Genomic DNA, 56,057 nt, shown 5'->3' with positions numbered 1-56,057 from the left:
GGCGGCAAGAGCAAGGCCCGCAAGTCGAAGCGCACGAAGCGTCAGGAATTCGAGATGCGGGAGGCCCCGTCGCTCGGCGGCGTGAGCGTTCCCCGCGGCGACGGCAACACCGTCATCCGACTGCGCCGCGGCGCATCGATCTCGGACTTCGCCGACAAGATCGATGCGAACCCCGGTTCGCTCGTCACCGTGCTCTTCCACCTCGGCGAGATGGCCACTGCGACCGAGTCGCTCGACGAGGCCACCTTCGAGGTGCTCGGCGCCGAACTCGGCTACAAGATCCAGGTCGTGTCGCCCGAAGACGAAGACAAGGAGCTCCTCGAGGGCTTCGACATCGACCTCGAGCAGGAGCTCGAGGACGAGACCGATGAAGACCTCATGCCGCGTCCGCCGGTCGTCACCGTCATGGGTCACGTCGACCACGGTAAGACGCGCCTGCTCGACGCCATCCGCAACGCGAACGTCGTCGCGGGCGAGGCCGGCGGCATCACGCAGCACATCGGTGCCTACCAGGTGCACACCGAGCACGAGGGCGTCGACCGCGCGATCACCTTCATCGACACCCCCGGTCACGAGGCGTTCACCGCCATGCGTGCCCGTGGCGCCCAGGTGACCGACATCGCGATCCTCGTGGTCGCGGCCGACGACGGCATCATGCCGCAGACGATCGAGGCGCTGAACCACGCGCAGTCGGCCAACGTGCCGATCGTGGTGGCGGTGAACAAGATCGACAAGCCCGACGCGAACCCTGCCAAGGTGCGCCAGCAGCTCACCGAATTCGGCCTCGTGGCCGAGGAGTACGGCGGCGACGTGCTGTTCGTCGATGTCTCGGCTCGCGAGGGCATCGGCATCCAGGAACTCCTCGACGCGGTGCTCCTCACCGCCGACGCGGGGCTCGACCTGCGCGCGAACCCCGACAAGGACGCGCGTGGCGTCGCCATCGAGGCGAAGCTCGACAAGGGCCGTGGCGCCGTGGCGACCGTGCTCATCCAGTCGGGCACGCTCCGGGTCGGCGACGCGATCGTCGCCGGCACCGCCTATGGGCGCGTCCGTGCGATGGCCGACGAGAACGGTGACGCGGTCGCCGAGGCGACGCCGTCGCGTCCCGTGCAGGTGCAGGGCCTCTCAAGCGTTCCGCGAGCGGGTGACACCTTCCTCGTCACCGAGGAGGACCGCACCGCGCGGCAGATCGCCGAGAAGCGCGAGGCCGTCGAGCGCAACGCCCAGCTCGCCAAGGCCCGCAAGCGCATCTCGCTCGAGGACTTCACGCGCGCACTCGAAGAGGGCAAGGTCGAGGCGCTCAACCTCATCATCAAGGGTGACGTTTCGGGTGCCGTCGAGGCGCTCGAGGAGTCGCTCATGAAGATCGAGGTCGACGAGTCGGTGCAGCTGCGCATCCTCCACCGCGGTGTGGGTGCCATCACCGAGAGCGACATCGACCTCGCGACGATCGACAACGCGATCGTCATCGGGTTCAACGTGCGCCCCGACGTCAAGGCGCGTGAGCGCGCCGCCCGCGAGGGTGTCGACGTGCGCTTCTACTCGGTCATCTACAACGCGATCGACGACATCGAGAGCTCGCTCAAGGGCATGCTCAAGCCCGAGTACGAAGAGGTCCAGTCGGGTGTCGCCGAGATCCGCGAGGTGTTCCGCTCCTCGAAGTTCGGCAACATCGCCGGTGTCATCGTGCGGTCGGGAACGATCACGCGAAACGCCAAGGCTCGCGTCATCCGCGATGGCGTCGTCGTCGGCGACAACCTCGCCATCGAGTCGCTGCGCCGGTTCAAGGACGACGTCACCGAGGTCCGCACGGACTTCGAGGCGGGCATCGGCCTCGGCAAGTTCAACGACATCCAGGTCGGCGACGAGATCGAGACGATCGAGATGCGCGAGAAGCCTCGCGCCTAATCGAACGGCCGGGGCGGCTCGCCGCCCCGGCTTCGCTCGGAAGGAAACACTGCACCATGGCTGATCCCGCACGGGCCAGGAAGATGGCCGACCGCATCAAAGAGATCGTCGCCAAGCGGCTCGACAAGGGCCTGCGCGACCCGCGGCTCGGGTTCGTGACCATCACCGACGTGCGCGTCACGGGCGACCTGCAGCACGCGAGCATCTTCTACACGGTCTACGGCACCGATGAGGAACGTCGCGATTCCGCACTGGCTCTCAGGGCGGCGACCGGGATGCTCCGCTCAGAGGTGGGCCGCAACATCACGGCGCGGCTCACGCCGTCGCTCGAGTTCATCGCCGACGCGATCCCCGAGAACGCCGAGCACATCGAGGAGCTGCTCCGTGAGGCGCGCGAGCGCGACGTCGAGACGAGCGTGCTCGCCTCGACGGCCGAGTACGCCGGCGAGGCCGACCCGTACGTGAAGCCGCGCGAACTCGACGGCGACGACGACCACGACGACGAGCTCGACGGTGACGCCGTCGACGTCGCCGACGAGGGGCGGGCGCGCTAGGGTCAGACCGCCTCAGCGCTGTCCGCCGTTACCGCGGAGGTCGGCGGCGACGTCGGCGATCCGCGCCTGCATGGCGGTGATGAAGGCCAGCACGACCGGCTGGCGCAGCGCCTCGGGCCGGCACACCAGCCAGTAGGGCAGTCGCTCGTCGATCTCGGTGGGGAACAGCCTCACGAGGTCGTCGTGCCGGTCGGCGAGGAACGCCGGCAGGAGGCCGTACCCCGCGCCCGCACGGGTCGCGTCGACGTGAACGAACACGTTGGTGCTCGAGACGGCGTCGACCATGCGTCGCGTCGAGCGACGTGCTTCGTCGAGCGCGTCGACCTGCAGCATCGACTCGATGAAGTAGACGAGCGGGCGGCCGTCGAGGTCGGCCGTGGTCCGGGGCATCCCGTGTTCTTCGAGGTACGCGCGGCTGGCGTACAGGCCGAGAGCGTAGTCGGCGAGGTGCACCGCTTCGGCTCTGTTCACGTGCGGCTTCCCGACGACGACCTCGAGGTCGACGCCGACGCGTTGCTGGGCGGCGCGGCGCTGCGCGGCGACGATCTCGAGCGACACGTCGGGGTGCGTGCGGCGCACGGCGACGATCGCGGGTGCCGCGATGAACCCGCTGAAGCCGTCGGTCGCCGAGAGGCGCACCACTCCCGAGAGCCTCGCCGACTCGGGGGAGAGCGCGCCGAGCGCCCGTTCGACGCCCTCGGCCGCCGCGATCGCGTGGTCGCCGAGGGCGGTGAGCACCCAACCGGCCGCGCCCCGCGCGAGCACGCGCCCGCCGAGCGCGGCTTCGAGGGCCCCGATGCGGCGGGCGATGGTCGTGTGGTTCAGGCCGAGCTCGGCCGCGGCCGTCGTGTAGCGGCCCGCCCGCGCCACGGCCAGCAGCACCAGCAGGTCGTCTGGGTTCGGCCGCGACGGCGGGAGCTTCAGGGATGCCACACCTGCATATTCGCACACTCGATGCCGCGGGTCGCCGGGAGTCCTGCACTCGCGTGCAGAGCCGTCACCGTTCGGGAAGGCGGTAGCCCGAGGCGTCGCCGACCAAGAGGCCGTCGGCGAGAAGCCCCGCGATCGCGCGGTCGAGCTGGGCGGCATCGGCGCAGACGGGCGTGAGCTCGACCCGGCCGATCGGGCGGTGCGCGGCACGGAGCTCCTGCATGACGAGCCCACGCACCTGCCGGTCGGAGCCCGCGAAGCGCGCCTGCACGGTGCGCCGGGCACCCTCGTAGGGCGGGTAGCCGGCGCGCCGCCACGCGCACGCATCGGCGATCGGACAGGCGTCGCAGCGCGGGGCGCGGGCGACGCACACCGTGGCGCCGAGTTCCATGGTCGCCGCGTTCACGATGCGCGCCGAGGACGGGTCATCCGGCAGGAGTTCCTCCATCGAGGCGAGGTCGCGGGCCGTCGACGGTGGACCCTGCTCGCCCTGCCCGGCGGCGGCGCGTGCGAGCACGCGCCGCGTGTTCGTGTCGACCACCGGATGTCGAAGGCCGAACGCGAACGCGGCGATCGCCCGCGCCGTGTAGGGGCCGACGCCCTGCAGCGCGAGGAGCGCATCGAGGTCGCGCGGCACCTCGCCGCCGTGGCGCTCGACGATCTCGGACGCGGCCCGGTGCAGCCAGAGCGCCCGCCGTGGGTAGCCGAGCCGGTCCCACGCCCGCACCGCCTCGGAGGGAGGCGCGGCGGCGAGCGCGGCAGGCGTCGGCCAGCGCTCGATCCACGCCTCCCACCGCGGGATGACGCGGGCGACCTGCGTCTGCTGCAGCATGAACTCGCTCACGAGCACCGCCCACGGCGATACGTCGGCGGCACGCCACGGCAGGGGCCGCGCGGCATCTGCGAACCAGGCGATGAGCGTGTCGGCGATCGGCGATTGCGTGCGGCGCGACATCCGCTCAGCTTATGCGCCGACCCTGCGCGGGCGCTGCTCGCGGCTAGGCTCGGAGCATGCGACTCGTCACGACGCCGAGGGTCACGTTCCTGCGCGCACTCGCCGATGAGATCGTGGCCCAGTACGGGCACGGCCGGATGATCGTCGCGATCGACGGCCCGCTGCGCAGCGGCAAGTCCCGGTTCGCCGACGACCTCGCCGACGTGCTCCGCGAGCGCGAGCATGCGGTGTTCCGCGCGAGCACCGAGGACTTCCACCGTTCCAGGGCGGCGCAAGCCGGCTATGGGGCCGACACGCCGGCGCGATACGTCGGGTACGGCATCGACGAGTCGGCGCTCCGTCGGGTTCTCGTCGAGCCGTTCCGCATGGGCGGTTCGACCGCGTTCGTCACCCGGGTGTTCGATCCCGCCCGCGATGCCTGGGTCGAGCCGAAGTGGATCACCGGCCCCGAGGACGCGATCCTCGTCATCGACGGCCGGTTCGTGCTGCGTGAACGACTCGCCGGGCTCTGGGACGTTCGAATCGCCATCGACGGCGATCCCACCGACCCGGCCGACGTCCTCGCCTATGGCGAGCGCGACCCGCGCGTCGTCGCGTCGGCGGTCGTCGACCTGTCCGATCCGGGCCACCCGACCCGGCGCTGACCTCCGAATCGTCAGACCGGAACCTCCGCGAGCACGCGTTCGGGAGTGAGCGGTTCACCGCGCCGCTCGACCTCATGCACGAGCGCGGTCAGTGCCCGGCTGACGGGTGCGTCGAGACCGGCGGCGGATGCCTCGCGCACGACGGCCCCGTTGAGGAAGTCGATCTCGGTGGGCTGGCCGCGGCGCAGGCTCTGCTGCGTCGACCCGAGGTTGGGCACTCCGCCCATGCGAACCCGCATCGACCACGGCAGCACCTGACCGATCGCGAGCGGCAGCCTGGCGAACAGGCGGAGCCGCCTGTCGCCGAGCCCCTGCAACGACCCGAAGCGGATGCCCCGGGCGATGCCCACGCGCACGGCCTCGCGCATCGATGCGGCGACGACGCGTCGCAGGCGGGGGTCGTCGACGACGTCCTGCACGCTCTCGCCGACGATCGCGGGGACGGCGTTCAGCATGTTGACGATGAGCTTCGTCCACTGCGCGCCCCGGAACCCGTCGATCGCGACGACCGGCGCGGCGTCGGAGAGCACGGCCGCGACCTCGACGCATTCGGCGTCGACCGGGCCGTCACCGCGCCCGAGATAGCTCGTCGCAGGCGTCGTGACGCGCACCACGCCCGGCTCGGTGTAGTTCGCGGCGATGATCGAGAGCAGCCCCATGCACGACGACCGCGGCAGCAGCCGTGCTGCGGTGGCGACGCCGTCGAGCCCGTTCTGCACGACCACCACGGGCACGCCGTCGATGAGCGCGGCGTTCGCCGTGATCGCGGCGGGCGCGTCCTGCGCCTTCGTGCAGACGAGCACGAGGTCGGGCCGGACCGGCAGCGTCTCGGCAGCGGTGACCGCGGCGTGCGCGTCGCCGTACCCGCCGCTCATGCGGATGCCGCCCTCGCGGATGGCCGCCAATCCGGCGCCACGCGCGGTGACCTCGACGTCGTGGCCGGCCCGGGCGAGCAGGGCGGCGAAGGTCCCTCCGAGCGCGCCGGCGCCGATGATCCCGATCCTCACCGTCCCAGCGTAGGCGGCGCGCAGTGGCCCGCCGTGCGCCGACCCGGGTCGGCGCGGCTGTTAGCCTGATGGGCGTGAACAGCGGCATCCTCCTCGTCGACAAGCCGCAGGGAATCACGAGTCACGACGTCGTCGCCCGCATGCGCCGCCTCGCTGGAACCCGCAAGATCGGGCACGCGGGCACGCTCGACCCGATGGCGACGGGCCTGCTCGTCCTCGGGGTCGACAGCGCGACCCGGCTGCTGCACTACCTCGTCGGGCTCGACAAGGAGTACTTCGCGACGATCCGGCTCGGCTGGGGCACGACGACGGACGACGCCGAGGGCGAGCCGCTGCCGGCGACCGACGCCGATCGTGCCGCGGTCGCCGCGCTGACCGACGAGTCGATCCGCGACGCGATGCTCCGCCAGGTCGGCGAGATCGACCAGGTCCCGAGCGCGGTCAGCGCCGTGAAGGTCGACGGCAGGCGCGCGTACCAGCGGGTCCGCGACGGCGAGCAGGTCGAGCTGGCGTCCCGCCGGGTGACGGTGTCGGTCTTCGAGCTGCTCGCTTCCCGCACAGGCGACGGATGCCTCGACCTCGACGTTCGCGTCGAGTGCTCGTCGGGCACCTACGTGCGCGCGCTCGCGCGCGACCTCGGGTCCGCGCTCGGCACGGCCGGCCACCTCACGGCGCTGCGCCGCAGCCGCATCGGGCGGTACTCGGTCGACGAAGCGGGCGAGCTCGAGGGATTCGACGTCGCGGCGTCGCTCATCGGCCCCGCCGACGCCGCGAGGCGATCGCTGCCGGTCGTCGAGGTCACCGGCGCCGAGGCCGTCGACCTCGGCCACGGCAAACGCGTCGCGGTCGATGCGGCGCGGATCGCGACATCCGACCGGCATGCATCGCTCGCGGCGATCGGCCCCGGCAACCGGCTCATCGCGATCGTCGAACGACGCGGCGATCAACTCAAGGTCGTCACGGGATTCCCGCAGGAGGTGCAGTCGTGATCGAGTGGTTCACGTGGGTGCAGCTCGCCGTGGCCGTCGCCGCGGGCGTGCTCTGCATCGTGCTCGGGCTCGCCCGACGGGTGCCGAGCGACCTCACGATCGGCGCGCTCGCACTCGTCGAGGTGCTCCTCGTCGTACAGCTCGTCGTGGCGATCCTCGCCCCGGCATTCGGCAATGAGCCCACCGGCAGCGTGCTCGAGTTCTACACCTACCTCATCAGCGCGCTGCTGCTGCCGCCGGCCGCCGCGTTCTGGGCGCTGCTCGAGCGCAACCGCTGGTCGACGGTCGTCCTGGGCGTCGCTGCGCTCGCGGTCGGCGTCATGGTGTACCGCATGTTCCAGATCTGGACCGTGCAGTCGGCGTGACCCGCGTCTGAGAGAATCGAGCGACATGAGCAAGCTGCAGAACGCCTCCGCGCAGGCGCGCCCGTCGACCCGCATGAGCGGCGTCGGACGGGTGCTCGTCGCCGTCTACGGGGTGCTCGCGCTCGCGGCGACCGGGCGCTCGTTCGTGCAGATCGTGTCGAACTTCGACGAGGCGCCGCTCGCCTACACGCTCTCGGCCCTCGCGGCGGTCGTCTACATCGTCGCCACGATCGCGCTCGTGCGCCCCGGAGTCGTGTGGTACCGCGTCGCGTGGGCGACGATCGTGTTCGAGTTCACGGGCGTGATCGTCGTCGGCGCCATCAGCGTCATGATGCCCGACCTGTTCCCGCACGACACCGTCTGGTCGGGCTTCGGCCGCGGCTACCTGTACATCCCGCTCGTCCTGCCCGTGCTCGGCATGTGGTGGCTCGCGAAGCACCGTCCGGCCGGGCCGGGCGCATCGGGCGCGCCGTCGCACCCCGACACGGCAGAGGCAGGTGACGCGTGAAGATCTTCAAGGGCCTCGCAGGGGTGCCCTCGGGCTTCGGCCCGTCGGCGGTGACGATCGGCAAGTTCGACGGCGTGCACCAGGGGCACCGTGCCGTGATCGGGCGGCTCCGCGACATCGCCGAGGCCGAGGGGCTGAAGTCGGCCGTCGTCACGTTCGACCGCAACCCGCTCGCGCTGCTCGCACCCGACAAGTGCCCCGACTCGCTCGTGAGCGTTCGCCAGAAGCTCGAACTGCTCGCCACGACGGGCCTCGACGCGACCCTGATGCTCCCGTTCGATCGCGCACTGGCGTCGGTGCCGGCGACCGAGTTCGTCGAGCGCGTGCTCGTCGACACGCTCGCGGCCAAGGCGGTGCTCGTCGGCCGGGACTTCCGCTACGGAGCCCGCGGCGCAGGCGACGTCGACCTCCTCGTCGACCTCGGTGCGACGTTCGGGTTCACGGTCGAGGTCGTCGACGACGTGACCCCGCACGATGGGCGTCGCGTGTCGTCGACCTGGGTGCGCGAGCTGCTCGCCGAGGGCGACGTGCGGCGCGCGACCGAACTGCTCGGGCACACCCCGACGGTGTCGGGCATCGTCGTGCACGGCGCCAAGCGCGGCCGCGAGCTTGGATTCCCGACCGCGAACCTCACACCCGAGTCCGAGGGGCTCATTCCCGCCGACGGCGTCTACGCCGGATGGCTCACCGATGCCGGAACACGGTATCCCGCCGCGATCTCGGTCGGCGACAATCCCACGTTCGAGGGCGTCGCGAAGAAGCAGGTCGAGGCGTACGTGCTCGATCGCGAGCTCGACCTCTACGACCATGTCGTCGACATCGAGTTCGTCGAACGCATCCGCGGCATGGTGGCGTTCACGAACATCCCCGACCTCATCGACACCATGCGCGGCGACGTCGACCGTTCCCGGAAGATCCTGGCGGACTGATCGCGAACGCCGCCCGCGACCGGCGCACGCCGCAGATCTCCCCGCCGGCCACCCACGGAGTTCGACGCGCGACGGCGCCATAGACTCGAAGAGATGACTTCGATCCCGCCCCGACCACTCTGGGCGGGGCGCTCGCTCGCCCTCATCGGCATCGTCGTCGTCGCGTTCAACCTGCGCACGGCGGTCGCCTCGCTTTCGCCGATCCTCGGCCAGCTCGAGGCGGAGCTGCCGCTCGCACCGGCGCTCGTCGGGTTCCTCGGCATGCTGCCGCCCCTCTGCTATGCGGTGTTCGGCGTCGTGACCCCGTTGATCGCGAAGCGCTTCGGACTGGAGGCGACGCTCATCGGGTCGCTCCTTTCGCTCACGGTCGGCTTGGCCGGACGCGGCCTCGCAGGGTCGGCGATCGCCCTCGTCGCGGCCAGCGGACTCACGTTCGCCGCGATCGGCATCGGCAACGTGCTGCTGCCGCCGCTCGTGAAGCGGTATTTCCCGGATCGCATCGGACTCATGACGACGGTGTACGTGACGGCGATGTCCGTGAGCACGTTCCTGCCCCCGCTCATCGCGGTGCCGGTCGCGGATACCGCGGGGTGGCGTGTCTCGCTCGGCGAATGGGCGATCGTGGCCGCGCTCTCGGTCGTGCCGTGGATCGCGCTCGTCGTGCATCCGAAACGGTCTGCGGCCGAGCTCCCCGAGGAGGCGGATCGGGGCCAGTTGCGGACTGCCGTGCGGTCGTCGGTCGCGTGGTCGCTCGCGGTCGTGTTCGCGGCGGCGGGGTTCAATGCGTATGCGGCCTTCGCGTGGCTGCCGTCGATCCTGCACGATGTCGCGGGCTCGACTCCGGCCGAGGCGGGCGCACTGCTCGCGCTGTACGCCGCGATGGGACTGCCTGCCGGCCTGATCGTGCCGATCGTCGCCGCGCGCTACGGCAGGGTGCGGCTGCTCATCGCCGTGGCGATCGTCACGTTCGTGGTCGGATACCTGGGGCTCCTCATCGTCCCGGCGGTCGCGACGTGGCTGTGGGTCGCGTTCATCGGCACCGGTCCCATGCTGTTCCCGCTCGCGCTCGTGCTCATCAACCTGCGCTCCCGCAGCCACGCCGGAGCGGTCGCGCTCTCGGGGTTCGTGCAGTCCGTGGGCTACGTGATCGTCGCGATGGGCCCGCTCGCGGTCGGAGTGCTGCACGATGTCACCGACGACTGGGCGTGGCCGATCGTGCTGTTGCTGGCCTCGACGGTGCCGGCTGCGATCGCCGGCGTCGTCGTGGCGAGGCCCCGCTACTTCGAGGACGAGCGCGGGGAATGAGCGCGGCCGACGGATGACCCCGTCACGCCAGCAGTTCAGGCCGATGCACGAGCGCAGCCGCGCCGATGAGCGGGCCCTCGTCGGAGAGTCCCGACGGCACGATCTCGACGCGTGTCACGAACGGGAACGAGGTGCGTTCCGTCACGGCCGCACGTGCGTGGTCGAAGAGCGCGGGGGAGACCCGCGAGAAGCCGCCTCCGATGGCGACGACGTCGAGGTCGAGCAGGTTGGTCGATGTGGCGACGGCATGCCCGATCGCGGTGCCGGCGCGTTCGACGGCGGCGAGCGCGATCGGGTCGCCTGCCGCGTGGGCGAGGGCGAGGTCTTCGCCGGTCTCACCCGTGAAGCCCTGCGTGCGGGCCCACGCGACGGTGCGCGGGCCCGAGGCGACGGCTTCGAGGCACCCGCGACCGCCGCACGCGCACAGGTCGTCGAATCCGCCGACCTCGACGTGGCCGATGTGGCCGGCGTTGCCGGTGGGGCTCGGCACGGCGCGCCCGCCGAGGACGAGTCCGCCGCCGACTCCCGTCGAGACGACCATGCCGAGCACGTTCGCGGCGCCCGCACCGGCGCCGACCCAGTACTCGGCGAGGGCGATGCAGAGTCCGTCGATGCGCAGCGTCACGGGTGCGTCGTGCACGATCTCGGAGATGCGTTCGGCGAGCGGATGTCCCCGCCACGCGGGTACGTTGAGCGGCGAGACCGTGCCGTGGTCGAGGTCGACGGGGCCTGCGGCGCCCACGCCGACCCCGAGGAGCGGTGCGTCGGCGGGTCGGGCGAAGAGTGCGGCCGAGACGATGTCGCGCACCGCGGCGTCGAGTTCACTCGAGGATGCGCCCGAGCCGGTCTGCCGGCGATGGCGGGAGCCCGCCAGGAGCGCGCCTCGGGCGTCGACGAGTGCTGCCTCGACCTTGGTTCCGCCGAAGTCGACGGCGAGCGCGAGCGGCAGTGACATCCCCTCAGCATAGGCGCGACTTCCAGCGCCCGCGTGCTCATCTGAGCAGGATCGCCCGCGAGTGTTGCCGATGCGCATCGACCTGCCTACGCTGGAATACGAGGCCTGAGGGAAGCGCCGGGCCGGACGGAGGCGCATGGACGAGATCGACGAGCTGCTCTCGATCAGGGCGGCCGAGCTCTACTACGAAGAGAACAAGACCCAGGACGAGATCGGGCAGGCCCTGCGCCTCACCCGGTGGAAGGTGGGGCGGCTGCTCGCGCAGGCGAAGCAGCGCGGCTTCATCCGCATCGAGATCCTGCATCCTCGCGCTCGACGGCTGCCGATCGAGCGTCGGCTCCGCGACGAGCGGGGGCTCACCGACGCCATCGTGGTGTCATCGGCCGGCGTCGTCTCGGCCGAAGAGCTGCAGGCGCGCACCGCGCAGGCCGCCGCCGACTACCTCACCGCGCTGCGACCCGTGCCGCGCACCCTCGGTGTGAGCTGGGGGCGCACCCTCTTCGACATCTCGCAACACCTGCGCAACGGGTGGGCTGCAGGGGTCAACGTCGTGCAGATCAACGGCGGCGTCAGCCTCAACCGTCGTGCCGGCACCGCGGCCGCGACGGCGGTCGCCATCGCGCAGAAGGGCGGGGGCAGCGCCACGCTGCTGCCGAGCCCCGCGATCCTCGAGCAGCTCTCCACGAAAGAGGCCATCGAGTCCGACCGCGTGGTGGCCGGCGTCATCGACCTCGCCCGCTCGGCCGACGCGTACCTCTTCAGCGCCGGCGCCGCCGACCACAGCTCGGTCCATGTCGAGAGCGGCTACCTCTCGACCGCCGACGTCGACCTGCTCGTGCAGAAGGGCGCCGTCGGCGACGTCGTGGGACGCTACATCGACTCCGACGGCAACATCGTCGATCCCGCGCTCGACGCGCGCACCGTCGGCCTCACGCTCGACGAGCTCCGCGCGTCGCAGTTGGCGATCGCCGTGATCGCCGGCTCAGCGAAGCACGCCGTGGCCGACGCCGTCGTTCGAAGCCGACTCTGCTCGGTGCTCGTCACCGACGAATCCACGGCGCTCCACCTCCTCGACGGCTGACGCCGCCCACTGCTTCACCACTCATACACGAAAGCCAGGTCGCACACCATGTCAGGCACTTCACTCGTCACCGCCCGCGAGCGCGCGCTCGCCGTGCTCGGCGGCGAACCCGACGACCAGACGCTCGGCCGGTACCTGCACGGCATCCCCGGCGTCGACGCGGTCGGCCTCGAGCAGCGCGCGGCAGGGCTCGGCACCCGCTCGATCAAGACGTCGTCGAAGAAGTGGGCGCTCGACAAGATCATCTCGCTCGTCGACCTCACGACGCTCGAGGGCGCCGACACCCCCGGAAAGGTGCGCTCGCTCGTCGCCAAGGCCGTGAACCCCGACCCCGCCGACCCGTCGACACCGCGAGTCGCAGCAGTCTGCGTGTACGGCGACATGGTGCCGTACGCGGTCGACGCCCTCGGCGGCGCCCACGGCGACCCCGACGACGGGCTCATCTCGGTGGCGGCGGTCGCGACCGCGTTCCCGAGCGGCCGGTCGTCGCTCGAGATCAAGCTCGCCGACACGGCAGAGGCCGTCGCCGCCGGAGCCGACGAGATCGACATGGTCATCGATCGCGGCGCATTCCTCGCCGGTCGCTACGGGCAGGTCTTCGACCAGATCTCCGCCGTGAAAGACGCCTGTCGCCGCGCCGACGGCACGAGCGCGAGCCTCAAGGTCATCCTCGAGACCGGCGAACTCGTCACTTACGACAACGTGCGCCGTGCGTCGTGGCTCTCGATCCTCGCAGGTGGCGACTTCATCAAGACCTCCACCGGCAAGGTGTCGCCCGCTGCGACGCTGCCGGTGACCCTGCTCATGCTCGAGGTCGTGCGCGACTGGCACCTCGCCACGGGGCACCGCGTCGGCGTCAAGCCGGCCGGCGGCATCCGCGCATCCAAAGACGCCATCAAGTACCTGGTCACGGTCGCCGAGACGGTCGGCGAAGACTGGCTCGTTCCCCACCTCTTCCGGTTCGGCGCATCGAGCCTGCTGAACGACGTGCTGCTGCAGCGCCAGAAGATGACCACCGGCCACTACTCCGGTCCCGACTACGTCACCATCGACTGACCCTTCGAGACGGCCCTGGCGGGCCTCCTCAGGGACCGAAAGGATTTTGAACCATGAGCTTCCTCGAATACGCACCCGCCCCCGAGTCGCGGGCGATCCTGTCGCTGCGCGACCAGTACGGCCTCTTCATCGACGGTGAGTTCGTCGAGGGTCGCGGCACTCCATTCCAGACCATCTCCCCGGCGAGCGAAGAGCGCATCGCCATGATCTCGAACGCGAACCCGGCCGATGTCGACGACGCGGTGGCCGCCGCGCGTCGTGCCTACGACCGCACGTGGTCGAAGATGAGCGGTCGCGACCGCGGCAAGTACCTGTTCCGCATCGCCCGGCTCGTGCAGGAGCGCTCGCGCGAGCTCGCCGTCGCCGAATCGCTCGACAACGGCAAGCCCATCAAGGAGTCGCGCGACGTCGACGTTCCGCTCGTCGCAGCGTGGTTCTTCTACTACGCGGGGTGGGCCGACAAGCTCGACCACGCCGGGCTCGGCGCAGGCCCCCGCGCACACGGCGTCGCCGCCCAGGTGATCCCATGGAACTTCCCGCTGCTGATGCTGTCGTGGAAGATCGCCCCGGCGCTCGCCGCGGGCAACACCGTCGTGCTGAAGCCCGCCGAGACGACGTCGCTCACGGCGCTCATCTTCGCCGAGATCCTGCAGCAGGCCGACCTGCCGCCCGGGGTCGTCAACATCATCACCGGCGCGGGCGACACCGGCGCGACCCTCGTCGCCCACGACGGCGTCGACAAGGTCGCGTTCACGGGCTCGACCGCGGTGGGCCGGGCGATCGCGAAGCAGATCGCGGGGACCGACAAGAAGGCCACGCTCGAGCTCGGCGGCAAGGCGGCGAACATCGTGTTCGACGACGCGCCGATCGACCAGGCCATCGAGGGCATCGTCAACGGCATCTTCTTCAACCAGGGCCACGTGTGCTGCGCGGGCTCGCGCCTGCTCGTCCAGGAGAACATCCACGACGAGGTCGTCGAGCGCCTGAAGCTGCGCCTCTCGACTCTGCGGCTCGGCGACCCGCTCGACAAGAACACCGACATCGGGGCGATCAACTCGAAGGAGCAGCTCGAGCGCATCCGCATGCTCTCCGACGTCGGCGTCGCCGAGGGTGCCGACCGGTGGAGCGTGGCGTGCGAGATCCCCGAGAACGGGTTCTGGTACGCGCCGACGATCTTCACGAACGTGCAGACCTCGAGCCGCATCGCCCGCGAAGAGATCTTCGGCCCGGTGCTGTCGGTGCTCACGTTCCGCACGCCCGCCGAGGCGATCGCCAAGGCGAACAACACGCCCTACGGGCTCTCGGCCGGCATCTGGACCGACAAGGGCAGCCGCATCCTCGCCGTCGCCGACAAGCTCCGCGCCGGCGTGGTGTGGGCGAACACGTTCAACCGCTTCGACCCGTCGAGCCCGTTCGGCGGATACAAGGAGTCGGGGTATGGGCGCGAAGGCGGCCGCCATGGCCTGGCCGCGTACCTGACGCCGGCGCCGGTCGGCCAGGCGGCCATCTCCGCCGGTCGAGCGGGCGCCAAGTCCGTTTCCGCCGGTCGGGCAGCGGCGAAGCCGCGCATCGAAGCCAAGGATGCCGCGAAGAACACGCGAACCGCTCCGAGCCGATCAGCCAAGGCCGCCAAGAAGGGAGCAGCGAAGTGAGCCGCCTCGCCGTGCCGAAGACCTACAAGCTCTACATCGGCGGTGCGTTCCCGCGCAGCGAATCGGGCCGCACGTACGAGGTGCTCCGCGCCGACGGCGGATTCCTCGCGAACGTCGCCAAGGCCTCCCGCAAGGACGCGCGCGACGCCGTCGTCGCCGCGCGCGGCGCGGTCTCCGGCTGGTCGGGGGCGACCTCGTACAACCGCGGGCAGGTGCTCTACCGCATCGCCGAACTCCTCGAGGGCAGGCGCGCCCAGTTCGTCGCCGAGATCGAAGAGGCCGAGGGAGCGTCGCGCGCCGTGGCATCCGCCCAGGTCGACGAGGCGATCGATCGCTGGGTCTGGTACGCCGGGTGGGCCGACAAGTTCGCCCAGGTCGCCGGCAACGCCAACCCGGTCGCCGGCCCCTACTTCAACATCTCGGTGCCTGAGCCCACGGGCGTCGTGGCGATCATCGCGCCGCAGGACTCGTCGCTCGTCGGGTTCGTCTCGGCGCTCGCACCTGCGCTCGTCGCCGGCAACTCGGTCGTCATCGTGGCGAGCGAGCGGTTCCCGCTCTCGGCGATCAGCCTCGCCGAGGTGCTCGCGACGAGTGACGTGCCGGGCGGCGTCGTCAATGTGCTGACGGGTTCGCCGGCCGAGATCGCGCCGTGGCTCGCGAGCCACTCCGACGTCAATGCGCTCGATCTCGTGGGCGCCGGCGACCTCGACTGGGTCTCGCTCGAGATCGAAGCGGCCGACACGCTGAAGCGGGTGCTGCGACCCGAGGGCGGTGCCGACGCGGCGGCGCCGGCGTTGGGACGCATCACCGCGTTCACCGAGACGAAGACGGTCTGGCACACGAAGAGCCTCAAGTAGGGAGCATCAGATGGCAGGTCGCAATGGCGCGTCCGACCAGCGCGGGCGGCTCGTGTCCGACCCGTTCGACTACCGCATCGCGAAAGACGGGGCGGTCATCGTGTCGCGCGGCGGTCGACCGGTGACGACGGTCGGAGGGCGCGACGCGGGCAAGCTCGCCGCTGCGCTGCAGCGCGCCGACGAATTGACGACGCAGCACCTGCTCGCGCGCATCACCGGCAACTACAAGCGGGGCAACGAGCGAGGCTGACCGGCGTGGGCGGCGGCCGCGAGCAGTGTGCTCGGCCACGGCCCGCGATTTGGGTTGTAACGAAACGGTAACGGTGTTGCTAGAGTGACCTGCACCCGCCGCGCAACGGCGCGCGGCCGGTGGAAAGGCCCGCACACCCGTGACCCGCTCGTCCTGGGCGACCGCCCCCTCGGTCGCATCGTCCGCACCGCCCGCGCCTGCAGCCGCTCGACCCCTGCTCGACCGCCTCCTGGTGCGACCGCGACGCGCAGTCCGCGTTGCCTGCGCCCTGGCGGGCACCGTCGCCATCGCCTCGGTGCTGCTCATCGCGGCGACCCCGACGGCCGCGTCTGCGGTCGACGTCTTCGGCGCGCTGCGCCTGCCGGGCGAAGCAGCGTTCATCGTCGGGCATCGCGGCGACCGCGCCGAGGCGCCCGAGAACACGATGGCGTCGCTCGAACTCGCGATGGACGAACTCGCGTTCGTCGAGACCGACGTGCAGCTCAGCCGTGACGGCGTCCCCGTGCTGTTCCACGACACGACGCTCGAGCGCATCACGGGCGACCGGCGCTCGGTCGGTGAGGTCGACGTCGCCGAGCTCCGGCGCCTCGACGCAGGCGCCTGGTACGACCGCGACCACGCCGGCGAGCGCATCCCGACGCTCGACGAGTTCCTCACCGCCCTCGCGGAGCGCAGGACCGCCCGTGCGCTCGTGGAGCTCAAGGCCGACTGGCGACCCGGCGAGGTGCGTACAGTGCTCGACCTGATCGAACGGCACGGGCTGCGCCAGCGGGTCGTGTTGCAGAGCTTCAGCCTCGAGACGCTGTTCGCCGTGCAGCGGGTGTCGCCGACGACGCCGCGCATCCTCCTCATCCGCGAGCTGCCCGCCGACCCCGTGCCGCTGGCCGAGCGCCTCGGGGTGATCGGGTTCGGCACGACGGCGGGGTCGGTCTCGGCCGAGCCGGGAGCGCTCGAGGCGCTGCACGGTGCCGGGATCGCGGTGCTCTGCTACACGCTCAACTCCCACGAGCGGTGGCAGGAGGTCAGCGCCCTCGGCGTCGACGGCATCATCACCGACCAGCCGAGCGATCTCGATGCGTGGCTCGCCGTCACCGCGCCCGGGACCTGAGCGCCCGGGCCTCAGCCGAGATCGACGGCGATGCCGAGTCGATCGGCCGCGGCGCGGAACTCGTCGTGCATGCGGGAGGAGAACAGCACGAAGCGCACACTGACGGGCACCGCTTCGGGCGCCGCAGCGCTCGCGGCGGCCAGTGCGACGACGGCGGCGTCGTCGGCGGGCCAGCCGTAGATGCCGGCCGAGACGGCGGGGAGCGCGACGGAGGTCGCGCCGAGCCGAGCCGCAAGCCCGAGCGAGTTGCGGTAGGCGGCGCGCAGCAGCTCTCGCCGCGCTTCGGCCTCCGCCCCGGGGCCCGGCCACACGGGACCGACGGTGTGCACGACCCATCGCGCGTGCAACCGCCCCGCGCCCGTCGCGACGGCTTCACCCACGGGCAGGCCGTCGGGCAGGGTCGTCGCGCGGAGTTCACGGCACTCCGCCAGGATCGTCGGACCGCCCACGCGGTGGATCGCCCCGTCGACACCGCCACCGCCAAGCAGGCTCGAGTTGGCGGCGTTCACGATCGCATCGACCCGTTCGGCGGTGATGTCGCCGGTGACGAGCTCGATGCGGGTCACGTCAGCTCCGGTTGTTCGACAGCTCGAAGACGCGAACCAGCTCGGCGACGGCAGCATCGCGCTGTTCGCCGCCCGCCTCGTACATCTCGGTGACGTGCGTGCGCAGGTGGTTCTCGACGAGGAGCTTGTTGAGCGACGCGAGCGACTTCTGCACCGCGAGAGAGAGCGTGATGATGTCGACGCAGTAGTCGTCGTTCTCGATCATCTTCTCGATGCCGCGCAGCTGGCCCTCGATGATCTTCGTGCGGTGCAGGGCGCGCTTCTTGATGTCCTCGATCACCCTCACAGGATACTCCCGGTGTCTGGGATACCCCTGGTGGGTACCGAAGATTCCATCGTGTCGCCGCTGCGGCGCGCTAGCGTTGGGCCATGGCCCGACCTGGTCTCGCGCGAGTCATCTCCGTCCTCATCGCCGCCGCCGCGCTCACGGCGGCTCCGGCGGCGTCGGCCGTGGCGTCGAACGCGTCGGCGAGGGGCGACGACCGGCCCGGCGATCGGGTCGTGGCCGCGGCATCCGCGATCGGCGAACCCGCGCCGAACGTCGAGAACTTCAGCTTCCGGTCCTTCGACGCCGTGTACGAGCTCTCGCGCGACGCCGACGGCCGCTCAGTGCTCGAGACCACCGAGACGCTCGTGGCCCAGTTCCCCGAGTTCGACCAGAACCGGGGCATCCGCCGCGCGATCCCGCTCGATTACGACGGCCATCCCACCGACCTCGTCGTCGAATCGGTGACGGATGCCTCGGGCGCGCCCCGCGCATTCGAGACCGAGTCCGACGAGGCGGGCGAGTTCCTGCTCGTCACGGTGCGTGCCGATGGCTTCGTGCACGGCGAACAGACCTACGTCATCACCTACGGCCAGCACAACGTGACGTTCGAGCCCGACGACGCGGCGATCGACGAGTTCTTCTGGGACGTGAACGGCACCGGGTGGAGCCAGCCGTTCGGCTCGGTGCGTGCCGAACTGAGGCTCGATCCCGACCTCGTCGACCCGCTCACGGGCGACGCCGCCTGCTACCGCGGCCCGATGGGATCGACCCAGCCGTGCGACTCGCTCGTCGTCGACCCGCCGACCGTCACCGCCGAGGCGGCGAGCCTGGGGCCGTTCGAGAACCTCTCGTTCGCGGTCGCGTTCCGCGATGGCACCTTCGAGCCGCGCGACGAGTCGTTCGGGGCGTCGGCCGCTGCGATCACGGGCGCCGTCGGGGCGGCGCTCGCCGTGCTCGCGATGCTCACGGCGATCGTGCTGCGCGCCGGGCGCTGGCGCAACCACCCGGGTCGCGGCACGATCATCGCGCAGTACGAACCGCCGGCCGGGATCAGCGCGATGGAGGCGGCGGACCTCGCCGGGCATGCGGGCAAGGGCGTCACGGCGACGATCCTCGAACGTGCCGTCGCCGGCGAGCTCCGTGTCGTCGAGACCGGGCGCAGGCGGTACGCGGTCGACTTCGTCGGCGGCGAACTCGGCGATCGCGATGCGCAGTCGGTCGTGCGAGCGCTCTATCGCGACAACCCGTACCCGGGCGCACGACGAGCGCTGAAGTCACGTGACGCCAGGCTCGGCAGGGAGCTGCTCTCGTTGCGGCAGCACGTGCACAAGCGGGTCGTGCTGTCCGGGCTCCGGCATCGCCCCGACCTCGGCATCCGCCTGCTGCTCGCCGTCGTCGCCGTCGCTGCCGCCGTGCTCAGCGTCGTCTTCGGCATCATCGCGCTCGACGACCGGCGCGGCGGACCCTGGCCGTTCCTGCTGTTCGTCATCGCGATCGTCGCGGCACTCGTGACGGTGGTCATCGTCGCCGGAGTGCGGCCGCTCACCGAGTCCGGGCGTGCCGCGCGCGACCACCTCGAGGGGCTGCGCCTCTACATCCGCCTCGCCGAGGCCGACCGCCTGCGGGTGCTGCAGAGCCCGAGCGGGGCGTTGCGGGTCGGCGCGGCGGGCGTGGGGGCCGGTGCCGCCGCAGCCGACGTGATCGGGGCGAACATCGGTGCGGGCGCCGTGCCCGACCCCGCGACGGTACTGAAGCTCAACGAGCGCCTGCTGCCCTATTCGGTGCTGTTCGGCCTCGAACGCGAATGGAGCGAAGTATTGGCAGAGCTGTACGCGCGCGAGGGCGGCTCGCCGAACTGGTACTCGGGCACCAGCGGCTTCAACGCGGGTGCGTTCGCGGTGGGCGTGTCGACGTTCTCGTCGGCGTCGAGCGCGTCGTGGTCGGGGTCGAGCTCGAGCTCGTCGTCGAGCGGATCGGGCGGCGGCGGGTCATCGGGCGGCGGCGGAGGCGGGGGAGGAGGCGGCGGCGTCTGAGCCCGCGCGCCCCTGCGCCGGTCAGCCGTCGCCGACGGCAGCGCGCTCGTCGCGCAGGTCGACCCGGCGCTCGGCGTCGACACCCGGCAGCTCGTCGTCGAGGCTGTCGTCGACCGAACGGTCGTCGTCGTCGTGGGCCTCGTCGGGCTCGTCGAACTCCGTGTCCTGCGAGACCGTGAAATCGTCGTCTTCGGGCGTGATGGCGCCCACCCCCGCGAGCTCGTCCATGCTTCAAGGGTATGCCCGTAGCCCGGAACACGCACGGGCGAAATCAACCGCGACCGATGCCGCTCGCCGCCTAGGCTCGCAGCATGCCCGACTGGCTCCTTGCGGCGATCGCCGGACTCCTCGCAGGCGGTGCGCTGCTCGCCGGCGCGGTCGTCGCCTGGTTCGTGCGGGTGCCCACGCGCGTCGTCGCCGCGGTCATGGCGTTCGGCGCCGGCGTGCTGATCTCGGCGCTCGCGTTCGACCTCGTGCTCGAGGCGCAGGCCGAGGGCGGCTTCTGGCCGACCGTGGGCGGGTTCGCAGTGGGTGCCGTCGTCTACGTGCTGGCGAACCGGTTGCTCGATCGACTCGATCAGCGCAACCCACGCGGCCGCGGCGAGAGTCCCGGCACGGGCCTCGGCATCGCGCTCGGCGCCCTCCTCGACGGGATCCCCGAGTCGGCGGTGCTCGGTCTCAGCATGGTCGGCGGAGGGGGAGTGAGCATTCCCGTGTTCGTCGCCATCCTCATCTCGAACGTGCCCGAGGGACTCTCGAGCACCGCCGATCTCAAGGCGAGCGGGCGGTCGCGCACGTACGTGTTCGTGCTGTGGACCGGCATCGCGCTCGCGAGCGCGCTCGCGTCGCTCGCCGGCTTCGTGCTGCTCGACGGCGCGAGCGGTGAGCTGACCGCGTTCATCACGGCGATCGCCGCCGGCGCGATCCTGGCGATGATCTGCGACACCATGATCCCCGAGGCGTTCCGTTCTGCGCACGCGTTCACGGGACTGCTCGCGACCGCGGGGTTCCTGCTGAGCTACGCGATCCACGTCGTCGGCTGAGGCCACCGCACCGGCGATCTGCGTCGGATGTCCCGGGGTGCGCGCGGTGACCGCTAGAATAGGCACTGCGCCCGACGAATCCGCTCTTTTCGTCCGACCGTGTGAGCCCCGCTCACCGCTGCTCGGTTCGGGATTCGGCGTACTGCGCCCGGCGGCATCCCAGCCGCTCCGCGCGGGCTCGATCACCATACGGTGCCGAGGGGGGTGCCGGGTACGGCACGAGGAAACGGGAGGACCATGGCCCAGACGAGGCAACGGCAGCGCACGCGCTCGCGCGATGACGACGCACCCATCATCCCGATCCTCGCCCGCAAGGTGCGAGAGGTCGAGCAGAAGGCGCAGAAGGGAAAACTCGGCCCAACGAACCGCACGAAGTTCCAGGTCATCGCGCTCTTGATGCGCGAAGAGCGCGCGCGGGTCAAGGCCGATGCCGACGTGGCCGATGCCGCGCGCGTCGAGCTGCTGAAGCGACTCGACGGGATCGCGCAGATCCTCGCGAAGACCGCGGCACGCGACACGAGCCTCATCGCGCTGCTCGAACCCGACGCCTCGATCTCGACCGTCGCGCAGCGGTTCCGCCGCGACTGGCTGCTCGAGTCCGGCGCCGAGCTCAGCCCCGACGAGCTCATCATCACGCGGGAGCCCGAGGTGAAGCTCGAGCTCGCCGAGAACCAGGTGATCCCGGCGTCCGTTCGCTCGCGGCAGCTCGCGAACCCGTTCCTCGCGCCCGACTTCTCGCAGCCCGTGGCGCCGATCGTGCCGGTGCGCCGCCTCGCGAACTGGGAGCTGCTCGGCCCGCTGTTCAAGTCGTTCGAGATGGGCTCGGGCGGGCGCGCCGCCTCGATGGAGCTCCCCGAGGCGCCCGCCGTCGACCGTCTCTCGCCGCGCGGACTCGAGCTCATGAAGCACCAGGTGCGCTTCATCGAGAGCGCCCGCGACGGGCACCGCACGTTCCTGCTCGCCGACGAGCCGGGCCTCGGCAAGACGGCGCAGTCGGTGCTCGCGGCATCCGTCGCCGACGCCTACCCGCTGCTCGCGGTCGTGCCGAACGTCGTCAAGATGAACTGGGCCCGCGAGGTCGAGCGGTGGACCCCGCATCGCCGTGCCACGGTCATCCACGGCGACGGTGACACCCTCGACGCGTTCGCCGATGTCGTGGTCGTCAACTACGACGTGCTCGACCGGCACATGGCGTGGCTGTCGACGCTCGGATTCCGAGGAATGGTCGTCGACGAGGCGCACTTCATCAAGAACCTGCAGTCGCAGCGCTCGAAGAACGTGCTCGCGCTCGCCGATCGCATCCGCCGTTCCGCACCTGGCGGCGACCCGCTGCTGCTCGCCCTCACCGGCACGCCGCTCATCAACGACGTCGACGACTTCCGGGCGATCTGGAAGTTCCTCGGCTGGATCGAGGGCGACAAGCCCTCGCCCGAGCTGCTCGGCAAGCTCGAGCAGACGGGGCTCACGCCCGCCGACCACGGCTTCTACTCCGAGGCGCGCCAGACCGTGATCGACCTCGGCATCGTGCGACGCCGCAAGGTCGATGTCGCGGCCGACCTGCCCGACAAGCGCATCGCCGACCTGCCCGTCGAACTCGACGACGAGCTCGGCCGGTCGGTTCGCGCCGCCGAGCGCGAACTCGGCAACCGCCTCGTCTCGCGCTTCCGCGCGCTCGTCGAGTCGCGCAGCCTCCGGGTCGGCGACCTCGACGACGACCAGCGCGACCAGTTCATCCGTGCGGTCGCGAGCGCCGAGCTCGAGGAGTCGAAGTCGGCGCGGTCCGGGGAGAACGTCTTCACGATGGTGCGGCGCATCGGCCAGGCGAAGGCCGGGCTCGCGGCCGACTACGCCGCGCAGCTCGCCCACTCGGTCGGCAAGGTCGTGTTCTTCGCGAAGCACATCGACGTCATGGACCAGGCCGAGGCGGCGCTCGCGGCACGCGAGCTGCGCACGGTTTCACTGCGCGGCGACCAGACGGCCCTGCAGCGCCAGGCCGCGATCGACGCGTTCAACAAGGACCCCGAGGTCGCCGTCGCGGTCTGCTCGCTCACCGCGGCGGGGGTCGGGGTCAACCTGCAGGCCGCCTCGAACGTCGTGCTCGCCGAGCTCAGCTGGACCGCGGCCGAGCAGACCCAGGCGATCGACCGCGTGCACCGCATCGGACAGGACGAGCCGGTCACCGCGTGGCGCATCATCGCGGCGCACACGATCGACGCCCGTATCGCCGAGCTCATCGACTCGAAGCAGGGCCTCGCCGCGCGCGCGCTCGACGGCAGCGACGTCGAGCCGGGCTCGGCCGACTCGGTGCAACTCGATGCGCTGGCGCACCTGCTCCGCCGCGCGTTGGAGGGGGCGCTGTAGCCCCCGGCCGGTTGGGGGACATCTCGCGAATCCTCGGGTCGGCGCCGACGGCTTCAGGTGAGCGGGACGCGCACCGACGACTGAAGCGAGGCGCGAGCGGCCAGCGAGACGCGCAGGGCGGCGATCGCGTGCTCCGTGGAGCATCGGCTGGGTTCGGCCTGCGATTCGACGCATTCGAGGAAGTACCGTGCCTGCGTGAGGAACGGGTCGTCGGGCGGGTCGCCGGCGTCCTCTGAGCGGGCCGCGTCGGTCCCGGCCGTTCCCACGACGTCGAGCCAACTGCAGAACTCGAAATCGGCGGGCAGGTCGGCGACGCTCAACACCTGGGCGACACCGCCGCCGGCGTATTCCACTGTGGTGGCGACGGGGGTTCCGAACCCGCTCTCGCCGGTGCGGACGCTGCGCACGGCGACCGGGGTGCCGAGCAGCAGGTTCGCCTGGTCGAAGTCGTGGATCGCGAAGTCGACGAGGATTCCGCCGGAGCGTCGTTCATCGTCGAACCAGGACCCGCCGGGCGGGCCCGACGAGAGCCGGGCCGCGTGAACGGCGCGAACGCTCCCGACCGATCCGTCGGCGACCCGGTCGGCGAGGTCGGCGTATCGGCGCATGAACCGGACGACGTGCGCGACCATCAGGACGCCCGGGCTGCGGCGGGCGGTCTCGGCGATCGCTAGGGCGTCGGCCTCCGTGACCGCGATGGGCTTCTCGAGCAGCACGTTCCGCCCGCTGCGGAGGGCTTCGATCGCGATCTCGGCGTGGGTCGGGGTGGGCGTGCACACCGAGAGGATGTCGACCGCAGGGTCGGCGAGCGCGTCGTCGAGGCGCTTCACCCAGCGGGCGTGCGGCGCCGCCTCGAGTTCCGGTCGCGTGCGGGGTGACACGACGTACTCGATCGCATCACCGTACCCGGCGCGGTCCCAAGCGGCAGCGTGTGCTCGGGCCATGCGTCCTGCGCCGACGATGGCGATGCGGTGCGACGTCATCGGGTCGACTCGAGGTCGCCCACATCGAAGACGCGGTCGAGTACGAGTCGCCCGGCGCCGAGGATCCCGGCGTGCTCCTTCGCCTGGCTCACGACGATGTCGAGTTCGTCGGTGATCATCGGGAGGCACTCGAGGTAGATGGCCGAGCGCACGCCGGCGGCGAACGCCTCGGCCTCGCCCAGGATGCCGCCGAGCACGAGCCGTTGCGGGTTGAAGAAGTTCATGATCGTCGCGAGTACCTTGCCGACTCGCATGCCGGCCTCGCGGAGCATCTGGGTTGCGAGGGGATGCGCGTCCCTCGCGAGCGCGAGGACGTCGTCGACGCCGTCGACGTGCATGCCGGCGTCGCGGAGGGCGCGAACGATCGCGGTGCCCCCGGCGACTGCGTCGAGGCATCCGGTGCGCCCGCACGAGCACAGCACGGGGGGCGCGTCGGGAACGGTGACGTGGCTGATGTCGCCCGCCATGCCATGGTGGCCGTGGTGCAGGGTGCCCGACGCGATCACGCCGCAGCCGATGCTCGAGCCGACCTTCACGAACACGAGGTGCTCGACGTCCCGCACGAGCCCGTGCTCTCCGAGCGCCATGAGGTTCGCGTCGTTGTCGACGACCGTCGGGAGCCCCGTCAGCCCCGACACGGCGGCTGCGACGTCGACCCCGTTCCATCCCGGCATGCGCGAGGGCGAGACGAGTGCCCCGGTGCGAGAGTCGACCGGCCCTGGCACCCCGATGCCGTACCCGCGCAAGCGCTGGCTCGGCTCAGCATGCTCGGCGACGAGGGCGTCGACGACGCCGACCATCCAGGTGAGGATCGGCTCGACACCGTCGGCGATGTCGATGCGCTCACGGCGCGTGGCGATGAGCCGGCCCGAGAGATCGAGGAGCCCGAACGTCGCGTGCTGCGAGCCGAGGTCGACGGCGCACACGACGCCGCTCGAAGGGTCGATCTCGAGTGCGCGCGGCCGACGTCCCCCCTGCGAGACCCCCATGCCCGCCTCGCGGACGTAGCCGGCACCGATGAGCGCTTCGACGCGTTGAGCCACTGTCGTCGGCGACAGTCCGGTGACCCGGGCGATCGCCGCGCGCGAGCTCGCCCGCCCGTTGCGGATGAGACGGAGCACGGCGCCGGCCGAAGCCTGATGCCGAAGCACGTCGGTCGAACCGTTCATTGCGCCCGATCCCTTCCTCCACGTTGACGCTGAGACTCGCGACTCTGAGCGCGGTGCGTCCGAGACTACTGTACCGGCATTCATCCAGAAATGGATTAATCAAATTCAGACTTGCACCTTTGTGATGATGTTAGTACGCTCGCCGCAACAACCCGACAATGATGCGAGGAAAGATGCCAGCAACGGAGCCCCGGCCCATGGTCAGCCTGCGGGGTGTCGACAAGTACTTCGGCGAGCTGCACGTGCTCAAGCACATCGACCTGACCGTGCAGGCGAGCGAGGTCGTCGTCGTGGTCGGTCCGTCGGGCTCGGGCAAGTCGACGCTGTGCCGATCGATCAACCGGCTCGAATCCATCGACGCTGGCGAGATCCGTGTCGACGGCGAGCCCCTTCCCGTCGAAGGACCGGCCCTCGCGGCGCTGCGCGCCGACGTCGGCATGGTGTTCCAGTCGTTCAACCTGTTCGCGCACCGCACCGTGCTCGAGAACGTCACGCTCGCACCCATCAACGTGCGCCGAGTGCCCAAGGTCGACGCGCGTCGGGAGGCGATGGAACTGCTCGACCGCGTGGGCATCGCCGACAAGGCCGGGCACCTGCCGGCGCAGCTCTCGGGCGGGCAGCAGCAGCGCGCCGCGATCGCGCGTGCGCTCGCGATGCGCCCCAAGGTCATGCTCTTCGACGAGCCGACGTCGGCACTCGACCCCGAAATGGTCGGCGAGGTGCTCGACGTGATGGCCTCGCTCGCCGCGGAGGGGATGACGATGATCGTGGTCACACACGAGATGGGCTTCGCGCGCCGCGCTGCCGACCGTGTCGTCTTCATGGACCAGGGGCAGATCGTCGAGGAGGCCGCCCCCGACCAGTTCTTCGATGCCCCCGGCTCCGAACGCGCCCGCTCGTTCCTCGCCTCCGTGCTGTCGCACTGACGTTCGCGCGGCACCTGAACCTGCACCACCACCCCACCCCCACAGGAAGGACGCAACACCATGTTCCGGACCACCCGACGCAAGGCAGCCGCCGGTGCCGTTTTGGCCGCCGCGGCCCTCGCCCTCACGGCGTGCTCGAGTACCACGAGCCTGCCGGGCGACGAGAACGAAGCGGATGCCACGGCCGAGACGAACTCCGTGTTCGCCGACGCACCCGTCGCCAGTGACGACCTGATCCTGCCCGGCTCGACGATGGAGAAGATCAAGGAGCGCGGCACGCTCATCGTCGCCGAGGCGCTCGATGCGCCCCTGCTGTCGCAGCAGAACCCGACCGACCCCGACAGCGTGGAGGGCTTCGATGCCGACCTCGCCAAGCTCCTCGCGATCTACATCCTCGGCGAGCCGAATGTCGAGATCGTCCCGCCGGCCACCGAGACGCGCGAGGCGATGCTCCAGAACGACACGGTCGACGTCGTGTTCAACACCTACACGATCACGCCCGAGCGCGCCGAGCAGGTCTCGTTCGCGGGCCCCTACTTCGAGTCGGGCCTGGCCGTCGCCGTGAAGAGCGACAACGACGAGATCAAGGGCATCGACGACCTCGACGGCAAGGAGGTCATCGTCGGTGCGAACACTCCCGCCGTCACCGCCGTGCCCGAGCAGGTGCCCACGGCCAACGTCACCGCGTTCGCGACCGACCCGGCGGCCGTGCAAGCGCTCCTCCAGGGCCGAGGCGAAGCGTACGTGCAGGACTACACGCTGCTCGCGAGCAACGCGGCCAACGACCCCTCCCTCAAGGTCGTGGGCACGCCCTTCACGAAAGAGCCCTACGGCATCGGCCTGAAGCACGATGACGCCGAGTTCAAGTCGTTCATCAACGACTGGCTGCTCGCGATCCAGGAGAGCGGCCACTGGGCCGAGGCCTGGAAGACGACCCTCGGCACCGTGACCGACTCCGACGTCCCCACGGCGCCCGAGATCGGCTCCGTCCCCGGTTCCTGACCGACGCGGGTGCGGCGAGCCGTCCGGCTCGCCGCACCCCGTTCCGACCGGCGCACCGCGCCAGTGAGTCTCATGAATCCCCTCATCGACAATCTCGGGCTCGTGCTCGAGGCGCTCGGCACGACCCTCCTCATGGCCGTCGTCGCCGGCGTCGGCTCCATCGTGCTCGGCGTGCTCGTCACCGTGGCCCGGGTGAGCCCCATCCGTGCCCTTCGCGTCGCCGCCTTCGGGTACGTGCAGTTCTTCATCAACGTGCCGCTCCTGGCCCTGCTGCTGCTTGCGGTGTTCGCCCTGCCCGACGCCGGGCTCATGCTGCCGCTCACGCCGACCGCGATCATCGTGCTCATCGTCTACGAGGCCGCCTACGTCGCCGAGGCCGTGCGCAGCGGCGTCAACACGGTCGCCGTGGGCCAGCTCGAGGCGTCGCGCGCGCTCGGACTCACGCTCGCGCAATCGCTGCGCCTCGTGGTGCTTCCCCAGGCGCTCCGGGCGGTCGTGCAGCCGATCGGCAACGTCATGATCGCACTCGCCATGAACACGGCGCTCGCCGCCGCGGTCGGCGTCGTCGAGCTGACCGCCGCCGTCAACAAGATCAACCTGGTGGCGGCGCAGCCCATTCTCATCTTCTCCAGCGCCGGCGTCATCTACATGGGCATCGCACTCGCCATCGGCCTCGCCGCCGGCCGGGTCGAACGAAAGGTGGCGATCGTCCGATGACCGCTCAGCTCATCCCCGACCGTCCGGCACCCGCCCGCCGCTCCAGCAGGGCGCCCCGCTACGCCGCCGCGTTCCTCTACGACGAGCCCGGGCCGCAGGCGAAGCGCCGGCATCTCATCGGCTCCCTCGTCAGCTGCCTCGTGTTCGCGGTCGTCGTCGCCCTCGGGCTGTGGCAGTTCGCCTCCCACGGGCAGCTCGACCCCGAGAAGTGGGCGCCGTTCACCGACCCCGCCGTGTGGCAGTACCTGTTCGTCGGTCTCCTCGGCACCCTCGAGGCGACGGCCGTCGTCGCCGTGCTCGGCGCCGCGCTCGGCGTCGTCCTCGCGTTCGGTCGCATGAGCCACCGCGTCTGGATCAGACGCCTGAGCGGCGGGTACATCGAGATCGCCCGGACCGTGCCCGTGCTGCTCATGATCTACCTCATGCTGTTCGGCCTCCCGCAGATCGGCATCAACGTGCCGACGCTCTGGAAGCTCGCGATCCCGCTCACGATCGCGAACTCGGCGGTGTTCGCCGAGATCATCCGGGCCGGCGTCCTCAGCCTGCCGCGGGGACAGCGCGAGGCGGCGCTCAGCCTCGGCCTGCGCTCCACGCAGGCCACCCGACTCGTCGTGCTCCCGCAGGCGGTGCGCAACGTAACTCCGTCGCTCGTGACCCAGCTCGTGAGCCTCATGAAGGACACATCGCTCGGGTTCATCGTGGCGTTCACCGAACTGCTCTACCGCGGCCAGGTTCTCGCGACGTATCTTCACTTGCTCATCCCCACGTACATCGTCGTGACGTTCATCTACCTCGTCGTCAACGGGAGCCTCTCCGCGCTCGCCGCGCACCTGCAGCAACGCCTCCACCGCACCGGCTCGCCGATTCCGCGCCTGCCTCGTCTCCCAGCCCTCTCCGGCACTTCCAGGAAAGCCTCGTGATGCCTCAGTCGTCCGCCGCCCACCCGACCGACCCCGCCCTCGCCGAGCTCGCGGTCGTCGAACGCTCGGGCATGATCGAGAGCCGCCATTTCGGCTCGATCGTCGCGATCGGCCCCGACGGCGAGCCGCTGCTCGAACTCGGGGCGCCCGACGCGCGCATCCTCCCGCGCTCGACGGTGAAACCGTTGCAGGCGCTCGCATGCCTGAGCGTGGGCGCCGAGCTGCGCGGACCCGAGCTCGCGATCGCCGCGGGCAGTCACACGGGCCAGGACCAGCACGTGAGCGTCGTCTCCGCGATGCTCGAACGTGCCGGACTCGACGAGTCCGCGCTCGGTTGCCCTGCGGACCGTCCCGAGGACGAGCCGACCTTCGAGCGCCTCCTCCGCACGGGTGCAGCGAGGACGCCCATCCGCATGAACTGCTCGGGCAAGCACGCGGCGATGCTGCTCGCGTGCGCCGCCAGCGGCTGGACGACGCACGACTACCTCGACCACGGCCACCCGATCCAGCAGGCCGTGCGCGGCGCGATGGCGGATGCGACCGGTGTCGACGTCTCGCACGACGCCGTCGACGGCTGCGGCGCGCCGCTCTTCGATACGACCGTGCGCGGGCTCGCGCACGCGTTCCGGACACTCGTGCTCGCCGACCCGACGACGCCTGAGGGTCGGGTCGCCGCCGCGATGCGCACGCACCCGTTCTACGTCGGCGGCACGGGCCACCAGAACTCGCGGCTCATGGAGACGGTACCCGGCACGCTCGCCAAGGGCGGCGCGGAGGGCGTGATCGGTGTCGCGGCCGCCGACGGCACCGCCGTCGCGATGAAGATCGTCGACGGCAATCCGAGGGCGACGACGCTGCTCGCCCTCGACGTGCTCGGCGCTCTCGGCATCGATGTCTCCGGCGCGGCCGAGCTCGCGCGGGTCCCCGTGCTCGGCGGCGGACGCCCGGTCGGTGCGATCGGCATCGGTGCCGACCTCGACGCGGCGCTGACCGGCCCGGCGGCCGCACGATGACGCTGCTCGAGATCTGCCTCGACGACGTCGACGGCGCCCCGGTCGCCGAGGCAGCCGGGGCCGACCGCCTGGAACTGTGTGCCGCGATCGGCGAGGGCGGCATCACGCCGAGCCTCGGAACGGTCGCCGCGGTGTTCGACCGCGTGCGGCACGTGGGCGTGCAGGTGCTCGTGCGGCAGCGCCCGGGCGACTTCGTCTACAGCGATGCCGAGCTCGATGCGATGGCCGCCGACATCCGGGCGATCCGTGCCCTGCCCCGGCCCGAGGGGGTCAAGCTCGGTTTCGTCGTCGGCGCGCTCACTCCCGATGGGACGATCGACCGTTCAGCCACCGAGCGTCTCGTGGCGGCCGCCCGAGACGTGCCGGTGACCTTCCACAAGGCGTTCGACCAGTGCCCCGACCAGTTCGCCGCGCTCGACCGGCTCATCGACCTCGGTTGCGAGCGGGTGCTGACATCGGGCGGCGCCGTCTCCGCGATCGAGGGTTCCGCGCAGCTCGCCGAACTCGTCGCTCACGCTTCGGGTCGCATCGCGGTGCTCGCAGGCGGCGGCGTGCGCCCCGATCATGTCGGCGAACTCGTTCGGACGACCGGGGTCGGCGAGGTGCATCTGCGTGCCGGGGCTTCGGTGCCCAGCGCAGCACTCGCCGGCACGAACGAGGTATCACCCACCGCACGCAGCTACGATCCCGGCCACCGCATCGCGACATCGCGAGAGCTCGTCGCCCGCATGCGTGCCGCGCTCGACACCGCGACGGCGACCGCATGACCGCCGCTCACCTCAGCCGCGCCGTCCTCGCGGTCGATCTCGGCGGCACCGCGATGAAGGGCGCGGTCGTCGACGAGGACGGGCGCACCCTCGCGAGGCGCACGGTCGCGACACCGTCGCATGCCGTCGAGACCGCGCTCATCGAGCTCTTCGCAGAGCTCCGAGATCTCGCCGTGGCGGCGGCTGCGACCCCGGTCGGCGCCGCGGTCGTGACGCCGGGGTCGGTCGACGAGTCGCGCGGCGTCGTGCGGTACGCCTCGAACCTCGGTTGGCAGAACATGCCCCTGCTCGACGTGCTGGCCTCGGCGCTCTCGCTGCCGGTCGCCGTGGGCCACGACGTGCGGGCGGCGGGTCTCGCGGAACAGCGCTTCGGCGCGGCGCGCGGTCGCGACGACTTCGTGCTCGTCCCGATCGGCACCGGCGTGGCCGCCGCCCTGGTGACCGGCGGCGGCACGGTGATCGGGGCGACGGGAGCCGCCGGCGAGTTCGGGCACATCCCCGTGATCCCCGACGGGGAGCCCTGCGCGTGCGGGCAGCGCGGATGCCTCGAGGTCTACGTCTCGGGCGCCGGTCTCGCCCGTCGGTACGCCGCCGCCGGCGGTGGCGAACGCAGCTCCCGCGAGATCGTCGCCCGCCTCGGAGCGGATCCCGTGGCCGATTCGATCTGGGCGGAAGCCGTCGGAGTGCTCGCCCAGGGACTCAACATCCTCACCCTGCTGCTCGATCCGGGCGTCATCGTGCTCGGCGGCGGGTTCTCGCGCGCGGGCGACGCGCTGCTCGAACCGCTCACGGAGCGGATGACCTCGGGCCTGGCGTGGCGCGAGCGGCCCGAGGTGCTCGCGAGCGAACTCGCGGACGGCGCCGGCCGAGTCGGCGCCGCGATCCTGGCGTTCCGAGCGGCCGGACTCGGCGACGTCATCGACACGTGGCCCGCGGCATCCGTGAGCTCCGCTGTGAGAGTCGAGGTTCGCTAGACTTCCGAACGTCGTGCCCCGATGAAGCGGCTCCAGCGACGATCCCCCACAGCAAGGAGTCCCACGAGCCATGAAGATCGGCATCCTCACCTCGGGCGGCGACTGCCCGGGCCTCAATGCGGTGATCCGTGGCGCCGTGCTGAACGGCGTCATCTCGCACGAAACCGAGTTCGTCGGATTCCGCTGGGGTTGGAAGGGCGTCGTCGAGGCCGACATCATGCCGATCACGCGCCACGACGTGCGTGGCCTCTCGAAGCAGGGCGGCACGATCCTGGGCTCCAGTCGCACGAACCCCTTCGAGGGTGACGGCGGCGGCCCCGAGAACATCCAGCGCATGCTCGACGAGCACGGCATCGACGCGATCATCGCGATCGGCGGCGAGGGCACCCTCACGGCCGCGCGTCGTCTGCACGACGAGGGCGGTATCAAGGTCGTCGGCGTGCCGAAGACCATCGACAACGACCTCGCCGCCACCGACTACTCGTTCGGCTTCGACACGGCGGTCGAGATCGCCACCGAGGCGATCGACCGCCTCCGCACGACCGCCGACTCGCACGGGCGCTGCATGGTGCTCGAGGTCATGGGTCGCCACGTCGGCTGGATCGCGCTGCACTCGGGAATGGCCGGGGGAGCGCACGCGATCCTCATCCCCGAGCAGCCCCAGTCGATCGAGCAGATCTGCGAGTGGGTCGAGTCGGTCCGCAACCGCGGCCGGGCGCCGCTCATCGTGGTCGCCGAGGGCTTCACCCTCGACTCCATGGAGGAGGCGCACTCCCACAAGGGCCTCGACGCGTTCAACCGCCCGCGCCTCGGCGGCATCTCCGAGCAGCTCGCGCCGATCATCGAGGAGCGCACGGGCATCGAGTCGCGGGCGACCGTGCTCGGGCACATCCAGCGCGGCGGTGCGCCGAGCGCCTACGACCGCGTCCTCGCGACCCGCCTCGGCATGGCCGCCGTCGACGCCGTCTACAAGCAGGCGTGGGGCTCGATGGTGACCTTGCGGGGCACCGACATCGAGACGGTGTCGATCGCCGACGCGACGCACAGCCTCAACCGCGTGCCCCAGCACCGTTACGACGAGGCGAAGATCCTCTTCGGCTGATGCGGTTGCCCCAGGTCTGCGTGTGCTACCTCGTGCGCGAGCGCGCGGGGGTGACCGAGGTGCTGCTCGGGCGCAAGAAGCACGGCCTCGGCATGGGCAACTTCGTGGGACTGGGCGGCAAGCTCGAGCCCGGCGAGACGGCGACGGATGCCGCGGTGCGCGAGGTGTTCGAGGAGTCGGGCGTCGTCGTGCACGCGTCCGCGCTCGAGGCGCGGGGCCTGCTCAGCTACCACTTCCCGCACCGCGAGGCCTGGAGCCAGGAATCGAGCGTGTTCGTGTGCCGCGAGTGGGACGGCGACCCCGGGCCATCCGACGAACTCGACCCCGAGTGGTTCGAGCTTTCGTCGATCCCGTTCGACCAGATGTGGGACGATGCCCGCCGCTGGCTTCCGCAGGTGCTCGCCGGCGCGAGCGTTCGGCGTGTCTTCGTGTTCGGTGAGGATCTCGCCACCGTGGTGTCGGAGCACAGTCCCGTCGCGTAACATCTTCGGAGGTGTGTCGTGAGCGCCGAGCTTGCAACCCGCTTTCCATGACCATCTGGTGAAACTGCTCAGCGATCCCAGAGGCTGTATTCACGTACGAAAGGCGCCGGTGGATCTCACCCTCATCGTCGTGCTGGTCATCGCACTGGCGCTCTTCTTCGACTTCACGAACGGCTTCCACGACACGGCGAACGCGATGGCCACGCCCATCGCGACCGGCGCGCTGCGCCCGAAGACCGCCGTCGCACTCGCCGCGATCCTGAACCTCGTGGGCGCGTTCCTGTCCACCGAGGTCGCCAAGACCATCTCGGGCGGCATCATCAAGGAGGGCGACGGCGGTGTGCTCATCACGCCCGAGCTCATCTTCGCGGGGCTCATCGGCGCGATCGTCTGGAACATGGTCACCTGGCTCCTCGGGCTGCCGTCCTCGTCGAGCCACGCGCTCTTCGGCGGGCTCATCGGTGCGGCGATCGTCGGCTTCGGCATCGGCGCGATCGACTTCGCCGTCGTCATGTCGAAGGTCATCCTTCCGGCGCTGCTCGCCCCGCTCACCGCGGGGCTGATCGCGTATGCGGCGACGAAGCTCGCGTACGCGATCACCCGCCGCTACGACGGCAAGCCCGACGGGCGCGACGGTTTCCGCCACGCGCAGATCTTCTCGTCATCGCTCGTCGCCCTGGCGCACGGCACCAACGACGCCCAGAAGACGATGGGCGTCATCACGCTCACCCTCGTCGCGGCCGGCATGCAGGAGGCCGGCAGCGACGTGCAGACCTGGGTCATCGTCACCTGCGCCGTCGCGATCGCCCTCGGCACGTACATGGGCGGCTGGCGCATCATCAAGACCCTCGGCACAGGGCTCACCGATGTGAAGCCGGCTCAGGGCTTCGCCGCCGAGACCGCCACAGCCGCCACGATCCTCGCCTCGAGCCACGTCGGCTTCGCGCTCTCGACGACGCAGGTGGCGTCGGGGTCGGTGATCGGCTCCGGACTCGGGCGACGCGGTTCGAAGGTGCGGTGGCGCACCGCCGGACGCATCGGCGTGGGCTGGTTGCTGACACTCCCCGCAGCGGGCGCCGTCGGTGCCCTCGCGGCGGTCGTTGCTCACCTGGGTGTCGTCGGCGTGCTGATCGACGCGGTCGTGGGAGTGACCGTCATCATCGGGATCTTCCTCTGGTCGCGCCGCAGCGAGGTCTCCCACGAGAACGTGCTGAGCGAGGTGGCCGATTCCGGTCGCGCCGTGAAGATCAAGCGCAACCCGAAGCCGAAGAAGAAGGTGAAGGCATGATCGACTGGCTCGCCTTCCTGCTGGTCTTCGTGGCGGCGTTCGTCAGCGCGACCGTCGTGGTGTCGGCCTACGCGCTCGGCATCAGGCTGCTGACGATCTCGGGCCGCACGCCCATCGTCACCCCGGCGGAGTTCACCGACGCGATCACGATCGTGACCCCCGCAGAGGTGCGTCAGGCCGAGAAGCGTGCGGCCAAGGCGGCGCGCAAGAGCCCGCTCAGCGATGGGCAGAAGCGTGCCGCGCTCGTCGGCGCATGGGGGTGCTTCGCGCTCAGCGGCTTCGCCGTGCTCTTCGGCATCTACCTGATCGTCGGCGAGAAGGTGCTGGGCCTGCTCGGCGTGTGACCCTCCGGCCCGATCGGGTCAGGCGGTGCCGCGCGTCAGGCGGTTTCGGCGAGTCAGGCGGTGCCCCGCGCTTTCGCGATGCCGTTCATCACGTGGTAGATCACGATCGCCGCGATGGTGCCGAGCGCGATGCCGTTGAACGAGACCCCGCCGATCGCGAAGGTGAAGTCGGCGATGCCGATGATGAGCGCGGTGGCCGCGGTGAACTGGTTGACCGGCTTCGTGAAGTCGACCCGATTGTCGAGCCAGATCTTCACGCCGATGATGCCGATGAGGCCATAGAGCGCCGTCGTCACGCCGCCGAGCACCCCGGGCGGAATCGTGTTGATGACCGCGCCGAACTTCGGTGAGAGGCCGAGCAGCAGCGCCACGATACCGGCGATCCAGTACGCCGCCGTCGAGTACACCCGGGTCGCCGCCATGACGCCGATGTTCTCGCCGTAGGTGGTCGTGCCGGATCCGCCGAAGAAGCCCGCGATGGTCGTGGCGAAGCCGTCGGCGAACAGTGCGCGGCCGATCGAGCGGTTGACGGCGGGGTCGGTCATCTGCGCGACGGCCTTGATGTGGCCGACGTTCTCGGCGATGAGCACGAGCACCACCGGGAGGAATGCCGGGAGCAGGCCCCAGAGTGCCGCGTCGGCGAACGGGTTGGCGGGGAGGTGGAACGTGGGCAGGCCGACCCACGCCGCCTGTTCGATCGCGCTGAAGTCGATCTCACCCTGGATCGCCGCGACGACGTAGCCGACGACGACCCCGATGAGGATCGACATGCGCCCGAGGATGCCGCGGAACGCGACACTCGCGACGATGACGGTCGCGAGCGTGATGGTCGCCGTGAGCGGGGCGAGCATGAAGTTGTCACGGGCGGCTGGGGCGAGGTTGAAGCCGATGAGCGCGACGATCGCGCCCGCGACGACCGGTGGCATGAGCACGTCGATCCACCGGGAACCCACCCATTGCACGACGAGGCCGACGACCGCGAGCAGCACGCCGACGACGACGATGCCGAACAGTGCGGCCCCCATGGGGTCGTCGATGCCCTGGGCGCCCATTGCGGCCGCGATCGGGGCGATGAACGCGAACGACGAGCCGAGGTAGCTCGGCACGCGGTTGCGCGTGATCACGAGGAAGAGGATCGTGCCGAGGCCCGAGAAGAACAGCGTCGTCGCCGGGGGGAATCCGGTGAGGATCGGCACGAGGAAGGTGGCGCCGAACATCGCGACCACGTGCTGTGCACCGAGACCGATCGTGCGGGGCCAGCTCAAGCGCTCGCCGGGGGCGACGACCTCGCCGGGCTTGACGTGCTTTCCGTCGCCGTGAAGGGTCCAGGGCAGGTTCATGCGGCTCCGTTCGCGAGCGGTGAGCGTGGGGGAGTGGGTCGGGGTCCCTGCGATCGTAGCGGTCGGCGGGGTTGGCAGCGGGCACGACGGCATGCACGCCCACCCAGGGATCGGGGGGATAGCCCCATGTCGTCGCGTCCGCGACATCCGTAGTTTGGAATCACCACCACGAACAGGAGATCCAGATCATGAGCACCGCCACCCACCACGAACCGCAGGCGCCGTTCGCTGCGCAGCCGAACCCCTACGCCGCAACCTCGGCGCCCGTCGCCGAGTCGCGTGGGTTCAGTGTCGCGAGCCTCGTGCTCGGCATCGTCTCGATCGTCGCGAGCTACACCTTCGTCGTTCCCGCCGCGGGTCTCGTGCTCGGCATCATGGCGCTGAAGCGCGAACCTGCTTCGCGGACGATGGCGATCTGGGGCATCGTGCTCAACGCGGTGATGCTCGGCGGTGCCGTGCTCGTCGGGATCGGTGCGGCCGTGGTCGGCCTCGCGATGCTGCCGTTCGCATTCATCTGATCGACCCTCCCGGTCGACCAGGGCCGCGCCCCGATTCGGGGCGCGGCCCTTCGCGCGCTGCGACGACGGCTAGGCTCGAAGTGCATGCGGTGATCCCGCATCGCACCCGAACCGCACACCCGCCGCGCCGCATCCCGCGCGCCCGAGGCAATGGAGCCGATCCGTGTCGACGCCCGCATACCCTTCCGCCGAACGCCGCCTCGGGGCGAGCGAGCACCTCGCCGCGCCCGGCACGCCGACACGCACCGAGAGCGACTCGCTCGGCACCGTCGAGGTGCCCGCCGATGCGTACTGGGGCGTGCACACGATGCGGGCGCTCGAGAACTTCCCGATCTCGAAGCGGCCGATCTCGGTGTACCCCGACCTCGTCATCGCGCTCGCGCAGGTCAAGCAGGCCGCCGCGCGGGCCAACAAGGAGGTCGGCGCGCTCAGCCCGCAGAAGCAGGTGTGGATCGACGAGGCCTGTCAGCGCATCATCGACGGCGAGTTCCACGAGCAGTTCGTCGTCGGCGTCATCCAGGGCGGCGCCGGCACGTCGACGAACATGAACGCGAACGAGGTCATCACCAATGTCGCGCTCGAGATCGCCGGTTATCCGAAGGCGCGCTACGACATCCTGCACCCGATCGACGACGTCAACCGCAGCCAGTCGACGAACGACACCTATCCGACCGCCCTCAAACTGGCGATGACCGCGTCGCTGACGACGATGCTCTCCGAACTCGACCAGCTGCGCATCGCGTTCGGGCGCAAGGGCCGCGACTTCCAAGATGTGCTGAAAGTCGGCCGCACGCAATTGCAGGACGCCGTGCCGATGACCCTCGGCCAGGAGTTCCACGGGTTCGCGACGACGCTCGGCGAGGACATCGCGCGTCTGCGCGAGACGATCAAGCTGCTCTCCGAGGTCAACCTCGGCGGCACCGCCGTGGGCACGGGCATCACGGCCGACCCCGGTTACGGCGCGGCCGTCGTACGCCACCTCAGCGAGATCACCGGCCAACCACTCGAGACGGCACCCGACCTCGTCGAGGCCACGAGCGACACCGGCGTCTTCATGACGTTCTCGAGCGCGCTCAAGCGCAGCGCAATCAAGCTCTCGAAGATCTGCAACGACCTGCGGCTGCTGTCGTCGGGCCCGCAGGCCGGCCTGGGCGAGATCAACCTGCCGCCCCGTCAGGCGGGCTCGAGCATCATGCCGGGCAAGGTGAACCCGGTGATCCCCGAGGCCGTCAGTCAGGTTGCGTACGCGGTGGCGGGTGCTGATGTCACGGTCATGATGGCGTCCGAGAGCGGCCAGCTGCAGCTCAACGCGTTCGAGCCCGTGATCGCGCACTCGCTGCTGCAGTCGATCACCTGGATGCGCCAGGCGTGCTGGACCCTGCGCGTCAACTGCGTCGACGGCATCACGGCGAACACCGAGTACCTCGAGGCGCAGGTCGCGTCGAGCGTGGGCGTCATCACGGCGCTCATCCCGTTCATCGGCTACACCGAGGCGGCGAAACTCGCCAAGTCCGCGCTCGCCACGGGCCGCCCCGTCGCCGATCTCGTGGTCGAGGCCGGGCTCATGACCCGCGAGGACGTCACGGCGCAGCTCTCGCCGTCGAAGCTCTCGGGCGCGCGCCCGATCACGATCGCGATACCGGTCATCGAGATGAAGGGCGAGCCGAGCGAGTAGCCGAGCGGATGCCGCGTGCTGCGGATCGTGGCTATACGACGCGGCAGTGCGTGGTGAGCGACCCGATGCCCTCGATCGACACGGTCACGGTCGAGCCGTCACGCAGGAACACCTGGGGGTTGCGGGAGTAGCCCGCGCCCCCGGGGCTGCCGGTCGAGATGAGGGTGCCCGGCGGAATCGTCGCCGACCGGGAGAGGTAGGCGATGATGTCGGCGACCGGGCGCACCATCTCGTTGGTCGAGGCGTCCTGCAGGATGTGCCCGTCGAGGTTCGTCGTGAGCCACAGGTCTTGCGGGTCGGCGATCTCGTCGGCGGTCACGACCACGGGTCCGGTGGGCGTGAAGCCGTCGAAGGACTTGCAGCGCGACCATTGCGCCTCGCTGAACTGGATGTCGCGTGCGGTGATGTCGTTGACGACGGTGTAACCCCAGACGTAGTCGAGCGCGTCGCGGGCGTGCACCGCGCGAGCGGGGCGGCCGATGATCACGCCGAGCTCGGCCTCGTAGTCGACCTGGGTCGCGAGGTCTCCGGGCCAGGTCGTGGTAGCGCCGTGGGCCGTGAGCGAGTTCGGCCAGAGCGAGAACACGGTCATCGCGGTCTCGGAGCGCAGCTTGAGCTCGGAGGCGTGGGCGGCGTAGTTCGCGCCGATCGCGAGCACCTGCGCGGGCCGGAGCACCGCCGACGAGTGGCGCAGGTCGGCGACCGGCGTGAGCTCGGCGCCGGAGCCGAGGTTCGCATCGACGACGTCGCGCACCGCGTCGAGGCCGCGGGGACCGCGCTCGATGAGGTCCTGCAGGTCGCGCGGCGCCTCGGGCATCACCTCGTCGAGGAAGAGGGCGGCTTCGTTGGCGACCACCGCGAGTCGAGGGGTTGTCTGGCCTTCGGCTCTCAGGTGCGCGAACTTCACCTCTCTAGGCTATCGGGCGCATTTTCGCGACCTGTGTAGGAGGTGTACAACGAACTGGCCCGCATGCGCCCTCGGGTCGACAACCCCGCGCCTTCGAAGAAGGCTCGGATGACTCCTGATTCATCCGGTCTCGGCGCCCGCGGGCGCCGAGCCGGCCGAATCCAATGCCGGTGCTCGTCGTTGCCGCCTGCGCGAACATCTGAGCTTTCCAGTGCGCAGGGTGGGATCAGGGGCGGTTCCCTGGAAAGATCACCGGAGTTGACAGGCTAGACATCCGATGTTTATGCTCGAGTTCGCCACGAAAGGACACCATGAGCACGATCGTCAGTGTTGAGACCCGGGACATCCGATTCCCCACCTCCCTCGAACTCGATGGGTCCGACGCCATGAACCCCGACCCCGACTACTCGGCGGCGTACCTCACCATCCGAACGGATGCCGAAGACGGCCTCGCCGGCCATGCCTTCGTCTTCACGATCGGCCGGGGCAATGACGTGCAGGTGGCGGCGCTCGACACCCTCCGCGGGCATCTGCTCGGCCAGGACGTCGAAGCCCTGCTCGGCGACATGGGTTCGGCCTGGCGTCTGCTCGCCCACGACTCGCAGCTGCGCTGGCTCGGCCCCGAGAAGGGCGTCATGCACATGGCGATCGGCGCTGCCGTCAACGCCCTCTGGGACCTCAAGGCCAAGCGCGCCGGGCTGCCGCTGTGGCAACTGCTCGCCGCGATGTCCCCCGAGGAGCTGGTCGAGCTCGTGGACTTCCGGTACCTCACCGATGCGATCACCCCGGGTGAGGCGCTCGAGCTGTTCCGCGCCGCCGAGCCCGGACGCGCGGAACGCAGCGCGCAGCTGCTCGAACTGGGCTACCCGGCGTACACGACGACGCCGGGCTGGCTCGGCTACTCCGACGAGAAGCTCGAGCGGCTCTGCCGCGAGGCGGTCGCCGACGGGTATCCCCAGATCAAGCTCAAGGTCGGGGCCGATCTCGCCGACGACCGACGGAGGTTCGCGATCGCGCGTGCCACCGTCGGCCCCGACTTCCCGATCGCGATCGACGCCAACCAACGATGGGACGTCGGCTCGGCGATCGAGTGGGTGAACGCGCTGGCCGAGTTCGATCCGGTGTGGATCGAGGAGCCGACGAGCCCCGACGACGTGCTCGGCCACGCCGCGATCGCGCGCAGCGTCGCCCCGATCCGCGTCGCGACCGGAGAGCACGTGCAGAACCGCATCGTGTTCAAGCAGCTCCTCCAGGCGGGCGCGATGGACGTGATGCAGATCGACGCCACCCGCGTCGGCGGCGTGAACGAGAACATCGCGAACCTCCTGCTCGCCGCGAAGTTCGGCGTGCCGGTCTGCCCCCACGCCGGCGGCGTCGGCCTCTGCGAGGCCGTGCAGCACCTCTCGATGTTCGACTACGTCGCGCTTTCGGGCACGATGGAGGGGCGCATGATCGAATTCGTCGACCACCTCCACGAGCACTTCGTCACCCCTGCCGCCGTCAGGCGCGGTCGCTACGTCACCCCGATTGCGCCGGGAGCGGGCACCGAGATGCTCGAGGCTTCCGTCGACGAGTTCACCTGGCGACGAGCCCACGCCGGGTCGGTGCCCGCATGAGTGCCGTCGTCACGTCTGCGGAGGGCCGGCTGGGCGCGTTTCTCCGTGACCGAAGTGACGCCCACGATCGACGCGCCCCTGCACCTCTGGATCGTGGCGTACCGCACGTGAATGATCGGACCTGTGTCGCAGTATTCGCGATGTAGCCGCGAAATCAAAGCCTTCCGGTTCCGAAACATCGGATGACTACCTATACTTGATCGAAATCTCAAAGGAGAGAGGCCAAACGTGCTGACTGGCATCCACCCGATCCTCGGCGGCGGACTGGTCGCCGCCCTCGACGGGCTCGGTCACGGCGACGAGCCGGCAGGAGCAGCGGAATGACCGAACAACCGGCCGCTGCGACTCCGCTCCTCGACGTCGAGGGGGTGAGCAAGGGGTTCCCCGGCGTGCAGGCCCTCGCCGACGTGCGCCTCGAACTCCGCCACGGCGAGGTGCTCGCCCTCGTCGGCGAGAACGGTGCCGGCAAGTCGACGCTCATGAAGCTCCTCGCGGGCATCTACACGCCCGATGCCGGGACCTTCCGCCTGAACGGCGAGGTGCTCGCGATCGAAGGCCCGCGGCACGCGCAGGAGCTGGGCATCTCGATCATCCATCAGGAGTTCAACCTCATGCCCGACCTGACGGTCGCGCAGAACATCTTCATCGGACGCGAGCACCGCGCAGGCGGGCTGTTCCTCGACGAGCGCGCCCTGAACCGCCGCGCGCAGGACCTCTTCGATCGGCTCGGGCTCGCGCTCGATCCCACCCAGCGCGTCGAGCAGCTCACCGTCGCCAAGCAGCAGATGGTCGAGATCGCGAAGGCACTGTCGTTCGACGCGAAGGTGCTCATCATGGACGAGCCCACGGCGGCGTTGAACGACGCCGAGGTCGACGTGCTCTTCGAGCTCATCGGGCGGTTCCGCACGCCCGAGACCGGGGTCATCTACATCTCGCACCGCATGGAGGAGCTCTCGCGCATCTCCGACCGCATCTCTGTGCTGCGCGACGGTCGCTACGTCGGCACCCGGGTCACCGCGGACACCGACCCGAAGGAGGTCATCTCGCTCATGGTCGGCCGCGAGATCGTCGGCGAGCAGCGGCCGGCTCCGAGTCATCCCGACGGCGAACCGGTGCTCTCGGTTCGCGGGCTCTCGACGAAGCACCTGCTCCGCGATGTCGGTTTCGACGTCCGTGCGGGCGAGATCCTGGGGTTCGCCGGGCTGATGGGCGCCGGCCGCACCGAGGTGGCCCGTGCGATCGTCGGCGCCGACCGGCGCGAGTCGGGGCAGATCCTGGTTCGCGGCCGCGAGGTCTCCATCTCGAGTCCCGCCGAGGCGGCGAAGCTCGGCATCGGCTACCTCTCCGAGGACCGCAAGCAGCTCGGGGTGCTCCTCGAGCGCAGCGTCCGTGAGAACATCGTGCTCTCGTCGCTCCGCGACTACGTCTCGGGGCTCGGCTTCGTGCGTGACAGCCGCATCGAGGCGACCGGCCGGGACTACGTGCAGAAGCTGCGGATCAAGACACCCTCCACCGCGCAACTCGTGCGCAACCTCTCCGGCGGCAACCAGCAGAAGGTCGTCATCGCGAAATGGCTCGCGAAGGACTGCGACGTGCTCATCTTCGACGAGCCCACCCGCGGCATCGACGTCGGCGCCAAGGAGGAGATCTACGCGCTCCTGCGGCAGCTGGCAGACCAGGGCAAGGCGATCATCATGATCTCGTCCGAGCTGCCCGAGGTGCTCAGGCTCTCCGACCGGATCGCCGTCATGGCCGAGGGACGACTCACGGCCGTGCTCGACAACGCTGAGGCGACACAGGAGAACCTCATGGACTACGCAACCCGATTCTCGAGCGAAGGAACCATCGCATCATGAGCCCGACCACGACGAAACCGGAAACCGGGAGCCAGGCGGCGCCGACGCCGTCGACGAGCGCGTACGCCGCGATCGAGGCGGGCAAGCCCCGCATGGCGTGGCTGCGCGGCTCGCTGCAGCAGTTGCTCGCGTTCGCGAGCCTCATCGTCATCGTGGCCGTGTTCTCGTTCGCGAGCCCGCACTTCTTCACGGCGAACAACCTCGTCTCGATCCTCACGGCCGCGACGGTCACCGGAATCCTCGCGCTCGGCACGACGTTCGTCATCATCACCGGCGGCATCGACCTCTCGATCGGCACCGGCATGGTGCTCTGCGGCGTGATGGCGGGCGTGTTCCTCACCTACCTGGGCCTGCCGCTCTGGGCGGGCGTCGCGGCGACCATCCTCTTCGGCGGTGTCATCGGACTCATCAACGGCGTGAACATCTCGGTGCTCGGCATCCCGCCGTTCATCGCGACGCTCGGCATGATGCTCATCGCCGCGGGCCTCTCGCTCGTCATCTCGGGCACGAAGCCGATCTACTTCTCGGAGACCCCCGAGTTCCAGTCGATCATGAACCTGTCGATCATTCCGGGCATCCGCTTCCCGCTCGGCGTCGCCATCTTCATCGTCATGATCATCATCGCAGCGGTGCTGCTGTCGAGGACGATCCTCGGCCGCTACACGTTCTCGATCGGATCGAACGAGGCGGCGACCGCGCTCTCCGGCGTGAACGTTCGGCGCTGGAAGATCATCATCTACACGCTCTCGGGCCTCTTCGTCGGGCTCGCGGGGGTGCTGAGCGCATCGCGGCTCTCGTCTGCGCAGCCGACGGGCGGCATGGGCCTCGAGCTCGAGGCCATCGCCGCCGTCGTCATCGGCGGCACCTCGCTCCAGGGCGGCAAGGGCTCCATCGTCGGCACCGTGATCGGTGCGCTCATCATGGCGGTGCTCACGAACGGCCTGCGCATCATCTCGGTGCCGCAGGAATGGCAGTCGGTCGCGGTCGGCATCGTCATCCTCGTCGCCGTCTACCTCGACATGCTCCGACGACGCCGGGCCTGATCGATTCCACCCCGGGATCGAATCGCACCACCCGAATCATCCGCACCACCCGAATCGCAACACCCGAATCATCCGCACCACCCGAATCATCCGCACCACCCAGCAGAACCCGAACCACACGCAACACCAACCGACACCACCAAGGAGTGACCATGTTCAAGAAGCGCACGATGGGCGCCGTCGTCGGCGCCGTCGCCGCGGCCCTCATCCTCGCGGGTTGCGCGAGCGACGGCGGCGCAGCCGGCACCGAAGGCGGCGAAGGCGGCGACAAGCCGTACGTCGCACTCGTCTCGAAGGGCTTCCAGCACCAGTTCTGGCAGGCCGTGAAGGCGGGCGCCGAACAGGCCGCCGAGGAGTTCGACGTCGAGATCACCTTCGAGGGCCCCGACACCGAGGCCGATGTCGACCAGCAGATCCAGCAGCTCCAGACCGCCCTCGACAAGAGTCCGGCGGCGATCGGCTTCGCCGCTCTCGACAGCCAGGCGGCCGGACCGCTGCTGCAGCAGGCGAAGGACTCGAGCATCCCGGTGATCGCGTTCGACTCGGGCGTCGACAGCGACATCCCCCTCACGACCGCCGCGACCGACAACCTCGCCGCCGCGGCCGAGGCCGCCGAGCACATGGCCGAGGCGATCGGCCACGAGGGCAAGGTGGCACTCGTCGTGCACGACCAGACCTCGGTCACCGGCCAGGAGCGTCGCGACGGATTCGTCGAGTACATGGAGCAGAACGAGCCGAACATCGAGATCGTCGACATCCAGTACGGCGGCGGCGATCAGGCGAAGTCCGCCGACCTCGCGAAGGCGATCATCTCGGCGAACCCCGACCTGAAGGGCATCTACGGCTCGAACGAAGGCTCGGCCATCGGTGTCGTGCAGGCGGTCAAGGAGCTCGGCATCGACCCGGCGGAACTCGTCGTCGTGGGATTCGACTCGGGCAAGGCGCAGATGGACGCGATCCGTGACGGGCTCATGCTCGGGGCGATCACCCAGAACCCGGTCGGAATCGGTTATGAGACCGTGAAGGCTGCGGTCGAGGCGCTCGACGGCAAGGAGCTGCCCGAGACGATCGACACGGGCTTCTACTGGTACGACGCGTCGAACATCGACGATGAGGAGATCCAGGCCGTGCTCTACGAGTAGGCGACGGATGTCCCGGTGGGGGGCGCCGGCTTCGGTCGGCGCCCCCCACTGCCGTGTTCAGGGAGTCGTGGCTCGACGGGTCGTGCTCAGAGCGCCGAGCGAAGCCACTGTTCGACGCCGCTCACGTGCACGACCGTGAAGGCGGATGCGAGATCGGGGTCGTCGGCGGCGATCGCGTCGAGGATGGCGTGATGCTCCAGCAGCGTGCGTTCGACGGCGTTCTCCTGGGTGATGCCGCGCCAGACGCGCGCACGCACCGTGTGGCTCGACAGGGAGTCGATGAGGCTCGCCAGGTAGCTGTTGCCGGTCGATTCGGCGATGCCGCGGTGGAACTCGAGATCGTGGGCGACCAGTCCTTCGACATCGGTCGCGTCGTCGACGCTTCTCACCACCTCGCGCAGGTGCTCGAGGGCGTCGTCGTCGGCGTTGCGGGCGGCGAGTGCGGCCGCGGCCGGTTCCAGGATGCGCCGCACCGCGAAGATCTCGAGCACCGACTGGTCGTCGTGGAGGTCGACGACGAACGACATCGCCTCGAGGAGGAGGCGAGGTTCGAGGCTCGTGACGTACGTGCCGTCACCGCGACGCACGTCGAGCACGCGGATGACCTCGAGTGCCTTCACGGCCTCGCGCAGCGATGACCGCGAGAGGCCGAGTCGTTCGCTCAGCTCCTTCTCGGGCGGCAAGCGGTCTCCGGGCGCGAGTTCGCCCGTGATGATCATGTCTTTGATGCGCAGAATCGCTTCGTCGGTGACGGCCATGTCGGAAGCGTACCGCGTGGACGCCGAGACATCAGATGTTTACGGCGGCGGCGCGCCAGAGGTGCATCGAGGCATAGCTGCGCCACGGCGCCCAGCGAGCGCCGAGGGCGTCGAGCTCTGCGGCACTGCCGGGCAGGCCGAGGCGCTCGGCGCCGTTGCGCAGCGCGAGGTCGCCCGTGAGCAGCACGTCGGGTGCGCGGGTGACGCGCATGGAGACGTATCCAGCCGTCCAGGGGCCGATGCCGGGCACCGCGAGGAGTTCGCGTCGCAGGTCTTCGCGTTCGCGCTCGGGCGCCACCACGAGGTCGCCGGAGTCGAGGCGCCGCGCGACATCGACGATCGTGCGCACGCGCGCGGCCGGCCCGCGCAGCACCTCGGCGCCGTGGGCTGCGATGGCCGCGGCCGTCGGGAACAGCAGGTGCGGCGCCGCAGCCGATCCGTCGGCGGGGTCGCCGAGGTCGCTACCGCCGAGGGTATCGACGCCGGCAGGGTCGACGTGGTCGCCGAGTTCTGCGGCGAGCCGTGAGAGTGCGGTGCGCGCGGCCTTCACCGACACCTGCTGCCCGATGAGCGCGCGGAACACGAGCTCGTGCGGATCGAGGCAGCCCGGGACGCGGATGCCCGGCGTGACTGCGACCGACGGCGCGAGCACTGGATCGGCGGCGAGTACCTCGTCGATGGCCACCGCATCGGCGTCGAGGTCGAACAGGCGACGGACCCGAGCGACGAGCGGCGGCAGGTCGGCGAGGCTCGCGAGGCGTGCGTCGACGTCGATCGCGGGGGAGTCGGCGTCGCCGCTCGCGCCGAGCTGGACGAGCGCCGGCCCGCCGGGAAGCCGCAGCGTTCGCCGGAAGCGGCCGGGACCGGCGACCTCGATGCCGTCGACGGCGCGCGCCTCGAGCCAGGCGAAGACGCCCGCGGCGTCGAACGGAGGCCTGGCGGGAAGCCGCAGGTGCACGATTCCGGGGGCCGCCACTGCCGCACGCGATCGGTGCGCGGCCCGCTCGCGCACGCGAGCCACGGCCCGCAGCTCGAGCGGACTGCGGTCGTAGACCTCGCGGATGGTGTCGTTGAACTGCCGCACGCTGCCGAAGCCCGACGCGAACGCCACATCGGCCGCGGGCATCGCCGTGCTCGTGAGCAGCACTCGAGCCGTCTGCGCGCGGTGCGCGCGTGCCAGCGCCAGCGGCCCGGCGCCGAGCTCGGTGGCGAGCACACGGGTGAGGTGGCGGGTCGTGTAGCCGAGCCGCGCGGCGAGCCCCGGCACGCCCTCGCGCTCGACGACGCCGTCGGCGATGAGGCGCATGGCTCGCGCGGCCAGGTCGTCGCGCAGGTCCCACTCGGGGGAGCCGGGCACGGCGTCGGGCAGGCACCGCTTGCAGGCCCGCAGACCCGCTTCGTGCGCGGCGGCGGCCGTGAGGTAGAAGCTCACGTTCGTCGGCTTCGGCGATACGGCGGGGCAACTCGGCCGGCAGTAGATGCCGGTCGAGTGCACTCCCGTGATGAACTGCCCGTCGAAGCGGGCGTCGCGCGCGCGCATGGCGCGGTAGCGTTCGGCGAACACCGGGTCGGCCAGGGGGTCGCCGCCGCGTCGGGTCGGACCGGCGGCCGGGGCGGATACGGTCTGCGTCATGTTCCAAGCCTCGCACGACCCACCGGCATCGGGTGGCGGAAATCGGACACGACCGCCGTCGATATGGTTGAGGGATGTCGCACGCCGTCGTCGCCCGCCTTCATGAGGTCCTGGGGGCTTCCGTCACCACCGAACCGAGCGCGCTCGAGGCGACCCGCGACGACCGCTCGGGGTGGCGCAGCGCCAGCCTGCCGATCGCCGTCGTGCACGCGACATCCGTCGACCAGGTGCAGGCCGTCATGCGCATCGCGCACGCCACCGGCACGCCCGTCGTTCCCCGCGGTGCGGGAACCGGCCTCGCCGGCGGCGCGATCGCGAGCCCGGGCGCGATCGTGCTCGACGTCTCGCCGATGAACCGCATCCTCGAGATCTCCGAGGCCGACGAGCTCGCCGTCGTCGAGCCGGGCGTGCTCAACGGCGACCTCAACGACCTGCTCGCCTCCCGCGGGCTCTGGTTCGCGCCCGATCCTGCGAGTCGCGCGATCTCGACCATCGGGGGCAACATCGCCACGAACGCGGGCGGCCTGCTGTGCGCGAAGTACGGCGTGACCCGCGAGGCGGTGCTCGGGCTCGCGGTCGTGCTCGCCGACGGAAGGCTGTTGCGCACGGGCCACCGCACCGTGAAGGGCGTCACCGGATACGACCTCACCGCGCTCATGACCGGGTCCGAGGGCACCCTCGGCGTCATCGTCGAGGCGACCGTGCGGCTGCGGCCGATCCTGCCCGGCACGACGGTGACGGTGGCGGGCGTGTTCCCCGACGTCGAGGCCGCGGCCGCGGCATCCGCTGCCGTCACCGCAGCCCGCCTGCGTCCCGCGCTGCTCGAACTCATCGACGCGGCCGGGCTCGCGCGCGTGGCCGCGCACCTCGGCGACGAGGAGCTGGCCGGCACGCCGCTCGCGACGCTCGCCCCCGGCGAGACATTCCTGCTCGCGCAGGCCGACGGCGCGGGGGCAGGCGACGAGGGCGCGGCGATCGCCGAGCGCTTCGAATCCGCGGGCGGGCGCGTCTCGGTGTCGACCGATGGCATCACCGGTGAGCGGCTGCTCGGCATCCGCCGGGCGATGCACCCCGCGCTCGCGGCATCGGGCCAGGTGCTCATCGAGGATGTCGCGGTGCCGCGGTCGCGTCTGCCCGAGATGTTCCGTGCGATCGAGCAGATCGGCGGACGGCACGGCATCGAGATCCCGACCCTCGCGCATGCCGGCGACGGCAACCTTCACCCGAACTTCGTATACACGGGCGACGACGTGCCCCCGCACATCTGGCAGGCCGCCGACGAGATGTTCCGCGCCGCCGTCGCCCTCGGCGGCACGCTCACGGGCGAGCACGGCGTCGGCGTGCTCAAGCGCCGCTGGCTCGCCGACGAGCTCGGCGAGGACTCCTTCGAGCTGCAGCGCGGCATCAAGGCCCTGTTCGACCCCACCGGCATCCTCAACCCGGGGGTCATGTTCGAGGCATCGGCACCGGCTCCTCGATAGGCTTCGGGTCGTGAGCCAGACGGCAGCCTTCCCAGCCCGGCATCGTGCGCGCAGCGGCGGGTTCGCGCTCGCCGTCGTCGGCATCGCGGTCGCCGGCCTCATCGGGCTCGGCGTCGTCGCCTACCTCGCATCAGCCCTCGGCGTGTCGACGCTCGTGATCGGCTCCTCGGTGGCGCTCGTGCCGCTCGTCGTCGTGCTGCTCGCCATCCGCTGGGTCGACCGCTGGGAGCCCGAGCCGGTCGGCGCGCTGTGGTTCGCGTTCCTGTGGGGGGCCGCGGTGTCGGTGGCGATCGCGCTCATCGTCGATCTCGGCGTGCAGCTCACGATGGCGTTCGCCACGGGGGGAGCGGCCGACGAGGCAGCGCAGGCGGTCGTGCAGGCGCCCCTCGTCGAGGAGCTCGCGAAAGGGCTCGGGGTGCTGCTCATCTACGCCTTCTCGCGCGCGCACTTCGACGGGCCGGTCGACGGGCTCGTCTACGCCGCGACCGTCGCGGCGGGGTTCGCGTTCACCGAGAACATCCTCTACTTCGGCGTCGCGCTGCTCGAGGGCGGCGCCGAGGACCTCGGTTCGACGTTCGTCATCCGCGGCATCTTCTCTCCGTTCGCGCACGTGCTGTTCACCGCGTGCACGGGCATCGTGATCGGCTTGGGCGTGCGTCGCGGCGGGGGCGCGGGCGTCGTCGGCTGGTTCCTGCTCGGCCTGCTGGGCGCGACCCTGCTGCACGCCCTGTGGAACGGCTCAGCCGTCTTCGCGACCGATGCGATCGGCGTCTACTTCACCGTGCAGGTGCCCATCTTCATCGCCGCGGTGCTGCTCACCCTGTGGCTCCGGCGTGAAGAGGTGCGGGTCACCCGGCGTCGTCTCGGCGAGTACGCCGCCGCAGGCTGGCTGAGCGCCGGCGAGGTCGACATGCTCGCGACACCGTCGGGCAGGCGGCAGGCGAGGGCGTGGGCGGGCGCGCTGGTTCCGCCGCGCACCGCCACGATGAAACGTCTGATCCGGGATGCCACGCACCTCGCATTCACGCGGCAGAAGCTCGCGTCGGGGCAGGGCGGCGCACGCGCCGTCGCCGACGAGCAGGCACTCCTCGCGTCGATCTCGGGGGCACGTCGCGAGCTGCTGCGGTGATCGCGACGGCGGCGTGATCCAACGAAAAACTCGCCGCCCAAGTGGTGTGGCATGGCCTACAGCGCTACGTGGGCGACGAGTTCTCGGATTCCAGAGTGCAACGTGTTCGCAGTCAGCGCAAGAGGGGGGTGGACGGGTGTCCCGCATTGCGGGCGGCCCCGCGCATCTGCTCAACTGGAGCCATGACCGATACGAACAGCAAGCCCGAGATCGACGCACCTGAGGGCCCCGCCCCCGTCGAACTCGTCATCGAAGACCTCGTCGTGGGCGAGGGTGCCGAGGCCACCGCAGGCTCGACGGTCGACGTGCACTACCTCGGCGTCGAGTACGACAGCGGCGCGGAGTTCGACTCCTCGTGGAGTCGTGGCCAGTCGATCAACTTCCCGCTGCAGGCGCTCATCGCCGGCTGGCAGGAGGGTATTCCCGGCATGAAGGTGGGCGGTCGTCGCAAGCTCACCGTGCCGCCGCAGAAGGCCTACGGCCCCGCAGGTGGTGGCCACCAGTTGTCCGGCAAGACCCTGATCTTCGTGATCGACCTGCTCGGCGTGAGCTGAACCGACACGCGTGATCGAAGGCCGGTGGGCGGATGCCCACCGGCCTTCGCCATGTCCGCGGTACGTCACGGTGCCGACGCCGACGGATCGCGCGTGCCGCCGGTGAGCGCGTGCGGATGTCCCGGGGGGCCGACCTCCGACTACGATGACGTGACCGCGCCCACCACACCCGACGAGGACACGACGACGTGACCGATCGCCAGCTGCGACCCTTCCTGCCCTTCCTCGCGATCTCGCTCGTGCAGTTGGTCGTGCTCTACAGCGGCCCCGGCTGGGCCGTGACGACGTCGAAAGCCCTGCTGATGCCGCTGCTGGCGGCTGCCGTCGTGCTCTCGGTGCGCCGCCCGCGCCCGCCGCAGGTGTGGCTGCTCGTGGCGGCGCTCGCCTGCTCGTGGGTGGGCGACGTGCTGCTCTCGTTCCCCGGCTGGTTCGTGCCGGGGCTGCTCGCGTTCCTCGTCGCGCACGTCGCGTTCATCGTGCTGTTCCTGCGGCTTCCCGTGCGGCCGGGTGCGGGACGGCCTGCCGGGCGGTCGGGTGCACACCGGGTGCCCGCCTGGGCTCTCGTCTACGTCGCCTGGTACGTCGCGTTCCTCGCCCTGCTCGGCCCGCACCTCGGGGTGCTGCTCGTGCCGGTCGCCGTGTACGGCGCCGTGCTCGGCACGATGGCGGTGCTCGCGGGCGGGCGAGGCGGGGTGATCGCGGTCGGCGGCGCCCTCTTCGTCGTCTCGGACTCGGTGCTCGCGCTCGGTCGGTTCCTGCCGGGCTACGAATTCGCCCTGCACGACTTCGCCGTCATGTCGACGTATCTCGCCGCGCAGGGTCTGATCGCGTGGGGTGTGCTGGCGGATCTTCACGATGGCCGCGGCGCAGCGGCTCGGTCGTCTCCTGCACTCGATCGACGAGCTGACGCCACGGGCCGGTGACCTGGCGCTCGGCGAGCGTGGCCTCGTGCGGCGCGCAGCGGATGCGGTAGACGAAGCGGTCGGGCTCGAGCGGCGTCGGTCGCGCTTCATGCCAGGGCAACTCTTCGATGAGCAGGTACCACTCGCGCGGGTCGGGTTGCTCCTCGACACGAACCTCCCACGTCAGCCGGAGCCCGGCGAGGCCACCGCTGCGCGAGACGATGACGTCCATGGGGGCGATGCTACTCCCGCGGCACCTCGATGCCCACCGCCGACCAGCCCCCCGCGACAGCACGCTCTTCGCGCGAGTCGCGGCCGTGGCGTTCGCGTGCGGCACGCACGGTCTCGGCGGCGAATCGCCGGAAGTCGGTGTCGGGCCGCAGCCGCCCTGACGTGAGCACGTCGTACCAGATGCGCCCGACCCCCTCCCAGGCGAAACCGCCGAGCTCGCGCGCGGCGAGCGCGAATGCGCGGTTGGGGATGCCCGAGTTCAAGTGCACGCCGCCGTTGTCCTCATCGGTCTCGATGTAGCGGTCGAAGTGGTCGGGCTGCGGGTCGCGGCCCAGCAGGTCGTCGTCATAGGCGGTGCCGGGGTTCAGCATCGATCGCAGCGCACGCCCCTCGACGACATCGGTGAAGATGCCCTCGCCGATGAGCCACGTCGCCGACTCGGCGTCCTGGCCGCTCGCGTACTGCTCGACCAGCGCACCGAACACGTCGGAGACGTGCTCGTTGAGCGCGCCCGACTGGCCCTGGTAGCGCAGCCCCGCCGTGTGCTCGGTGACGCCGTGCGCGAGTTCGTGCCCGATGACGCTCAGCGAGTCGGTGAATCCGCGGAACACCTCGCCGTCGCCGTCGCCGAACACCATGCGCTCGCCGTCCCAGAACGCATTGTCGTAGCGGTCGCCGTAGTGCACGGTGGCCTCGAGGGGCATGCCGGCCCCATCGATCGAGTCGCGTGAGAAGACGCGGGCGAAGAGCTCGAAGGTCTCGCCGAGCCCGTCGTAGGCGGCGTCGACCGATCGGTCGCCCGACGGCGGCTGGCCCTCGCGACGGACGAGGCGGCCGGGGAGTCGCTCTTCGCCGCCGGCATCGGAGACCCGACGGTCGGGGGCGGGGGCCAGCCCGGGCCCGGCGGCCGGCCGCTCGTCACGTGCAGGGTGCTCGGGCAGGAGGAAGGGCGGGCGTTCGGCCGCCTCCCTCCACTCGCGCAGTGGCGCGTCGCGCAGCAACGATCGACGCGCGGCGGCGGTCGCGCGAGGGAAACGCGGGTCGTCAGCGGCCGCGATGCGGGCGAGCAGGTAGGGCGGCACGATCGCATGGGTTGACTGCTGCATGCCTCGATCGTGCCATGGCGCGATGACACCCGTGGGAAGCTGGGGGTGTGGCAGCCTCGACCGGCACGGACCTCACGGTGCGCGACGTGCGCACGCACGCGATCGGACTCGTGCCGGCGGTGCTCGTGTGCGGCGCGGCGGTGCTGCTGTTCGGGTTCATGCTGCCGCTCGCGGGCTACGCGCTGCTCGTGGCCGGCCTCGCGGCGGCGTGGCTCACCGATCGCTCGGGTCGCACGAGCCGGCTGCTGCCCGACCTCTTCCTCATCGCGCTCGGGCAGGCGATCATCTCGACGATCTCGCTCGAGGCCGACATCAGCTACCCTGCGATACTGCGCTTCGCCGTGGTGCTCGGGCTCGCGGTCGTGGTGCCGTATGTCATCTCGCGGTATTGGTACGGCGACCGGGTCATCCGCTTCCCGTGGCGCACCGGTCGCCGCTGGACCCGGACCCAGTGGATCTATCTCATCGCGGTGACCGTCGCGGGCTGGCTCATCCTGCCGTTCTACTTCATCACGTCGGGCGTCTACCAGAACTGGCCGACGGTCACCGCGCCCGACGAGATCGCGCGCCTCTTCGTCGGCGTGAACGCCGTGGGCACCTGGGACGAGCTGTTCTTCATCTGCACGGTGTTCGCGCTGCTGCGGCGCCACTTCCCGACCTGGCAGGCGAACGCGCTGCAGGCGGTCGTGTTCGTGTCGTTCCTGTGGGAGCTCGGCTACCAGTCGTGGGGTCCGCTGCTCACCATCCCCTTCGCGCTCGTCCAGGGCTACACGTTCAAGCTCACGAAGTCGCTCACGTACGTGCTCATCGTGCACCTCATCTTCGACGCGGTCGTCTTCTGCGTCATCGTGTACGCCCACAACGGCTGGCCGGCGATCTTCCCGTTGGTGCCGGCGTAGGGCGCGGCGAGCGGATGTCGCGGGCACGACTGGTGTCGTCGTCGCAGGCGCCTGTTCCACACGTGCCGGCCAGCAGCTAACCTGACGCTGTGGTCAGGCGCGTCGAGGTCGACTACCTCGTGGTGGGGGCTGGGGCCGCGGGCATGGTCTTCACCGACCAGCTGCTCGCGCACACCGACGCGACCGTCGCCATCGTCGACCGCCGGCATGCGCCGGGAGGCCACTGGATCGACGCCTACCCGTTCGTGCGGATGCACCAGCCGGCGTTGTCGTACGGCGTGGCGTCCCTGCCGTTCGGAGTGGAGCGGCGGGACACCGTCGGCGTGAACGCCGGGCTCTACGAGCTCGCGAGTGCCGCCGAGGTCTGCGCACACTTCGACGAGGCGATGACCACCGTCTTCCTGCCGACCGATCGGGTGCGGTATTTCCCGATGTGCGAGCACGTCGGCGGGGGCCGTTTCACGTCGCTGGTCGACGGCGAGGAGTGGGAGGCGGTCGCCCGGCGCCGCATCGTCGATGCGACGTATGTCGAGGGGGCCATTCCGGCGACGACGCCGCCGTCGTTCGCGGTCGATGACGGCGTACGCTGCGTCCCCGCCGGCGAACTCGCCCGGCTGGCGGCGCCGGCCGATCGGTTCACCGTGATCGGCGCGGGCAAGACCGCGCTCGACACGTGTGTGTGGCTGCTCGAGCAGGGTGTGGATGCCGCGGCGATCACGTGGATCAAACCGCGAGAGGGGTGGTGGCCCAATCGTCGGTTCTTCCAGCCCTACGACCTGCTGCCCGACCAGTACGTGGCCAACGCCGATCAGACGGAGGTGTTCGACCAAGCTTCCTCCACCGGCGACGTATTCGCCCGCCTCGACGAGCTCGAGATCCTGCTGCGCGTGGATCGCAACGCTCCGGCCGAGATGTTCCACGGAGCGATCGTCTCCGACGCAGAGGTGGCGCTGCTGCGCCGCATCGAGAACGTCGTGCGCCTCGGGCGCGTGCGCGCGATCGGACGCGAGCGCATCCAGCTCGACGAAGGCTCGATCTCCACGACGCCAGGAACGCTCCATGTGCATTGCACGGCACGGGGCCTCGCGCGGCGTCCGCTGCGACCGATCTTCGAGCCCGGTCGCATCACCGTGCAGCCGATGTTCTGGGGAACGGTGTCGATGCAGTACGCGTTGCTCGGCGTCGTCGAAGCACTGCTCCCCGACGACGCCGCGCGAAACGCGCTGTGCCCGCCGATCAACCTCTGGGATCGCAATCGCGACTTCCTCGTCGCCTACCTGGCGCTGATGGTGGCCTCGCGCGCTCGAGTGGCATATCCCGACGTGGCGCAGTGGGCTCGCACGACCCGCCTGTACCCGTTCGCCGACCTGCCTCGCCACGCCGACGATCCGCGCGTGACCGAGGCGCGAGCGCGCGCCCGATCCCACGCGGCCGGCGCGTTCGAGAACCTCACGCGGCTCGTCGCCTCGTAGCGCTCGACGTGCTCGACGTGCTCACGACTACGATCGCAGCCGCAGCACAGAGCACACCGCCACGATCGCCAGAACGACCGCGGCAGCCACGATCGCCGCACCGAGCGCCCACTCCAGCGCACCCGGCCGCGCGGGCGGGGTCGCGAACACCGCACCCGAGTCGCTGCGGTAGACGGTCACGGGTGCGCCGACGACGAGATCGTCGCTGCGCACGTCGGCGCGAACTCCGTCGGGCAGTTCCACGATCGCGACTCGGAAGGGCACCTGGCTGCTGCCGCGCCGGTCGGCGACCAGCGCCTCCTCGGTGCGGTCGTCGACGACGATCGCCTCGACCGGTGTGTAGGACGCGAGCGCGCGGGCGGTGGTGTCGCCTACCACGACGACCGCACACACGGCGAGCGCGATGGCGAAGAGCGCGAGCACGGCGGCGGTGAGCGCGGGCGGCGGGTATCCGGCGCGGTCGACAGTGCGTCGGTTGGCGGTCGTCATCCGGTGCGACCTTTCGGGTTACTCACCTCCATCGTCGCACGCACGACGCCGTTGGACGCCGGTGTGAGGGCCGCGGCCGCAGTTCAGTAGTTCAGAACGGCACTGGTGAATGCTGATCCAGCAATGCTTGCCATTCGTCGTCGATCGAGTCGTTCGGATCCAGCGGCACCGGTGGTGGTTCGGCCACTCGAGCAGCCGCGCACGCGCACGAACCCGTCGAGGTCGGCCGGTGCGCGGTAGTGCTCGCGCCCGTAGCTGAGGGCGACGCCCGTCTCGGGGTGCACGAGGATGCGCC

The 56,057-nt window shown here is 70.4% G+C and carries 56 protein-coding genes and 1 pseudogene (2 of these 57 cut by a window edge); 40 read left to right on the top strand and 17 right to left on the bottom strand.

Going from position 1 to position 56,057, the window contains the following annotated elements:
* A protein-coding gene (gene infB / locus LQ757_RS16450) for a translation initiation factor IF-2 (RefSeq protein ID WP_231048351.1) crosses the window boundary here: on the top strand, positions 1-1,908 show its 3' portion. Its footprint begins 888 nt before the window's first position; only the last 1,908 of its 2,796 coding nucleotides appear in the window; its start codon lies beyond the left edge, outside the window; the stop codon is at positions 1,906-1,908.
* A 56-nt stretch (positions 1,909-1,964) separates the two neighbouring features.
* Positions 1,965-2,462 (top strand): 30S ribosome-binding factor RbfA, encoded by a 498-nt coding sequence (rbfA, locus tag LQ757_RS16445; protein WP_231048350.1) that lies wholly within the window; start codon positions 1,965-1,967, stop codon positions 2,460-2,462.
* A 12-nt stretch (positions 2,463-2,474) separates the two neighbouring features.
* Here rbfA and LQ757_RS16440 read toward each other — a convergent pair whose 3' ends face one another.
* A complete protein-coding gene (locus LQ757_RS16440) occupies positions 2,475-3,395 on the bottom strand; it encodes a LysR family transcriptional regulator (RefSeq protein WP_231048349.1) in 921 nt (306 codons plus the stop codon).
* 64 nt (positions 3,396-3,459) lie between these two features.
* Entirely contained in the window at positions 3,460-4,347 is an 888-nt protein-coding gene (locus tag LQ757_RS16435) for an HhH-GPD family protein (protein ID WP_231048348.1), read from the bottom strand.
* Positions 4,348-4,403: 56 nt separating this feature from the next.
* Here LQ757_RS16435 and LQ757_RS16430 point away from each other — a divergent pair, with 56 nt between their 5' ends.
* Entirely contained in the window at positions 4,404-4,991 is a 588-nt protein-coding gene (locus LQ757_RS16430) for a nucleoside/nucleotide kinase family protein (protein WP_231048347.1), read from the top strand.
* Between the two features lie 11 nt (positions 4,992-5,002).
* Here LQ757_RS16430 and LQ757_RS16425 read toward each other — a convergent pair whose 3' ends face one another.
* A complete protein-coding gene (locus LQ757_RS16425) occupies positions 5,003-5,998 on the bottom strand; it encodes a ketopantoate reductase family protein (RefSeq protein ID WP_231048346.1) in 996 nt (331 codons plus the stop codon).
* Between the two features lie 68 nt (positions 5,999-6,066).
* On the opposite strand from LQ757_RS16425, the gene truB reads away from it, so the two are divergent.
* The 5 genes from truB to LQ757_RS16400 all read left to right on the top strand — a co-directional run bounded on the left by truB (position 6,067) and on the right by LQ757_RS16400 (position 10,094).
* Complete coding sequence (gene truB / locus LQ757_RS16420) at positions 6,067-6,987, top strand: tRNA pseudouridine(55) synthase TruB (RefSeq protein WP_231048705.1); 921 nt, start codon at positions 6,067-6,069, stop codon at positions 6,985-6,987.
* A complete protein-coding gene (locus LQ757_RS16415; protein WP_231048345.1) occupies positions 6,984-7,352 on the top strand; it encodes a hypothetical protein in 369 nt (122 codons plus the stop codon). Before truB ends, LQ757_RS16415 begins: the two co-directional genes overlap by 4 nt.
* 25 nt (positions 7,353-7,377) lie before the next feature.
* Positions 7,378-7,860 (top strand): hypothetical protein, encoded by a 483-nt coding sequence (locus tag LQ757_RS16410; RefSeq protein ID WP_231048344.1) that lies wholly within the window; start codon positions 7,378-7,380, stop codon positions 7,858-7,860.
* Entirely contained in the window at positions 7,857-8,789 is a 933-nt protein-coding gene (locus LQ757_RS16405) for a bifunctional riboflavin kinase/FAD synthetase (RefSeq protein WP_231048343.1), read from the top strand. The genes LQ757_RS16410 and LQ757_RS16405 overlap by 4 nt, the downstream gene beginning before the upstream one ends.
* Positions 8,790-8,882: 93 nt before the next feature.
* Complete coding sequence (locus LQ757_RS16400; RefSeq protein ID WP_231048342.1) at positions 8,883-10,094, top strand: MFS transporter; 1,212 nt, start codon at positions 8,883-8,885, stop codon at positions 10,092-10,094.
* Between the two features lie 22 nt (positions 10,095-10,116).
* On the opposite strand, the gene LQ757_RS16395 is transcribed toward LQ757_RS16400, so the two are convergent.
* The gene (locus LQ757_RS16395; RefSeq protein ID WP_231048341.1) at positions 10,117-11,049 is read right to left on the bottom strand and encodes an ROK family protein; all 933 of its coding nucleotides are present in this window, start codon (positions 11,047-11,049) and stop codon (positions 10,117-10,119) included.
* 136 nt (positions 11,050-11,185) lie between these two features.
* On the opposite strand from LQ757_RS16395, the gene LQ757_RS16390 reads away from it, so the two are divergent.
* The 6 genes from LQ757_RS16390 (at position 11,186) to LQ757_RS16365 (ending at position 17,053) form a co-directional block, all read left to right on the top strand.
* Positions 11,186-12,130 (top strand): sugar-binding transcriptional regulator, encoded by a 945-nt coding sequence (locus LQ757_RS16390; RefSeq protein WP_231048340.1) that lies wholly within the window; start codon positions 11,186-11,188, stop codon positions 12,128-12,130.
* 48 nt (positions 12,131-12,178) lie between these two features.
* Entirely contained in the window at positions 12,179-13,186 is a 1,008-nt protein-coding gene (gene deoC / locus LQ757_RS16385) for a deoxyribose-phosphate aldolase (protein WP_231048339.1), read from the top strand.
* A 53-nt stretch (positions 13,187-13,239) separates the two neighbouring features.
* Complete coding sequence (locus LQ757_RS16380) at positions 13,240-14,838, top strand: aldehyde dehydrogenase family protein (RefSeq protein WP_231048338.1); 1,599 nt, start codon at positions 13,240-13,242, stop codon at positions 14,836-14,838.
* Positions 14,835-15,695: an aldehyde dehydrogenase family protein gene (locus tag LQ757_RS16375; protein WP_231048337.1), complete on the top strand. Its 861-nt coding sequence runs from the start codon at positions 14,835-14,837 to the stop codon at positions 15,693-15,695. Before LQ757_RS16380 ends, LQ757_RS16375 begins: the two co-directional genes overlap by 4 nt.
* 10 nt (positions 15,696-15,705) lie before the next feature.
* Positions 15,706-15,945 carry a hypothetical protein gene (locus tag LQ757_RS16370; protein WP_231048336.1) on the top strand — a complete coding sequence of 80 codons (240 nt, stop codon included), beginning with the start codon at positions 15,706-15,708 and terminating at the stop codon, positions 15,943-15,945.
* 139 nt (positions 15,946-16,084) lie between these two features.
* Entirely contained in the window at positions 16,085-17,053 is a 969-nt protein-coding gene (locus LQ757_RS16365; protein WP_231048335.1) for a glycerophosphodiester phosphodiesterase, read from the top strand.
* A gap of 11 nt (positions 17,054-17,064) precedes the next feature.
* On the opposite strand, the gene LQ757_RS16360 is transcribed toward LQ757_RS16365, so the two are convergent.
* Complete coding sequence (locus LQ757_RS16360) at positions 17,065-17,619, bottom strand: O-acetyl-ADP-ribose deacetylase (RefSeq protein WP_231048334.1); 555 nt, start codon at positions 17,617-17,619, stop codon at positions 17,065-17,067.
* 1 nt (position 17,620) lies between these two features.
* A complete protein-coding gene (locus tag LQ757_RS16355) occupies positions 17,621-17,899 on the bottom strand; it encodes a metal-sensitive transcriptional regulator (protein ID WP_231048333.1) in 279 nt (92 codons plus the stop codon).
* 89 nt (positions 17,900-17,988) lie between these two features.
* Between LQ757_RS16355 and LQ757_RS16350 the strand changes: the two genes are divergently transcribed.
* Complete coding sequence (locus tag LQ757_RS16350) at positions 17,989-19,920, top strand: DUF2207 family protein (protein ID WP_231048332.1); 1,932 nt, start codon at positions 17,989-17,991, stop codon at positions 19,918-19,920.
* Between the two features lie 21 nt (positions 19,921-19,941).
* Here the strand turns inward: LQ757_RS16350 and LQ757_RS16345 are convergent, their stop codons facing one another.
* Entirely contained in the window at positions 19,942-20,148 is a 207-nt protein-coding gene (locus tag LQ757_RS16345) for a hypothetical protein (protein WP_231048331.1), read from the bottom strand.
* Positions 20,149-20,231: 83 nt separating this feature from the next.
* On the opposite strand from LQ757_RS16345, the gene LQ757_RS16340 reads away from it, so the two are divergent.
* A complete protein-coding gene (locus LQ757_RS16340; protein WP_231048330.1) occupies positions 20,232-20,963 on the top strand; it encodes a ZIP family metal transporter in 732 nt (243 codons plus the stop codon).
* Positions 20,964-21,200: 237 nt separating this feature from the next.
* Complete coding sequence (locus tag LQ757_RS16335) at positions 21,201-23,324, top strand: DEAD/DEAH box helicase (protein WP_231048329.1); 2,124 nt, start codon at positions 21,201-21,203, stop codon at positions 23,322-23,324.
* Positions 23,325-23,377: 53 nt separating this feature from the next.
* On the opposite strand, the gene LQ757_RS16330 is transcribed toward LQ757_RS16335, so the two are convergent.
* Both LQ757_RS16330 and LQ757_RS16325 read right to left on the bottom strand, forming a co-directional pair.
* Positions 23,378-24,307, bottom strand: a complete 930-nt coding sequence (locus LQ757_RS16330; protein WP_231048328.1) for a Gfo/Idh/MocA family protein — start codon at positions 24,305-24,307, stop codon at positions 23,378-23,380.
* The gene (locus LQ757_RS16325) at positions 24,304-25,476 is read right to left on the bottom strand and encodes an ROK family transcriptional regulator (protein WP_231048327.1); all 1,173 of its coding nucleotides are present in this window, start codon (positions 25,474-25,476) and stop codon (positions 24,304-24,306) included. Before LQ757_RS16325 ends, LQ757_RS16330 begins: the two co-directional genes overlap by 4 nt.
* Before the next feature lie 173 nt (positions 25,477-25,649).
* Here LQ757_RS16325 and LQ757_RS16320 point away from each other — a divergent pair, with 173 nt between their 5' ends.
* From LQ757_RS16320 to LQ757_RS16270, 11 genes are all read left to right on the top strand, one after another.
* Positions 25,650-26,402 (top strand): amino acid ABC transporter ATP-binding protein, encoded by a 753-nt coding sequence (locus LQ757_RS16320; protein ID WP_304504442.1) that lies wholly within the window; start codon positions 25,650-25,652, stop codon positions 26,400-26,402.
* A gap of 60 nt (positions 26,403-26,462) precedes the next feature.
* Entirely contained in the window at positions 26,463-27,404 is a 942-nt protein-coding gene (locus LQ757_RS16315; protein ID WP_231048326.1) for a glutamate ABC transporter substrate-binding protein, read from the top strand.
* 72 nt (positions 27,405-27,476) lie between these two features.
* A complete protein-coding gene (locus LQ757_RS16310) occupies positions 27,477-28,121 on the top strand; it encodes an amino acid ABC transporter permease (RefSeq protein WP_231048325.1) in 645 nt (214 codons plus the stop codon).
* Positions 28,118-29,041 carry an amino acid ABC transporter permease gene (locus tag LQ757_RS16305; protein ID WP_231048324.1) on the top strand — a complete coding sequence of 308 codons (924 nt, stop codon included), beginning with the start codon at positions 28,118-28,120 and terminating at the stop codon, positions 29,039-29,041. Before LQ757_RS16310 ends, LQ757_RS16305 begins: the two co-directional genes overlap by 4 nt.
* On the top strand, positions 29,041-30,054 hold the full coding sequence (locus LQ757_RS16300; protein WP_231048323.1) for an asparaginase: 1,014 nt from the start codon (positions 29,041-29,043) through the stop codon (positions 30,052-30,054). The genes LQ757_RS16305 and LQ757_RS16300 overlap by 1 nt, the downstream gene beginning before the upstream one ends.
* On the top strand, positions 30,051-30,821 hold the full coding sequence (locus tag LQ757_RS16295; protein WP_231048322.1) for a copper homeostasis protein CutC: 771 nt from the start codon (positions 30,051-30,053) through the stop codon (positions 30,819-30,821). The genes LQ757_RS16300 and LQ757_RS16295 overlap by 4 nt, the downstream gene beginning before the upstream one ends.
* The gene (locus LQ757_RS16290; protein WP_231048321.1) at positions 30,818-31,795 is read left to right on the top strand and encodes an ROK family protein; all 978 of its coding nucleotides are present in this window, start codon (positions 30,818-30,820) and stop codon (positions 31,793-31,795) included. Before LQ757_RS16295 ends, LQ757_RS16290 begins: the two co-directional genes overlap by 4 nt.
* A gap of 70 nt (positions 31,796-31,865) precedes the next feature.
* Positions 31,866-32,897 carry a 6-phosphofructokinase gene (locus tag LQ757_RS16285; RefSeq protein WP_231048320.1) on the top strand — a complete coding sequence of 344 codons (1,032 nt, stop codon included), beginning with the start codon at positions 31,866-31,868 and terminating at the stop codon, positions 32,895-32,897.
* A complete protein-coding gene (locus LQ757_RS16280; RefSeq protein WP_231048319.1) occupies positions 32,897-33,379 on the top strand; it encodes an 8-oxo-dGTP diphosphatase in 483 nt (160 codons plus the stop codon). The genes LQ757_RS16285 and LQ757_RS16280 overlap by 1 nt, the downstream gene beginning before the upstream one ends.
* A gap of 109 nt (positions 33,380-33,488) precedes the next feature.
* The gene (locus LQ757_RS16275; protein WP_231048318.1) at positions 33,489-34,667 is read left to right on the top strand and encodes an inorganic phosphate transporter; all 1,179 of its coding nucleotides are present in this window, start codon (positions 33,489-33,491) and stop codon (positions 34,665-34,667) included.
* Positions 34,664-35,011, top strand: a complete 348-nt coding sequence (locus tag LQ757_RS16270; RefSeq protein ID WP_231048317.1) for a peptidase — start codon at positions 34,664-34,666, stop codon at positions 35,009-35,011. Before LQ757_RS16275 ends, LQ757_RS16270 begins: the two co-directional genes overlap by 4 nt.
* A gap of 53 nt (positions 35,012-35,064) precedes the next feature.
* On the opposite strand, the gene LQ757_RS16265 is transcribed toward LQ757_RS16270, so the two are convergent.
* Positions 35,065-36,351, bottom strand: a complete 1,287-nt coding sequence (locus LQ757_RS16265) for a uracil-xanthine permease family protein (protein ID WP_231048316.1) — start codon at positions 36,349-36,351, stop codon at positions 35,065-35,067.
* Positions 36,352-36,539: 188 nt separating this feature from the next.
* Here LQ757_RS16265 and LQ757_RS16260 point away from each other — a divergent pair, with 188 nt between their 5' ends.
* Positions 36,540-36,869: a DUF4190 domain-containing protein gene (locus tag LQ757_RS16260; RefSeq protein WP_231048315.1), complete on the top strand. Its 330-nt coding sequence runs from the start codon at positions 36,540-36,542 to the stop codon at positions 36,867-36,869.
* A 163-nt stretch (positions 36,870-37,032) separates the two neighbouring features.
* The gene (locus LQ757_RS16255) at positions 37,033-38,544 is read left to right on the top strand and encodes an aspartate ammonia-lyase (RefSeq protein ID WP_308195650.1); all 1,512 of its coding nucleotides are present in this window, start codon (positions 37,033-37,035) and stop codon (positions 38,542-38,544) included.
* A 31-nt stretch (positions 38,545-38,575) separates the two neighbouring features.
* Here LQ757_RS16255 and LQ757_RS16250 read toward each other — a convergent pair whose 3' ends face one another.
* Positions 38,576-39,451: a fumarylacetoacetate hydrolase family protein gene (locus LQ757_RS16250; protein WP_231048314.1), complete on the bottom strand. Its 876-nt coding sequence runs from the start codon at positions 39,449-39,451 to the stop codon at positions 38,576-38,578.
* A gap of 311 nt (positions 39,452-39,762) precedes the next feature.
* Here LQ757_RS16250 and LQ757_RS16245 point away from each other — a divergent pair, with 311 nt between their 5' ends.
* The 4 genes from LQ757_RS16245 (at position 39,763) to LQ757_RS16230 (ending at position 45,108) form a co-directional block, all read left to right on the top strand.
* A complete protein-coding gene (locus LQ757_RS16245) occupies positions 39,763-41,067 on the top strand; it encodes an L-fuconate dehydratase (protein WP_231048313.1) in 1,305 nt (434 codons plus the stop codon).
* Positions 41,068-41,387: 320 nt separating this feature from the next.
* On the top strand, positions 41,388-42,923 hold the full coding sequence (locus LQ757_RS16240; protein ID WP_231048312.1) for a sugar ABC transporter ATP-binding protein: 1,536 nt from the start codon (positions 41,388-41,390) through the stop codon (positions 42,921-42,923).
* Entirely contained in the window at positions 42,920-43,966 is a 1,047-nt protein-coding gene (locus LQ757_RS16235) for an ABC transporter permease (RefSeq protein WP_231048311.1), read from the top strand. Before LQ757_RS16240 ends, LQ757_RS16235 begins: the two co-directional genes overlap by 4 nt.
* Before the next feature lie 152 nt (positions 43,967-44,118).
* Complete coding sequence (locus tag LQ757_RS16230; protein ID WP_231048310.1) at positions 44,119-45,108, top strand: ABC transporter substrate-binding protein; 990 nt, start codon at positions 44,119-44,121, stop codon at positions 45,106-45,108.
* Positions 45,109-45,194: 86 nt separating this feature from the next.
* On the opposite strand, the gene LQ757_RS16225 is transcribed toward LQ757_RS16230, so the two are convergent.
* Positions 45,195-45,866 carry a FadR/GntR family transcriptional regulator gene (locus LQ757_RS16225; protein WP_231048309.1) on the bottom strand — a complete coding sequence of 224 codons (672 nt, stop codon included), beginning with the start codon at positions 45,864-45,866 and terminating at the stop codon, positions 45,195-45,197.
* A 31-nt stretch (positions 45,867-45,897) separates the two neighbouring features.
* Positions 45,898-47,499, bottom strand: a complete 1,602-nt coding sequence (locus tag LQ757_RS16220) for a DNA-3-methyladenine glycosylase 2 family protein (protein ID WP_372459667.1) — start codon at positions 47,497-47,499, stop codon at positions 45,898-45,900.
* A 74-nt stretch (positions 47,500-47,573) separates the two neighbouring features.
* Between LQ757_RS16220 and LQ757_RS16215 the strand changes: the two genes are divergently transcribed.
* From LQ757_RS16215 to LQ757_RS16200, 4 genes are all read left to right on the top strand, one after another.
* Positions 47,574-48,980 carry an FAD-binding oxidoreductase gene (locus LQ757_RS16215; RefSeq protein WP_231048308.1) on the top strand — a complete coding sequence of 469 codons (1,407 nt, stop codon included), beginning with the start codon at positions 47,574-47,576 and terminating at the stop codon, positions 48,978-48,980.
* Between the two features lie 10 nt (positions 48,981-48,990).
* The gene (locus tag LQ757_RS16210) at positions 48,991-50,109 is read left to right on the top strand and encodes a PrsW family intramembrane metalloprotease (protein ID WP_231048307.1); all 1,119 of its coding nucleotides are present in this window, start codon (positions 48,991-48,993) and stop codon (positions 50,107-50,109) included.
* Positions 50,110-50,291: 182 nt separating this feature from the next.
* On the top strand, positions 50,292-50,663 hold the full coding sequence (locus LQ757_RS16205) for an FKBP-type peptidyl-prolyl cis-trans isomerase (protein ID WP_231048306.1): 372 nt from the start codon (positions 50,292-50,294) through the stop codon (positions 50,661-50,663).
* A gap of 188 nt (positions 50,664-50,851) precedes the next feature.
* Positions 50,852-51,586: a lysoplasmalogenase gene (locus tag LQ757_RS16200; protein ID WP_231048305.1), complete on the top strand. Its 735-nt coding sequence runs from the start codon at positions 50,852-50,854 to the stop codon at positions 51,584-51,586.
* A 22-nt stretch (positions 51,587-51,608) separates the two neighbouring features.
* Here the strand turns inward: LQ757_RS16200 and LQ757_RS19550 are convergent.
* A pseudogene (locus LQ757_RS19550) lies at positions 51,609-51,797 on the bottom strand (protealysin inhibitor emfourin); the annotation flags it as partial.
* 10 nt (positions 51,798-51,807) lie between these two features.
* Positions 51,808-52,902 carry a M4 family metallopeptidase gene (locus LQ757_RS16195; protein ID WP_231048304.1) on the bottom strand — a complete coding sequence of 365 codons (1,095 nt, stop codon included), beginning with the start codon at positions 52,900-52,902 and terminating at the stop codon, positions 51,808-51,810.
* A gap of 47 nt (positions 52,903-52,949) precedes the next feature.
* Here LQ757_RS16195 and LQ757_RS16190 point away from each other — a divergent pair, with 47 nt between their 5' ends.
* The gene (locus tag LQ757_RS16190) at positions 52,950-53,801 is read left to right on the top strand and encodes a CPBP family intramembrane glutamic endopeptidase (protein WP_231048303.1); all 852 of its coding nucleotides are present in this window, start codon (positions 52,950-52,952) and stop codon (positions 53,799-53,801) included.
* Between the two features lie 89 nt (positions 53,802-53,890).
* On the top strand, positions 53,891-55,273 hold the full coding sequence (locus LQ757_RS16185; protein ID WP_231048302.1) for an NAD(P)-binding protein: 1,383 nt from the start codon (positions 53,891-53,893) through the stop codon (positions 55,271-55,273).
* Positions 55,274-55,300: 27 nt separating this feature from the next.
* Here the strand turns inward: LQ757_RS16185 and LQ757_RS16180 are convergent, their stop codons facing one another.
* Together LQ757_RS16180 and LQ757_RS16175 are read right to left on the bottom strand one after the other, a co-directional pair.
* The gene (locus tag LQ757_RS16180; RefSeq protein WP_231048301.1) at positions 55,301-55,762 is read right to left on the bottom strand and encodes a PhlB family protein; all 462 of its coding nucleotides are present in this window, start codon (positions 55,760-55,762) and stop codon (positions 55,301-55,303) included.
* 83 nt (positions 55,763-55,845) lie between these two features.
* A protein-coding gene (locus tag LQ757_RS16175) for a DUF222 domain-containing protein (RefSeq protein WP_231048701.1) crosses the window boundary here: on the bottom strand, positions 55,846-56,057 show its final stretch. Its footprint extends 472 nt past the window's final position; 212 of the gene's 684 nt are visible here — the last part of the coding sequence; its start codon lies off the right edge, out of view — the gene reads right to left on this strand; the stop codon is at positions 55,846-55,848.

This window comes from Agromyces cavernae (assembly GCF_021044935.1).
Classification (GTDB): Bacteria; Actinomycetota; Actinomycetes; order Actinomycetales; family Microbacteriaceae; genus Agromyces; species Agromyces cavernae.
The sequence above is the reverse complement of the archived record's forward strand: the minus strand, read 5'-3'. Positions and strand labels throughout refer to the sequence as shown.

Excerpts from the sequence above, each read along its gene's own strand:
- rbfA (WP_231048350.1), top strand. The coding sequence starts at position 1,965 with ATGGCTGATCCCGCACGGGCCAGGAAGATGGCCGACCGCATCAAAGAG.
- LQ757_RS16435 (WP_231048348.1), bottom strand. The coding sequence starts at position 4,347 with ATGTCGCGCCGCACGCAATCGCCGATCGCCGACACGCTCATCGCCTGG.
- LQ757_RS16430 (WP_231048347.1), top strand. The coding sequence starts at position 4,404 with ATGCGACTCGTCACGACGCCGAGGGTCACGTTCCTGCGCGCACTCGCC.
- truB (WP_231048705.1), top strand. The coding sequence starts at position 6,067 with ATGGGCGTGAACAGCGGCATCCTCCTCGTCGACAAGCCGCAGGGAATC.
- LQ757_RS16410 (WP_231048344.1), top strand. The coding sequence starts at position 7,378 with ATGAGCAAGCTGCAGAACGCCTCCGCGCAGGCGCGCCCGTCGACCCGC.
- LQ757_RS16400 (WP_231048342.1), top strand. The coding sequence starts at position 8,883 with ATGACTTCGATCCCGCCCCGACCACTCTGGGCGGGGCGCTCGCTCGCC.
- LQ757_RS16395 (WP_231048341.1), bottom strand. The coding sequence starts at position 11,049 with ATGTCACTGCCGCTCGCGCTCGCCGTCGACTTCGGCGGAACCAAGGTC.
- LQ757_RS16390 (WP_231048340.1), top strand. The coding sequence starts at position 11,186 with ATGGACGAGATCGACGAGCTGCTCTCGATCAGGGCGGCCGAGCTCTAC.
- deoC (WP_231048339.1), top strand. The coding sequence starts at position 12,179 with ATGTCAGGCACTTCACTCGTCACCGCCCGCGAGCGCGCGCTCGCCGTG.
- LQ757_RS16380 (WP_231048338.1), top strand. The coding sequence starts at position 13,240 with ATGAGCTTCCTCGAATACGCACCCGCCCCCGAGTCGCGGGCGATCCTG.
- LQ757_RS16370 (WP_231048336.1), top strand. The coding sequence starts at position 15,706 with ATGGCAGGTCGCAATGGCGCGTCCGACCAGCGCGGGCGGCTCGTGTCC.
- LQ757_RS16350 (WP_231048332.1), top strand. The coding sequence starts at position 17,989 with ATGGCCCGACCTGGTCTCGCGCGAGTCATCTCCGTCCTCATCGCCGCC.
- LQ757_RS16345 (WP_231048331.1), bottom strand. The coding sequence starts at position 20,148 with ATGGACGAGCTCGCGGGGGTGGGCGCCATCACGCCCGAAGACGACGAT.
- LQ757_RS16340 (WP_231048330.1), top strand. The coding sequence starts at position 20,232 with ATGCCCGACTGGCTCCTTGCGGCGATCGCCGGACTCCTCGCAGGCGGT.
- LQ757_RS16335 (WP_231048329.1), top strand. The coding sequence starts at position 21,201 with ATGGCCCAGACGAGGCAACGGCAGCGCACGCGCTCGCGCGATGACGAC.
- LQ757_RS16330 (WP_231048328.1), bottom strand. The coding sequence starts at position 24,307 with ATGACGTCGCACCGCATCGCCATCGTCGGCGCAGGACGCATGGCCCGA.
- LQ757_RS16325 (WP_231048327.1), bottom strand. The coding sequence starts at position 25,476 with ATGAACGGTTCGACCGACGTGCTTCGGCATCAGGCTTCGGCCGGCGCC.
- LQ757_RS16320 (WP_304504442.1), top strand. The coding sequence starts at position 25,650 with ATGCCAGCAACGGAGCCCCGGCCCATGGTCAGCCTGCGGGGTGTCGAC.
- LQ757_RS16315 (WP_231048326.1), top strand. The coding sequence starts at position 26,463 with ATGTTCCGGACCACCCGACGCAAGGCAGCCGCCGGTGCCGTTTTGGCC.
- LQ757_RS16310 (WP_231048325.1), top strand. The coding sequence starts at position 27,477 with ATGAATCCCCTCATCGACAATCTCGGGCTCGTGCTCGAGGCGCTCGGC.
- LQ757_RS16305 (WP_231048324.1), top strand. The coding sequence starts at position 28,118 with ATGACCGCTCAGCTCATCCCCGACCGTCCGGCACCCGCCCGCCGCTCC.
- LQ757_RS16300 (WP_231048323.1), top strand. The coding sequence starts at position 29,041 with ATGCCTCAGTCGTCCGCCGCCCACCCGACCGACCCCGCCCTCGCCGAG.
- LQ757_RS16295 (WP_231048322.1), top strand. The coding sequence starts at position 30,051 with ATGACGCTGCTCGAGATCTGCCTCGACGACGTCGACGGCGCCCCGGTC.
- LQ757_RS16290 (WP_231048321.1), top strand. The coding sequence starts at position 30,818 with ATGACCGCCGCTCACCTCAGCCGCGCCGTCCTCGCGGTCGATCTCGGC.
- LQ757_RS16285 (WP_231048320.1), top strand. The coding sequence starts at position 31,866 with ATGAAGATCGGCATCCTCACCTCGGGCGGCGACTGCCCGGGCCTCAAT.
- LQ757_RS16280 (WP_231048319.1), top strand. The coding sequence starts at position 32,897 with ATGCGGTTGCCCCAGGTCTGCGTGTGCTACCTCGTGCGCGAGCGCGCG.
- LQ757_RS16270 (WP_231048317.1), top strand. The coding sequence starts at position 34,664 with ATGATCGACTGGCTCGCCTTCCTGCTGGTCTTCGTGGCGGCGTTCGTC.
- LQ757_RS16265 (WP_231048316.1), bottom strand. The coding sequence starts at position 36,351 with ATGAACCTGCCCTGGACCCTTCACGGCGACGGAAAGCACGTCAAGCCC.
- LQ757_RS16260 (WP_231048315.1), top strand. The coding sequence starts at position 36,540 with ATGAGCACCGCCACCCACCACGAACCGCAGGCGCCGTTCGCTGCGCAG.
- LQ757_RS16245 (WP_231048313.1), top strand. The coding sequence starts at position 39,763 with ATGAGCACGATCGTCAGTGTTGAGACCCGGGACATCCGATTCCCCACC.
- LQ757_RS16240 (WP_231048312.1), top strand. The coding sequence starts at position 41,388 with ATGACCGAACAACCGGCCGCTGCGACTCCGCTCCTCGACGTCGAGGGG.
- LQ757_RS16235 (WP_231048311.1), top strand. The coding sequence starts at position 42,920 with ATGAGCCCGACCACGACGAAACCGGAAACCGGGAGCCAGGCGGCGCCG.
- LQ757_RS16230 (WP_231048310.1), top strand. The coding sequence starts at position 44,119 with ATGTTCAAGAAGCGCACGATGGGCGCCGTCGTCGGCGCCGTCGCCGCG.
- LQ757_RS16225 (WP_231048309.1), bottom strand. The coding sequence starts at position 45,866 with ATGGCCGTCACCGACGAAGCGATTCTGCGCATCAAAGACATGATCATC.
- LQ757_RS16220 (WP_372459667.1), bottom strand. The coding sequence starts at position 47,499 with ATGACGCAGACCGTATCCGCCCCGGCCGCCGGTCCGACCCGACGCGGC.
- LQ757_RS16215 (WP_231048308.1), top strand. The coding sequence starts at position 47,574 with ATGTCGCACGCCGTCGTCGCCCGCCTTCATGAGGTCCTGGGGGCTTCC.
- LQ757_RS16205 (WP_231048306.1), top strand. The coding sequence starts at position 50,292 with ATGACCGATACGAACAGCAAGCCCGAGATCGACGCACCTGAGGGCCCC.
- LQ757_RS16195 (WP_231048304.1), bottom strand. The coding sequence starts at position 52,902 with ATGCAGCAGTCAACCCATGCGATCGTGCCGCCCTACCTGCTCGCCCGC.
- LQ757_RS16180 (WP_231048301.1), bottom strand. The coding sequence starts at position 55,762 with ATGACGACCGCCAACCGACGCACTGTCGACCGCGCCGGATACCCGCCG.